This is a genomic window from Luteibacter jiangsuensis (assembly GCF_030812295.1).
In the GTDB taxonomy this organism is placed as follows: domain Bacteria; phylum Pseudomonadota; class Gammaproteobacteria; order Xanthomonadales; family Rhodanobacteraceae; genus Luteibacter; species Luteibacter jiangsuensis_A.
On sequence record NZ_JAUSSK010000001.1, the window covers coordinates 807,402 to 865,072 of the forward strand.

Here is a 57,671-nt window from a genome sequence, read left to right on the forward strand (position 1 = left end):
CGGTGACGGCGACATGCGCCCATGTGGCGGCCTTGAGCGGTTCGCCGGCGGCGCTGGTGGTGTCGTTCACCTGGACGAAGGGCACACCGTTGTCGAGCCCGACCAGCAGCTTCTGCTCGCCCTGGCGGCGCGCGTAGACCAACGTACGCCCCGCAGGCAACGCGTCGGGCTTGATCCATGCGCTGAACGTGAAGCTGCCGCCCTCGGCGACATTCATCGAGACACTGCCCGGCAGGGTGACGATCTTCGAGCCGTCGAAACGCGCGGCCTTGCCGATGATGCCGTCGGCGGCGAGGATGTCGTTGCCCACGGCGTTGTTGGCGTAAGCGGTGGCGTCCTGTGGCGGTGTACCCGAGGCTTCCTCGAAGTGATAGACGGCGGCGTAGTCGGCGTCGAACACCGCGCCGGCCTTCTCGGCGCCCTGCGCCTTGGGATTGCCGTAGTACATCCACACCTGCTGCTGGCTGTCCGCGCCGAGCTGCGGCACGTCCACCCAGACCAGGGCCACGCCCAGCACCGGGTCGAAGCTCTCGATCTGGTAGTTCAGCGGGGTCTTGTCGTCGGCTGCGACGAAGCGGACGTCGGCACCCGTCTCGGACACGCCGTCGAAAGTGAAGTTGCCCGAGTGCAGGCGCACCAGCAACGGCGTGCGGCCCGCGGCGATCGTCACGTTGCCGCCCTTGGCCGTCGTATCGATGGTGATGGCCTTGCGGAAGGCGAAGTCCTGGTTCCACCACGAGGCGTCGGCATAAGCAGCCGGCACCCAGCCGAGGAGAAGCAAGCAGGTCAGGAACAAGAGTCGAGTCACGGTGATACCCCTGGATGTCTGTGGTCCGACCTGCCGGTCAGAGATCCGCTTTGAGTGAGAAATGAATGCGAGTGTCGTGCGCACGCGTCGCCTGCCCGTCCTTGAACGGATAGGCCACCTCGAAGGCGCCGGTGGCGATGTTGAAAATCTGGAAGCGCGTGCCCAGGCCGGCGCTGGACAGGTCGTAGCTGTTCACGCGTGTGCTGCCGGCCGCCGGGTTGGCCGGGTCGACGAGGCTGGGCAGCGCGTTCATCAGCACGAGGTGCGCCGCGTCGACGAAGGCATGGAAGCGCCAGTCGTTGACCCATGCGCCGAGGTGCGCGGCGATCGATGGTGTACGCAGCTCGATGGAGCCGGTGACGCCGTGGTCGGCGGTCTGCTCCGCCTCGAGGTAACCGCGCACGCTGCTCTGTCCGCCTGCCGCGTACTGTTCGCTGGAGATCAACGACGAATTCGACAACTGCAGGCCCAGGCGCCCGGCGAGGCTGAAACCGTTGACGAAATTCCGCGTGTGGCCACCATCGAACTTCAAGTAGAAGAAATTGGTTCGTGCCTTGTAGCGCTGGTTGTCGAACTCCGCCGCGTTGCTGCCGCCGGCACGGAAACCCAGGGTGCCGCCGATCGCGACCGTGCTGATCGAGGTTTCGCCGATCGACTGGCCCTGATACGTGACGTTGAGCGGTATGTAAGTGATCGGCGCCTTGGATGTCTGGCCCGAGAGACTGATGTTCTGGTCGAAATGCTTGCGGGTGAGGCCGATCGACAGCGATTGCGAATACTCACCGTGCGTCGGCAGCGTGCGGATGAAACTGAAGCCCACGGCATTGCCCTTGCCCAGCACGGTCGTGCCACCGACGGCATTGGCATTGCTGTTGGACTTGTAGCCCGACGCCAACACGCTCCAGTCGCCGCCCAGCGGCACGAGATAGGAACCGGCCCAAACCTCGGCCGCGTTGCGATCCTGCGGCGCGACGATATAGGTGAGCGAGGCGGCGTGCCCTTCCTGGAACAGGTTGTCATCGCGCACGCTGGCCACGGTACGCAACTCCGGCGTATTGACACTGTGGTCGTTGTTCACTTCCAGGCTCGCGTGCCACGGCGAACCGTCCGTCACCTTCAGCGTCACATCCATCGTCTGCGGGAGCTTCCCCGGCGTGAGCACGGGAACCACCTGGCTGCCCCCCCGGCGATTGACGTCGGTGAGCTGCTGCTGGGCCTGGGTGAAGTTCGGCACCTCGCCCTCGCGCAACGCGGGAACCGCGTCGCGGATGTCCTTGGGCGAACGGTAGGTCGCGCCTTCGACGCGCACGCGGCCGATCGCATTCTCGGTCACCTGGAAACGGATCACCCCACCCTTCACCTGCTGCGGCGGAAGGTCGACCACCACCGACTGGTAACCATGCGCCTGGTACGCCTTCTGCAAGGCTTCGCGTGCCGCGCCGACGTCATTCATCGACTTGCCGGGGCCCAGGAACGGATAGACCGCCGTCTCGATCTCCAGCGCCTGCAGCGTGGTGTTGCCGTCCACGACGTATTCGTTGACGTCGAACGACGTCGGCGCGTCCTGGGCACCCGCGTCCATCGCCAGTCCCAGCGAGATGGCCAGCGCGAACGCATTGGCGCGCCAAGGGCTCGCGATACGCATCATGCGTTCACCCATACTGCTCGTGTAGCCACGCGGACTTTCCCCTGATGTTCCCGTTTGCCCACAAGACGCGTGGGCTGTCGTGGCACTGAACCGCTGTCACGAAAAATTCATGAGCCGACCGTGCCGGCTCATGAACGTGCTCAGCTCAGCAACACCCAACCGCCGGGAAGATGCGTCGCATGCGCGCCGTAGGCGTCCTGGATGAGGGTGGCGACGTCAGCCATCTGGTCGAGCGTGAAGCGCGCGTGCACGCGGCGCTCGCCGAGTGCGCGATCGGTGATGACGATGCGGCCCGGACGATAGCGGTTGATGTCCGCGACGACGTCGGCCAGTGGCTGGTTGTCGTAGATCAACACGCGTTGGCGCCAGGCCAGCGCGGTATCCGGATTCACGGCGACGGCGGGAGCCATGCCGCGGTCGTCGAACGCCACTTGCTGCGCCGGCTTCACCTCGGTCCTGGCCGCGCCCAGCGCGAGCACCGCGTGCCCATCGAGGCACGTCACCGCGGCGTCGCGGTCGATGCAACGCACGGCGAACGACGTACCCGGCGTGGAGGTCAGGGTCGCATCCGCCAGTTCCACCACGAAGGGTATCGTGCGCGAGGCGTCGATACGGACCACGGCCTCGCCACTGCGCAGGCGCATACCCGTGATGTCCTTGCCGCTGCCACGAAGCCCGATGTCGGTCGCCGTGTTCATTTCCACGGTGACACCCCGCACCACTTCGACACGGCGCTGCTCACCGACCGCCGTGCGGAGCCGCGAGCCATCCGCCGCGCCGGGCACGAGGTCCGCGCCGTAGCGCCCGATCAGCACGGCGGCGACCGATGCGCTGACCGCCGTGGCGAGGAACATCCGGCGGTTCATGCGTACGCCATGGCGAGGCGCGGATGGCTGGTCCCGATCCATGCGCTCGGCCCGTTGGGCGATGGCGGGGCCAAGGTCTTCCCACATGCGCCGCGTGCGGGCAAAGGCGGCCGCATGTTGCTCGCTCGCCAGGCACCATCGGCGGAACGCCTCGCCGTCTTCACGCGTGGCCGTTCCCGAGGTCAGGTGGACGAGCCAGGCCCGCGCCTGGCGCTCGCTTTCATGGATGCTGGTCGTTCCCATATCGCTCAAGACGGATCTCCGGCACCCGGACCGAACCGCTGAACGGATTTGCGTCCCACTTTTGTGGCACAGGTCTCAAGTGCCTTCTTCAATTCCTTGCCCACCATGCGCACCGAGATGCCGTGGCGGGCCGCAATGGCCGCTTGCGGCTGTTCGTCGACCCGCGCCGCGATGAGGATCTCGCGCTGGCGGCGGGTGAGCATCTCCAGGGCCTCGCAGAGGGCGGCGAGATCCTGCCGCGAGGCGAGTACGGCAGGTGGGTCGAGTTGATCGTCCGCGCCGTGCACCAGCTCGTCGATCTCCTCGCCTGTCAGCAGGCGGCTGGAGGAACGATGGTGATCGGCAGCCATGTTCAGCGCCATGCGGAACAGGTAACCCGTGGGATGCGTCGCGCGCTCGACGTTGGGATCGAGCCGCTCCACGCGCAGGTAGGTTTCCTGGAGCACATCGTCGACCAGGTCGTCCGACCGCAAGCGACGCCGCAGTCGACGGCGGAAGTCCTCGTAGTTGTCGAGGAACAACCCGAGCAGTGAGGTCTCCATCCTCAGCCCTCCCCTGCGCGGTGGGCCCGGCACGCCTCGTCGGCGTTGGCCGAGGGTGTCAGCAAGACCGTCACGGGACTGGAACGATGGACGTCCGCCGGCAAGCGCAACGAGCGAAGGGTGGCGAGCACCCGGTCGTCGCGTTCCTGATCGCCGGAGGTGGCCAGGGCCGCCACGTCGGTCACGCCGCCGTCGTTCCCGATCCACAACTGCATGGCCAGCCGGAACCCGCCTGGCCGCGTGTCCTCGTGCGCGCACAAGGCCCGCTCCACCGCCGCCTGCACGACACGTGCGGAGCGCTCGTCGAGCCTGTCGCCCGTAGGAACGGCCTCGTGACGCGGCGCGACGCCGTCGTCCGCCGGGTCCTGGCTGGATGCGGTGACCGTGAAGGCGTTCATCGAGGAAAAGTGCGCCACGAGCCCCGTGCCCACGAGCAGGGTGCGCAACGCGTCGCGCGGCGCGGCCACCCCGTGGAGCCCCTGCGACCGCTCGCCCGCGACAAGGCCGTCGTCGAACAGCACGGCGATACCCGTGGTTTCGCTGAAAGCGCGCAACGCGGTGGCGAGCGCCTGAGCGTCGATGTCGAAGCGCGTGGGTACATGCGTTCCTTCCGACCCCTGTGGCTGTCCCGTGGATGTGCGCACCTGCGCCGCCAACCATGGCGACGCGAGCAGGGCCATGCACGCGACAAGCGCGAGGACGCTGCGTGTCACGGTCATTCCTCACGCATGAGCGGACGGGACGGAAACTCGTCTCGGGGTGAAGGCTAGGCGCGCCAAATGACACAACGACGCTATTTCAGTGACAGGATTAATGACCGTCGCGTGACACCGTCCGATTCGCTTACCGGTGCAACCGGTTACGTGCTATCTGGTGCGGACGGCCAGACGAAGGAAATCATCATGCGTATTCGGCAAGTCCTTGCCATGGCCCTGGCCGTCGCGACGCCCTGCGCGATGGCGCAATCGGTCGTGGACTTGCCAGGCGTGCACGCCGCGGCGAACGCGGGCTGCGTCGAAGCCGCCGATACGGCGTCGACGGGACTTTCCTATGCCTGCCTGAGCCGCCTGATGGCGGCGGACACCGTGCCGGCAAGCACGCCCGCCATCGATGCCGGGGTTAGCCGACGACCCACCAACACGCTGGGCCTCTACAACGCCGCCGGCCTGCAACATCGCATGGGGCCGAACCTGGGGGTGTCGGTGCAGCCGTATCGGCCGAAGCCCACCTACCCCAAGCTGCTGGTCGGCCCGGCACGCTAGCCGGGACGGACACGTCTCAGGGCTTGCCCAGCGGCAGAACCGTGGCGGGTTCGCCACTGCCCAACTTCGCATCGGCGCGAACCGGACGCAGCGATTCGAACTTCCGCTGGTACTCATCCGTCACCTGCTTGGCTTCCTCGCCGTTGCTGATGACGCGCGGCGTGATCAGCACGATCAGTTCGGTGCGATCGCGGCCGCGGGTCGTGGAACCGAACAAGCGGCCGAAAATGGGGATGCGATTCAGGCCCGGAATGCCGGTGTCGGTGACACCTTCCTGCTGCTTGATGAGTCCGCCGAGCAAGACCGTCTGTCCGCTCTGTACCGCCACCTGGGTGGCGACCTCGCGTTGCTGGATCGGGAAGTTGCCCGTGGTCGTGTCCTTCTGGCCCGGCGCGCTCACCACCTGGTTGATGTTCATGTACACCAGGCCGCCCGGATTCACACGCGGACGCACGTTGAGGATCACGCCGGTGTCCTTGTATTCCACCTGGCCGATCGTGTTGTCCGTGTTGGCGCTGGTATTGACGAAGGTCTGCGTGATCGGGATCTGGTCGCCGACCTGGATGTGCGCCTTCTGGTTGTTCAGCACCACCAGCGAGGGAGCCGACAATGTCTTCGTGTTGCCGCTGGTTTCCATCGCGCGCAGCGCGACGGCGAGGTTGTTGTTGACGAAGGAGTAGAAGAAGCTGTCGGTGTTTGGATTGTAGACGTTGCCGCCGTTACCCAGCGCCCACTGCTGTTTGTTGCCGGGCTGTCCCACGGAACCGTTGGTGCCGCCGACCAGGCCTTCCAGGTACCACTGCACGCCGAACTGGAAATCGCCGGTCAAGGCCACCTCGAGGATGCGCGTCTCGATCTGCACCTGCAGCGGCACGGCATCCAGGCGCTTGATCGCCTGCTCGATCTCCGTCCACTGCGAGGGGCGGCAGCGCACCATCAGCTGGTTGTTCGCATCCACCGAAGTGATGCGCACGCCTTCGTCCGTCGTGACCGGCCCATTGCGCTGGCGGCGCGACGAGGTGTCGTCGTCGCCGAACCCGCTGCCGGCAAAGCCGCTGCCCGAGCCGAACGAGGAACCGCCACTCATGCCGGAAGACGAGCCGTTGAGGCCGCTGTTGTTCGTCGTGTTGAGCAGACCTGAATTCGACGACGAGCTGTTGCCGAAACCGCCCGTGGTGCTGCCGAGGCCCGAGCCGCCACGATTGCCGAGGTCGCTGTCGCCGCCGAGGGTGCCGGAACTGAGCCCCGGCCCGACCTTGCCGCCGCGATCGCTGGAACCGCCACCGCCTGAGCCGCCACCATAGATGTCCGACAGGTAATCGGCGAGATCGGCGGCTTGCACATTGCGCACGTCATAGACATACAGCTGTGGCTCGTTGCCGCCGCCCCGGTCGATGCGGTCGATCCAGCTCCTCACCTCGTCGAGGTACACGGGCTGCGGGCTGATCACCACGAGGGAATTGGTACGTTCGATGGGGATGAAGCGAAGCATACCCGCCATGGGCGTGTTGCCCTTCTCGCCGAACAACTTGTCGAGTGTTGGCGTGAGGTCCTTCACTTCCGCGCGTTGCAGGCTGAACACACCCACCGACATGCCACGCAACCAGTCGACGTCGAAGGTCTGCACCGTGCGCTGGTAGTTCTCCAGTTCGGTCGGCGTGCCGGCCATCACCAGCACGTTGCGCGTGGGGTCGGCCAGCAAGGTGGCATCGGGTCGCGCGAAGGGCTTGATCAGTTTCTGCATCTCGGTGGCCGAGATGAAACGCAGGGGAAACAAGCGCGCCTGCAAGCCGCCCGGCGGTGCCGTCGCGCCCATGCTCGGCACGAGGTTGCCCGCCACCGCGTCCTTCGCGGGCATGACCACGTAGCGGTCGCCGCTACGGACCAGGGCATTGCCCGTCCAGGACAACAGGGTCTCCAGGATCGGCAAGGCCTGCTCGCTCGACACCGGCTGCGAGGTGGAGAAGGAGACGTTCCCCTGCACGCCCGGCACGATCGAATAGTTCTCATGCAGCAGGTCTCCGAGGATGGCTTTCACCACCGACTCGACCGGCTGGTTCTCGAAATTGAAGGTCACCGTGCCCGCGCCCGCCGCCACCGGCTTCGGCTTGGGCAGGCCCACCGCTTTCACGAATTCACCCGTGCCCGTGGTGATGTCGGGCTGCGCGGCCGCCGGAACGGGAGGATTGGTGGTGCCCACCGTCAACGGCTTGGGCACCGGCTTCTCCGTGCCGGCCAGCGCTTCCCGCTGGAGCGATCCATCGTCGCGCGGCTGCGGCAGCGTCGAGCATCCGGCAAGCGCTACCGCCAGCGCCGTGGCGCCGATCAGGGAACTTCTCAACATGAAACAACGTACTCCCTCGTTGGACACGGCACGATACACCGACGCCTGGTGCGCTGCCGATCCGGCAACTCTAAAGGGAGGGTTCCTACAGCGCCAGCACCCGGCGGCGGGCCTGCGTCACAGGTCCGCGCCGCCGACGTCTGCCGAAGGCCGCGCCGGCCCAGCGAGTGCCGGGCGGAAAGCCGTTCAGTTCGTCATTCCACCCATTCGGCGTGGAAGCTGCCCTTCTCGTCCAGGCGTTCGAAGGTGTGCGCCCCGAAATAGTCGCGCTGTGCCTGGATCAGGTTGGCTGGCAATGTCTCCGCCCGATAGCTGTCGTAGTAGGCGATGGCCGCCGAGAAGCCGGGCACCGGCACGCCCAGGCGCACCGCCTCGCCCACCACCTCGCGCAAGGCCGCCTGGTATTGCTGGGCGATGTCGCGGAAGTACGGATCGAGCAGGAGATTCTTCAACGCCCCATCGGTCCGGTAGGCGTCGGTGATCTTCTGCAGGAAACGAGCGCGGATGATGCAGCCGGCACGGAAGATCTTCGCGATCGCGCCGTAGTCGAGGTTCCACTGGTTCTCGTCCGAGGCCGCACGCAGCTGGGCGAAACCCTGGGCGTAAGAGATGATCTTGCTCATGTAGAGCGCGCGCCGTACCGACTCGACAAAGGCCTTGCGATCTCCACTGAAGGCCGCCGCCTTCGGTCCGGCCAGGTGTTTGCTGGCCTCGACGCGCTCCTCCTTCATGGATGACAACACCCTGGCGAACACCGACTCGGTGATCAGGGTGAGCGGGACGCCGAGGTCGAGCGCGCTCTGGCTGGTCCACTTGCCGGTTCCCTTCTGCGCGGCGCGGTCGAGGATCACGTCCACCAGCATCTTTCCGCTCTTGTCGTCCTTCTTGCGGAAGATCTTCGAAGTGATCTCGATGAGGAAGCTGTCCAGTTCGCCCTCGTTCCATTCGCGGTAGACGTCGGCCAGTTCCTCGTTCGAGAGGCCCACGACATGCTTCAGCACCGCGTAGCTTTCCGCGATGAGCTGCATGTCGCCGTACTCGATGCCGTTGTGCACCATTTTCACGTAGTGACCCGCGCCACCCGGACCGATGTAGACCACGCAAGGCTCGCCGTCGGGCGCCTTGGCGGCGATCTCGATCAGGATCGGAGCGACCAGGTCGTAGGCATCGCGTGGACCGCCGGGCATGATCGACGGGCCCTTCAACGCACCCTCTTCGCCGCCCGAGACACCGGTGCCGATGAAATGCAATCCATCCCTGGCCAGTTCCTCGCCCCGGCGCACGGTGTCCTTGTAGTACGTGTTGCCGCCGTCGATCAGGATGTCGCCCTTGTCCAGCAGGGGACGCAATTGCTCGATCACGGCGTCGGTGCCCCTGCCCGCCTGTACCATGAGCAGGATGCGGCGCGGTTTTTCAAGTGAGTCGACGAAATCCTCCAGGGTGTAGCTGGGCACCAGCTTCTTTCCCTGGCTCTGGGCCATGACCTCGTCGGTCCTTTCCCTGCTCCGGTTGAAGATGGATACCGCGTGACCGCGACTCTCGATGTTCCAGGCGAGGTTGCGACCCATCACGGCCATGCCGATGACGCCGATCTTCTGCTTGCTCACGTTGAATTCTCCGGGCGTGGGGGCTTTGAGGGACATAAGGATGAAGGACCTTCGATCAAAGCCCCGTTCATGGTGCCAATGCTTGCAGGAATCTGGTGTGGGGTACAAAGGCCGGCCCGGCGGCAAGGGGATTGGACCAAAGGGCAACCACGGGCCGGTGCGGTGCTCGGCTATCATGGGCGGCGAACCGGCGGCGGGACCGTCCGGATGGATCGATGACGCATGAACCAGGTGAAGTCGCACTCACGCGACAAACGTGTCGCCTCCGCCCGTGAGGCACTGGCCGGTCTGGTCGCCGACGGACAGACCGTCGCCGTGGGCGGTTTCGGCCTCTGCGGTATTCCCGAACTCCTGATCGAGGCACTGCGCGACTCCGGTGTCACCGGCCTCACCGCGGTCTCCAACAACGCCGGCATCGACGGCGTGGGCCTGGGCCTGCTGCTGCAGACCCGCCAGATCCGAAAGATGGTTTCGTCCTATGTCGGCGAGAACAAGGAATTCGAGCGGCAGTTCCTGGCCGGCGAACTCGAGGTGGAGTTCACCCCCCAGGGCACGTTGGCAGAGAAGCTGCGCGCCGGCGGCGCGGGCATTCCCGCCTTCTTCACCCGCACCGGCTACGGCACCCAGGTGGCCGAAGGTAAGGAAGTGCGCGAGTTCGACGGCAACATGTACGTGATGGAACGCTCGATCGTCGCCGATGTCGCCCTCGTCAAGGCCTGGAAGGCGGATCCTTCGGGCAACCTGGTCTATCGCAAGACCGCGCGCAACTTCAATCCCATGGTCGCCACGGCGGGCAAGGTCTGCGTCGCCGAAGTGGAGATCATGGTGGAGGTGGGTAAGCTCGACCCGGACCAGATCCACACGCCGGGCATCTACGTCGACCGTATCGTGCACAATCCCGCGCCGTCCAAGCGCATCGAACAGCGCACCGTGCGCGCCTGAAGGAGAAGACCATGGCCTGGACCCGTGAACAGATGGCGCAGCGCGCCGCCCTGGAACTCTCCGACGGTGATTACGTGAACCTCGGTATCGGCCTGCCCACGTTGGTGGCCAACCATCTGCCGGACGGCGTCGACGTCTGGCTGCAATCCGAAAACGGCCTGCTCGGCATCGGCCCCTTCCCCACCGAGGACGAAGTGGACGCCGACCTGATCAACGCCGGCAAGCAGACGGTGACCGCCCGCGCCGGCGCGTCGTTCTTCTCCAGCGCGGATTCGTTCGCGATGATTCGCGGTGGCCACGTGGATATCTCCATCCTGGGCGCGATGCAGGTGACCTGCGAGGGCGACATCGCCAACTGGATGGTGCCCGGCAAGATGGTCAAGGGCATGGGTGGCGCGATGGATCTCGTGGCCGGGGTGAAGCGTGTCGTGGTGGTGATGGAACACACGGCGAAAGACGGTTCCCCGAAGATCCTCACCGAATGCACCTTGCCGCTGACCGGCAAGGGCGTGGTCGACCGCATCATCACCGACCTGGCGGTGTTCGACGTGACGCCCGACGGACTCGAACTGATCGAGATGGCGCCCGGCGTGGACGAGGCGACGGTCAAGGCCGGCACGGGGTGTGGGTTTACCTCGAAACTCTGAGGGCATCGCCGACAAGTCGGCTCCCACAGGAAGCAAGAGCATCGCCGACAGGGTCGGCGATGCGCGCCCACGATTTCCGCCGCCACAAAGAAAGTCGCCCCGCAGGAGACGCCTCAGCATGGGCCTCGGGGGGGGAGGTAGGCCAGATGCCGGTAGTTAGCGTCGCTGCGAGGCGAGGGACCTACCGACCCAGGGGGAGGGGTTGGTGGTAGGCCGAGACGAATCATAGATTTCCTAGGAAATTCCGGCCAATATATCTTTCAGCTTCCACTTATTCGAAAAACGACTATGTTCGACCTGCGCCAACTGCGCTACTTCGTCGAGGTGGCCGAGACCCTCAGCTTCACCCAGGCCGCCCAGCGCCTGCATATTTCCCAGCCACCGCTATCCCAGCAGATCCAGTCACTTGAAGCCGACCTGGGCGTGCGCCTGCTCGACCGCAACCGGCGCCGCGTCGCTCTTACGGAGCCCGGCCGGATCTTCCTGGTCGAAGCCAAGGCGATCCTCGCACGCGCGGAAAGCGCCCGGACGGTCGTGGCGGAGGCCGCGGCCGGCTTCACCGGCCAACTCCGGCTGGCTTATGCGGTCTCCGTGTCCTTCCATCCCGCCCTGCCGGAGACCTTGCTGCGTTTTTCGCACGCGGCGGCCGGAGTGAGCCTGCACCTCGGCGAGATGCTCACCGGCGCTCAATACGACGCCCTCCTTTCCGGCCAGATCGACGTGGGCCTGCTTCGGGCGCACCCCGAGGGCGTCGCGAACGCCCGCCAGCTGAACGTGGAAGTGATCGACCACGAACCGCTGGTGATCGCCCTTCCCGCTCGTCACCGCCTGTCGAAGGAGGCCAGCTTGCGCATGGAGGCCCTGGCGGGAGAGCGATTCGTCGCCCCACCGCGTGGCCAGGCCACGACCCTGACCGACCGGCTGACCCTGCTCGCCAACAAGGCCGGCTTCCGCCCTAACGTCCGCCAGGAAGCGCAACAGATTCCTTCGTTGCTGCCGCTCGTCGCCGCGGGACTGGGCGTGGCCCTGGTTCCGGCCTCGCTCCGGGCGGTCCACCTGGATGGCGTCAGTTTCGTTCCCGTGGACGATCCGGAGGCCTATCTGTTGCTCGCGGTGGCCTCGCGCGTGGACAATACGTCCCCGGTGCTCGAGAGTTTCCTGCGCACCGTCCGCGAGGCCCGGGCGAAGCTGGGGCTCGGCTGAAAGACGAATGCTTCCCGGCGCTTGCGTAACGTCAGCCGGATCGTTACAATCCCGTTTTTCCTTGTCCGTAAAGTTTCAGGAGCTGGCCGTGAAGGTGCTTTCCTCTTTGAAGTCCGCGAAGTCGCGTCACCGTGACTGCAAAGTCGTTCGCCGTCGCGGCAAAGTGTTCGTGATCTGCAAGAGCAACCCCCGTTTCAAGGCTCGTCAGCGCTGATCCAGCTGCGACGGGTTTAGAAAGAAAGGCCGCGAAAGCGGCCTTTTTTTTGGCTCTGGAAGCCGACGCTGACTGTGGGAGCCGACCTTGTCGGCGATGGGTACTTGCCGCGACCTGGCCCGCTGCCGCGGGATCGCCGACAAGGTCGGCTCCCACCAGGTTTCTTCCACCGGGCAGGTTTCTTCCACCGGGCAGGTTTCTTCCACCGGGCAGGTTTCTTCCACCAGGCAGGTTTCTTCCAGCAGGCAGGGTTTCTTCCACCGGGTGGGTTGTCTGGCCGGGTGGGCTGCCTAGCCGCGTGCCTCGCTCAGGTATGGCGAATCGGGAATGTCACCGGTGTCTCCCATGAAGACGCAGTTCCGGCCTGCCCGCTTGGCGCGGTAAAGCGCCGCGTCGGCCACCACCAGCAGACGATGCAACTCGAAGCCGCACTGCATGGTGCCGGCGATACCGAAGCTCGCCGTCACCACCATGTTCGGACGGATCTGGGTGGCCGACGTCGCCGCGATCGACAGCCGCAGTTGCTCCGCGCGTGCACGCGCCTGCGCGGGGCTGCAATCGGGCAGCAGCACCGCGAATTCCTCGCCGCCCAGGCGGCCGAATACATCGCAGGCGTGCAAGGCGCGCCGGCAGACATCCACCGCGCGCTTCAGCACCTCGTCGCCGACGGCATGCCCGTAGGTGTCGTTGACGTTCTTGAAGTGGTCGAGATCGAAAAGGATGAGGCACGCGCCGCGATCCGAACGCGCACCATAAGCCAATACGCGCTCGGCCTGCTCGACGAAATGCTCGCGATTGCAGATACCGGTGAGGCCGTCGCGACGTGCCAGTTTCATGAAACGCAACTGCGATCGGCGCAACCAGAGCACCAGCCAGGCGATGGCGGCCAGCCCGGCAAGCAGGACGAAAATATACAGGCGGCCCGTCTCGACTTCCTTGCGGTCGAGCGCCCCCGTCAAACGGAGGATCTCGTTCTGCTTGTTCAGCGCATCGACCTCGGCTTTGCGCGCGAGCAACTGCTGGTCGACGATCTGGAAGGCCAGGCTGCGCGCGCCCACGTCGTCCAGATATGCCTTGTCGGCGGCCATGAATTTCTCGTGGTACGCCAGGGCCGCCGCCGCGTTGCCCAGTTGCTGCTCCACCTGGTAAAGCACGCCGTAACCCACCCGGCGCGGGTCGGTGAATTCGTCGCGGATCGAACCGGCAACGGCGGACAGGCCGAAGCGGCGCGCATTGGCCAGATCGCCCAGCTTGAGGTACGCCTGCGCGAGGGTCGCATCGTATTCCGCCAGCAACGCCGGATAATTCAGCGCGCGCGCGCCGTCGCGCGTGTCTATGAGTATCTTCACCGCCTCGGCGGGACGCTCGTGGGCGAGATGGAACGCCGCGATGTCCGAGCGCATGCTGTCGGCGAAAACGTCGTCGCCCGCCGCGTCGCAGGTTTCGATCGCGCGCAGGTACATCGGGTCCAGCGTCTCCAGCCGGTTGGCCTCGCGACGCGCGCGCAGCAGGTGCTGCGCTCCCTTGCAGATAGTCTCGCCCGGCGGCGGATTTTCCATCATTTCCCGGGCGTATGCCTCGGCCTGCTCGAACTGGCCGGCGGAACTGAGCAACTGCGACGCCTCGCCCAGCCCCTGGAAACGTGCCTTCCGGTCGCGGATCGACGGCATCAGCTCCTGCAACTGGTTCAGGCGCATGAAAGCGTCCTGATAACGGTGGCCGATGCCGAGCAGGTTGATCAGTGTCGCGGTCGCGCGCAACCGCAAGACGTTGTCGTTGGCGTTGTCCGCCACGTCCTCCAGCGCCTTCCTGCCGGCGTCGTAATCGCCTACCCAGGTGGCGCGCCAGCCTTGAAGGAAACGCAGCTTCCACCGCTCGGCAGGCGCGAGTTTCGCTTCGAACCGCGCGAGATCGTCGATCAGGTGGCCGAACGTGGCGAAATCGGTGGCCTTGATCGTGTCCGCGCGCGCGAGGATCGCTTCGGGAGACGAGGGATTTCCAGCATTCTCCGGTGCCGCATGCACCACCGCAACGAACACCAGCAGGCAAGCCGCCAGTGTCGCGAGCGCATGCCGCAGGCTCCGCCTCACAGCCTCAGCGGTGCGTGCCCGTGGGTGGCATGTAAGCGACCGTGTCGTCCGGTTCGCCGTCTCCATCCTCATCCTCGCCATCGAGCGGATCCTCCTGTTCCTCGTGCTCGGGGGCTATCGGCATCTGCGTGGAAAAATACGCGCGCTGGCCGAGCAGCAACCGAACGGCATCGCCATCCTTCGCACTGAATGCTTCACGAAGATCACCGTCGTCGACACCGGCATCCCGCAGGGCGGCATCGACGGCGTCCGTCGAAGCATGCCGCAACGACGCGTCACTCCCGACGCGCGCGAGAAACTCGATGACCTTCCCCATGCTTCCCGTTCCCCGGCCCAGGGAAGTCACCCCCGACCCTCGCGGCGATCCTCCCCTCGAGGTCACTCGCAGGTCGGATCATAGCTCCATGCGCCACGGCGGAGTAGTAGGCCACCTGGCTGGGCCAAAGGAAATGTGACGCAGGATCAGATACCTGGCGTGACAGGCAATGTTTCTACGCCATCAATCCGCCAGTTGCACGACGCACTCGATGCCCTGCCGCGCCATCTTCGCGTAAGGACACAAGCGCTCGGTGTTGCGGACCAGGGCCTCGGCGATGTGACGGGCCACGCCAGGCAATGCGATGCGTACGTGGGCGGCGAGCGTGAACAAGCCGTCGGCCGGGTCGCGGCCGAAGGTCACGGCGGCGGTCACCGCCGCGTCGGCGGGAACGGCGATGCGTTCGCGCTTCGCCAGCAGGCAGAGCGCTCCATGGAAACAGGCGGCGAAACCTGCCGCGAACAGCTGTTCCGGATTGCTTCCTCCCCCGGGACCGCCCATCTCCAGGGGCAGGCGCAGGGCCACGTCGAGATTGCCGTCGCTGGAGCGGACGGCACCCGAAGCGCGGCCATGCACCGCTTCGCCGCCGGTCACCGTGACGGTACCCGTGTACAACGGATCGAAATCGTCTCCGTCGTACCGGTCGAGGAACGAGACCGGCGGTGGCGTCGGTTTCACGATGGATTCGTCGATTCAGGCCGCGGAAGCGAAACTGGCGTACTGGGACGACTTCAGCCAGGCATGGAAATCGATCTCGCCCAACGTCGCGTCCGGCCCCGGCAACAAGCTGTCATCGGCCAGCACGGCGCCGAAATACGGTGCCTTGGCGTCGCCGACGACATGGTGCGGATCGTTGATGATCGTCAGGAACCGGCCGACCAGTTCGGACATGCGCAGCTTGTCGGGCCCCGCGATCTCGACCACGCCGTTGGCCGGCTGGCCCAGCGAGGTCCTCACCACGGCATCGGCCACGTCGTCCGAGGCGATGGGCTGGATGTAGCCCGTCGACAAGGTGATGGTGTCGCCACCGGCGGCCGACTTCGCGATTCCGGCCAGGAACTCGAAGAACTGCGTGGAATGGATGATGGTGTATGGCACGCCCGATTCGCGGATGATCGTCTCCTGCGCGACCTTCGCGCGCATATAGCCACTGCCGGCGGCCGCGACGCGGTCGGTGCCGACGATCGACAAGGCCACGTGATGGGCGATGCCCGCGCGCCGCTCCGCCGCGACGAGGTTGCGCCCCGAGGTCTGGAAGAAGTCGAGTACCGCCTTGTCTTCGAACGAAGGTGAATTGGCCAGGTCGATGACCGTGTCGACGCCGGCCATGGCCTCGTCCAGTCCTGCGCCGGTGAGCGTGTTCACGCCTGACGAGGACGATGCCGCGATCGCCTCGTGGCCCTTTGCGCGCAGGCGCTGCACGACCTTGCTGCCGATGAGGCCGGAGCCGCCGATGACCAGGAATTTCATGATGGGATACCTATCTTGCTTTGGACGTGACTGGATCGTAGGAGCCGGGCGTGAACGCCGGTAGGACCGCGCACGGGATCACGATGTTGCCGTCGATGCACCAATGGGCAGGGTGCTGCCGCACTCCAGGTCCAGCGCGCGAATGGCGGGAACCATGAAGTCGATGAACACGCGGATGCGCGAAGGCAACTGCTGCCGGCTCTGGTAACAGATGTAGTGGCCGCGGTCGTCGGGCGCGTACTGCGGCAGGCAGGCGACGAGACGCCCGGCCCTGAGGTGGGCGCATACCTGGTACCCCGCGAGCTGGGCGATCCCCCTGCCGTCCAGCACCGCCTGCAACACCAGGTCGGGATCGTTGAAGGCGTCCATGGCGGGCGGCAGGGTCTTGTGCGGCCGGCCGTCGATCTTGAATTCCCATTCATCGATGCGGCCCGAGGCCAACCGTAAATGGATGGCCCGATGCGAGGCCATATCCTCGATCCGTTCGATGGCGCCATGGGCACGCAGGTAGTCCGGCGTGGCGCAGATGAACAACTGCATGGGGACGACCTGCCGGGCGATGACCTGGCTATCCTCCAGCCGCCCGTGGCGGAACGACACGTCCACGCGGTCGGCGGTGAAGTCGACGGGATGGTCGTCCAGGACCAGGTCGACCGCGATCTCCGGGAACGTGTCCCGGAAGCGCTTCAACAGCGGAGCCACCACGTTGCGGCCAAAACCGACGGGCGCACCGATACGCAGGCGTCCGCGCGGCGGCCCGTCGCGAAGTTCGCGCATGTCGTCCAGCGCCTGGGCGATGCGTTCCACGCCGGGGTGACAGTTCTCGAAGAAGATCTCGCCCTCCCGCGTGAGCGCGGTGCTGCGCGTGGTCCGCGAGAACAACCGCGCGCCCACTTGCTGTTCGAGCTTCTGTACGCTGCGGCTCACGGCCGAGCGGCCGATGCCGAGGCGATCGGCGGCCCTGGCGAAGCTGCCCTCGGACACCACGGCGATAAAGGCGATCACGCCGGCATAGCTGGCGGAGAACGAGGTGGCGAGGGTATCGACGGTCTCCACCGGCGACGATAGATAGTGGCTCATGGGCAGGTCCTCATTCCACGGCACGGCGCGGGCCGGCCGCTTGTATATGTGCGCGAGCCAGCTCGACCAGGGCATGGCATGCCGCCGCATCCTTGCGCAGCAGCAAGGCCACCTCGTCGATGCTCGCATCGAAGATGTCACTCATCAGGAAGGCGACCCGGGCCTCTGCCGGCAGCTCGTCGAGTACATCCAGGAATCCCGCCCACACGGCATCGACTGTATGTCGTGTCGACAGCTGCCTGCGCAGCCATTCGTAGGTTCGGGTGATCGGGTCCATGCCTCATAGACGTGGGCATCCGGCGTTTTGTGACTCGCCGATTGGTGCACGCCGCGCAACACGGTGATCCCGCCCACGGACCTACCGACCCCCCATTGCGCGAACCTAGGCTACGGCTGGCAATCACTCCCGAATGAGGAAGCACCATGACCCAGCGTCTCGATTACCAGCAGCAGTCGCCCGAACTGACCAAAAAGCTCATGGAACTCAGCATGGCGGAGGCCAAGTGCGCGATCGAGGAGTCGATCCGACACCTGGTCCACATTCGCGCTTCGCAGCTCAACGGGTGCGCGTTCTGCGTCGACATGCACGTGAAGCAGGCGGTCATCCATGGCGAGCGTCCGCTGCGCCTGCACCACATCGCCATCTGGCGCGAATCGAACCTGTTCTCGCCACGCGAACGCGCCAGCCTGGCATGGACGGAAGCACTCACGCAGATTCCGGCGCAAGGCGTGCCGGACGACGTCTACGAGCGCGTCCGCGGCCAGCTCTCCGAGAAAGAGATCTCCGACCTGACCTTCGTCGTCGCGGCCATCAATGCGTGGAATCGCATCAACGTGGCCTTCCGCAGCGTTCCCGGCACGATGGACAAAGCCTGGGGCCTCGACAAGGCCGGTCTTTCCGAGCCCGTCGCCACCGCCGCCTGAGGAACCTCCCATGCGCATTTTCAAGACCTTCGCCTTCCTGCTGGCCCTTTCGCCCGGCCTTGTGGTCGCGCAGGATGCCGGGGCACCCCAGGCAACCGTCACCGATCTCATGAGCAAGGCGCTGAAGGACTACCCTGGCAAGGAAATCACCCTGATCAACGTCGATTACCCACCCGGCGCCGTCGACCCGGTACATCGCCACGATGCGCACGCGATCGTCTATGTTCTGGAGGGAAGCATCGTGATGGGTGTGCGCGGACAGCCCGAGAAGACGCTCAAGGCCGGCGAGACGTTCTATGAGGGCCCGGACGATGTGCACACGATCGGCCGCAATGCGAGCAAAACCGCACCGGCCAGGTTCGTCGTGTTCCTGCTGAAGGACAAGAAGAACCCGGTGCTGACACTCGTGCACTGAAACGAAACGCTCCGCCATGTGAGACGATTTTGCAAGGACCTGTCACAGGGGAACTGGCAAGATCGTCTCCATGGGTATGAACGACGCCACGGCCACCTTCTCCGCCTTGCGGCCCCGCCTGCACGGGATAGCCTACCGCATGCTCGGCTCGGTGGCCGAGTCCGAGGACGTGGTGCAGGACATCTGGCTCAGCTGGAACGCCGCCGAACACAGCGCTATCGAGAATGCCGAAGCGTGGCTGGTGGCCGCCACGACGCGCCGTGCGATCGACCGGCTCAGGGCGGCGAAGGTCCGGCGCGAGGAATACGTCGGCATCTGGCTGCCCGAGCCCATCCTCACCGACCATGGCGCGTCCCCGGAGGACGTGCAGGAGCTGGCGGGCGATGTCTCCGTGGCGTTCCTCCTGCTGCTCGAACGGCTGTCGCCGGAGGCACGCGCGGCCTTCCTGCTTCGCGAGGTCTTCGATGTCGACTACGCCGAGATCGCCGGCACCATCGGCAAGAGCGAAGCCGCGTGCCGCCAGCTCGTACATCGGGCAAAGGACCAGTTGCGTGACGAGCGTCCGCGTCACGCGGTTCCGCGCGAGGCCCACCTTGCCCTCATGCGCCGCTTCGCGGAGGCCCTGGCGAACGGCGATTTCCCCGCCATCCGTTCCATGCTCGCGGTGGACGCGGACTTCAGCGGCGACGGCGGCGGCAAGGTCACCAGCTTCCCCAAGCCCATGCTCGGCGGGCAGCGTATCGCGCAACTCTTCTACGCCGCGCACCTGCGTTACGGCACCGCCGTGGAAGTACGGCTGACGCGCATCAATGGCGAATGGGCTTTCCTGCGCTATATCGAAGGCCAGCTGGAATCCGCGCAGACCTATGTGACGGACGGCGAGAAGATCCTGAGCATCCATGTGCAGCGGAACCCCGACAAACTGCGGCGAATCGAGCAAGGCCTGCAAGGATTCGCCGCCTAGGCGACCCGAGCTCAGCCACCGCCACCGCCACCGCCGTGGATACCGCCCTTGGTCAACGCGGCGGGGTCGAGCAGTTTCGCCAGTTCGGCCTTCGACAAGCCCGTGGTTTCCAGCGCCACCTCCATGATCGGGCGCTTCTCCTTGTATGCCTGCTTCGCGGTGGCCGCCCCCTTCTCGTAACCGATCACCGGATTGAGCGCGGTGACGAGGATCGGGTTCTTGTCCAGTGCCTCGCGGATATGGTCCTCGTTGACCTTGAATCCGGCGATCGCCTTGTCCGCAAGCAGCGTGACGGCGTTTGCCAGGATTTCGATCGACTGCAACAGGTTGTACGCGATCACGGGCAGCATCACGTTGAGCTGGAAATTGCCCGACTGCCCCGCCACCGCGATCGTCGCGTCGTTGCCGATCACCTGCGCGGCGACCATGGCGGCCGCCTCGGGAATCACCGGGTTGACCTTGCCCGGCATGATCGACGATCCCGGTTGCAACGCAGGCAGCTCGATCTCGCCCAGGCCCGCCAGTGGACCGGAATTCATCCAACGCAGGTCGTTGGCGATCTTCATCACGCCGACCGCCAGCGCTCGCAACTGCCCGGAGAGCTCCACCGGCGCGTCCTGCGCGGCCATCCCCGCGAAATAGTTCGCCGCCGATTCGAACTTCACTCCCGTCAGCTTCGACAGTTCGGCCGCCACCGTGGGGCCGAATTTCGGATCGGCATTGATACCGGTACCCACGGCGCTGCCGCCTTGCGGCAACCGCCGGGTGCGCCTGAGCGTATCCGTGATCCGTTCCGCCGCGTCGCCGATCTGGGCCGACCAACCGGACAGCTCCTGGCCGAAGGTGATCGGCATGGCGTCCATCAAGTGGGTGCGGCCGGTCTTGACGACCTTCTTCAACTCCTTCGCACGCGTATCGATCGTCTTGCGCAGGTGCTTCAGGGCCGGCAGCAATTTCTCGCTCGTGGCCAGGGTGGCACTGACCAGGATCGCCGTCGGGATCACGTCGTTGGAGCTCTGTCCGGCGTTCACATGGTCGTTCGGATGGACCTTGCTGCCAGCAGCCCCAGCGAGGTGGGCGATCACCTCGTTGGCGTTCATGTTCGAACTGGTGCCCGAGCCGGTCTGGAAGACGTCGATGGGGAATTGATCGTCGACTTCGCCGGCGGCGACCTTTTCGGCCGCCGCGCGGATGGCCTTGGCCGATGCCTTGTCGAGGTGGCCGAGCTTGACGTTGGCTTCGGCCGCGGCCGACTTGATGAGGCCGAGCGCCCGGACGAACTCGCGCGGCATGGCCAGCCCCGACACCGGGAAGTTATCCACCGCCCGTTGGGTCTGTGCGCCGTAAAGCGCCCTGGCGGGGACCTTCAACTCGCCCATGCTGTCGCGTTCTGTGCGGAACTTGCTCATGCGGGAACTCCGGTGGGGGACTTGCATACAGTAAGGCCGCATCGGGTCGTTTTGTAGGACAGGGGCGGACCCCATCGCCGACAGGGTCGGCTCCCACCGGGCAGCGCCCGGTCCAGCCCGCCAACTTGCCCTCCCGCTGCCTTGCCCTCCCGCCGGCTTGGTGGGAGCCGACCCTGTCGGCGATGGGGCGCTATAATCGCCGGCTGCACCCGCCACGCCTCCAGGAACGACCATGTCCCACGCCACGCTGACCGCCCTCTCGCCCCTGGACGGCCGCTATGCCGCGAAAGTGGGTTCGCTGCGCCCGATCTTCAGCGAGTTCGGCCTGATGCATCGCCGGGTGCACGTGGAAATCCACTGGCTGCTGGCCCTCGCCGCGCATCCCGGCATCGTCGAACTGCCGGCCTTTCCCGCTGAAGCGGTCACGCGCCTGCTGGCCATCGCCGACGACTTCTCGGCGGAAGACGGCGAACGGATCAAGACCATCGAGGCCACCACGAACCACGACGTCAAGGCGGTCGAATACTTCATCAAGGAAAAGATCGGCAACGATCCCGCCCTTGCCCAGGCCAAGGAGTTCGTCCACTTCGCCTGCACCAGCGAGGACATCAACAACCTCGCCTACTCGTTGATGTTGCGCGACGCGCGCGAATCGGTGCTGCTCCCCGCGCTGGACCAGGTCATCGCGACGCTGCGCGCCCTCGCCCACGAGCACGCGGGCCTGTCGCTGCTCTCGCGCACGCACGGCCAGACCGCCTCGCCCAGCACCATGGGCAAGGAGATCGCCAACGTGGTCGCCCGCCTGGAGCGCCAGCGCCGCCAGCTCGTCGCCATCGAGATCCCGGGCAAGATCAACGGTGCGGTCGGCAACTACAACGCGCACGTCATCTCCTATCCCGGCGTGGACTGGCCCGCGCTCGCGGCCGGTTTCGTCGACGGCCTGGGCCTGGTCTTCAATCCGTACACCACGCAGATCGAACCGCACGACGGCATCGCCGAGTTCGCCGACGTGCTGCGCCGGATCAACATCATCCTCATCGACCTCGCCCGCGACGTCTGGGGCTATATTTCGCTCGGCTATTTCCGCCAGGCGCTGAAGGCCGGCGAAGTCGGTTCCTCGACCATGCCGCACAAGGTCAACCCGATCGATTTCGAGAACGCCGAAGGCAACTTCGGCCTTGCCAACGCCCTGCTCGGCCACTTCGCGGAAAAGCTGCCGATCAGCCGCTGGCAGCGCGACCTCACCGACTCCACCGTGCTGCGCGCCCTGGGCACCGCCTTCGGTCATTCGCTGGTCGCGCTGGAATCGCTGATGAAAGGCCTGGGCAAGCTCAACGTCAACGCCGAACGCATCGCCGCCGACCTGGACGCCAGCTGGGAAGTGCTCGCCGAAGCCGTGCAGACGGTGATGCGCCGCTTCGGGTTGCCGGAACCCTACGAGCAACTCAAGGCGCTGACGCGTGGCCAGGGCATCACGAAGGATTCGATGCGCGCCTTCATCGATGGCCTGGATCTGCCTGTCGACGCTAAAAAAGCACTCGCCGAATTGACGCCCGCGTCGTACATCGGCCTGGCCGACAAGCTTGCTCGCGCAATTTGATCCGCCAGGGGTTCCGACGGTTTGATCCGCCAGGGGTCTTCGGCAGGGACCGACTCTTGTGTGGGAGCCGACTTTGTCGGCGATGGGTGCTTGTAGCAACCCGGCCCGCTGCCGCGGGATCGCCGACAAGGTCGGCTCCCACCAAAGCAATTATCGGCTCCCACGAGGGCATGCCACCGGGGTCGGCTCCCACCCACTACAATGCCGCGCATGGCCATCCAGACCCCCACCCGCAAGCCCCTCCCGATCGAAGTGCGCGGCAGCGCCAGCCAGCCGCTCGGCATGAGCGCCGCGCAGTTCCTGCGCGATTACTGGCAGAAGCGCCCGCTGCTCATCCGCAACGCCTTCCCTGATTTCCAGGCGCCGATCGAGCCCGACGACCTCGCCGGCCTCGCCTGCGAGGAAGGCGTGCTCGCCCGCCTCATCGTCCACGACGAGAAACGCGATCGCTGGACAGTGAAGAATGGCCCGTTCGAGGAAGCCGAATTCGGCAAGACGCCCAAGCGCGACTGGACCCTGCTGGTCCAGGACGTCGACAAGTGGGATGCCGATGTGGCCGCCCTGCTCGACCATTTCACCTTCCTGCCGAGCTGGCGGCTCGACGACATCATGATTTCCTACGCGGAAGATGGCGGCGGCGTGGGCGCCCACGTCGACCAGTACGATGTCTTCCTGCTGCAGGGCATCGGCGAACGCCATTGGGCGATCAGCGACGATCCGGATGCACCGCTGGACTTCCGCAACGACGTGGAACTCAAGCAGTTGCAGGTCTTCGAGCCGACCCACGAATGGCTGCTCGGCCCGGGCGACATGCTTTACCTGCCGCCCGGCGTACCCCACGACGGCGTAGCCATCGGCAACTGCATGACGATCTCGATCGGCATGCGCGCGCCCTCGCAGGCCGAGCTGACCGGCGACCTCGCCGACTTCCTCGCCGAACGGATGCCCGAGGAATTGCGCTATACCGACCCCGACCTCGTCCCGGCGAAGCGCGCTGGCGAGATCGACACCGCTGCATTGAACCGCCTGCGCCAGGCCCTACCCTTCGCCGCGGCGCTCGATCGCGACCTGCTGGCGGATTGGTTCGGCCGCTTCATCACCCGCTACCGCAACGCGCAGGTCGCCGCCGCGCCGCCGAAGGCCACCACCGACGCCGCCTTCGACAAGGCCATCGAGGGGGGTGCGACCCTGGTCCGCCATCCCTACGCCCGGATCGCCTGGGTCAAGGGGAAGAAGGACGCCACCCTCTTCGTCAGCGGTAACGCCTATGAATGCCCGGCGGCGCTGGCCGAACGCCTGGCGGCCGAACGTGAACTCGTCTTCGAACGCCTTCCCACCGGGGCGGAAAAGCGCGTGCTGCTCACCCTGGTCAACGACGGCCAACTTGGCGTGCGCAAGGGCCGGCGCCGGTGAACGGCGGGGCGGACACGATCCTGGCGGCGGAAGACCGTGCCGGTCTCGAAGCCGCCCATCTGCGCCTGCTTGCGGGCGCACGCCACCGGGTCTCGATCTACCTGCCCCTGCTGGAACCCGGGGTGCTCGACAGCGACCCCGTGCACGCCGAACTGCGCCGGATAGCCACCAGCGGCCGGCAGGCGCAGATCCGTATCGTCACCCACGACGCCGAGCGTGGGCATCGCGAAGGCCACCGCCTGCTCGCCCTCGCCCAGCGTCTTCCCACGGCTATCGGTGTCCGCGTCCCCACCGAGGAGGCCCATCTGCGCTACGGATCGGCCTTCACCACCGATCACGCCGGTGGCTTTCTGTTCAGGCCCGTGGCCGGGCGCTTCGAGGCGAGGGGCGCCCTCGACGAACCAGGTGAGACCTCTCGCCTGACGGCTTATTTCGACGAAGTCTGGGAGCGGGCCGAGCCTGCCTGGCAGATAAGACCACTCGGGATCTGACCTTCGCCGCAAGCGCATGAATGGGTTGGCGCAGCGCAGCAGCACGGGGCTATAATTAACGGATTCTTATGCCGCAGGCGCTCCCCACATGCCGCGCGGCAGCCCGTCCTTTTCGTGTGTGCCGGTGGTGACGTGAGCGCAAACCTGATCCGCGAGTTTTCCGAATCCTCCCAACTCGCCGGCGGCAACGCCGATTACGTAGAGCAAGTCTACGAAGCCTGGCTAGCCGATCCCGGCTCCGTCCCGGCCGAATGGGACGGGTATTTCAAATCCTTCAGGGGCCGCGAGGCCGGCGACGTCGCCCATTCCGGCGCCATCGCCCGCATCGAGGCGGCACAGAAGCAGCGCCGCACCGCGGCCGCCGCGCCCGCTGCCGGCTCCGCCGACAACGCCTACGCCCAGAAACAGGCCGGAGTACTCCGCCTGCTCACGGCCTACCGCTCGCGCGGTCACATCGCCGCCCAGCTCGATCCGCTCGGCCTGACCGTCCCGGATATCGACACGCCCGACCTCGGCCTCGCCTTCCACGGCCTCTCCGACGCCGACCTCGACACCGAATTCGACGCGGGCACCTTCGCCGGCGGCGGCCAGCGCATGAAGCTGCGCGACCTCCTCGCGAAGCTGAAGCACATCTACACCGGCACCATCGGTGCCGAGTTCATGTACATCTCCGACTACGACCAGCGCGCCTGGATCTATTCGCGACTGGAAAAGGCCGCCGGGTCCGCCGGACTGCAGAAGACCGAGAAGGTCCGCGTCCTCGAGGCGCTCACCGCCGCCGAAGGCCTGGAACGTTACCTGCACACCAAGTACGTCGGCCAGAAGCGCTTCTCGCTCGAGGGCGGCGACAGCCTCATCCCGATGGTCGACGACGTCGTCCGCGCGGCCGGCGACAACGGCGTGAAGGAACTCGTCATCGGCATGGCCCACCGCGGCCGCCTCAACGTGCTGGTGAACATCCTCGGCAAGGCTCCCTCGCAGCTCTTCAACGAGTTCGAAGGCAAGTTCGAGCACGACGACAGCCCGATCCATTCCGGCGACGTGAAGTACCACATGGGCTTCTCCGCCGACGTCAAGACGCCGAACGGTGGCGTGCACGTCGCGCTCGCCTTCAACCCGTCGCACCTGGAAATCGTCAATCCGGTGGTCGCGGGCTCCGTGCACGCGCGCCAGTCGCGACGCCGCGACACCGCCCGCGACAAGTCGATCGCCGTGCTGATCCATGGCGACGCCGCCTTCGCGGGCCAGGGCGTCAACATGGAACTCATGCAGATGTCGCAGGCCCGTGGCTTCGCCATCGGCGGCACGCTGCACATGGTGGTCAACAACCAGGTCGGCTTCACCACGTCCAAGCGTGAGGACGCCCGTTCCACGCTGTACTGCACCGACCTGGCCAAAATGGTCAACGCGCCGGTGTTCCACGTGAACGGCGACGACCCGGAAGCCGTGATCCAGGTCACCCGCCTGGCCTACGAGTTCCGCCGGCAGTTCAAGAAGGACGTCGTCATCGACCTCGTCTGCTACCGCCGCCACGGCCATAACGAGGCCGACGAGCCGGCCGCGACACAGCCGCTCATGTACCAGATCATCCGCAAGCGTCCCACCACGCGCGATCTGTACGCGCAGCAGTTGGTGAAGGAATCGGCCATCGGCGCCGACGACGGCCAGAAGATGCTCGACGATTACCGCGCGCGCCTCGAGAAGGGCGAGCCGCTGATCGCGATCGAGCCCAACCCCACCCGCGACATCCCGGTCGACTGGACCCGCTTCCAGAAGAACAAGCTGTCGATGGAAGTGGACACGGGCGTGTCGCGCGACCAGTTGGGCAAGGTGCTCGACGTCATCCTCGACATCCCGTCCGATGTCACGCTGCACCCGCGCGTCGCCAAGATCTACGAAGACCGCCGCAAGATGGCCGCCGGCGAGCTCCCGGGCGACTGGGGTTTCGCGGAAAACCTCGCCTACGGCACGCTGATCGCCGAGGGCAACGACCTTCGCGTGGTCGGCCAGGACGCCGGCCGCGGCACGTTCTTCCATCGCCATGCGGTGCTGCACGACCAGAAGAGCGACGACACCTACATGCCGCTGTCCCGGCTTCGCGCGGACGCCCGTGTCGAGGTCATCGACTCGCTGCTTTCCGAAGAAGCCGTGATGGCCTTCGAGTACGGCGAAGCCACCACCTCGCCGGACCAGCTCACCATCTGGGAAGGCCAGTTCGGCGATTTCGCCAATGGCGCCCAGGTCGTGATCGACCAGTTCATCAGCTCGGGCGAAGCCAAGTGGGATCGCCTCTGCGGCCTTGCGCTGTTCCTCCCGCACGGCTACGAGGGCCAGGGTCCGGAGCATTCCTCCGCCCGCCTGGAGCGCTTCCTCCAGCTGTGCGCTCTGGACAACATGCAGGTCTGCGTGCCCACCACGCCAGCCCAGGCCTTCCACATGATCCGCCGCCAGCAGGTGCGCCCGGTACGCAAGCCGCTGATCGTGATGACGCCGAAATCGCTGTTGCGCCACAAGCTGGCGGTGTCCTCGCTCGACGAACTGGCCAACGGCAAGTTCCAGCTGGTGATCGGCGAGCACCGCGACCTGCAGCCGAAGAAGGTCAAGCGCGTGGTGCTCTGCTCGGGCAAGGTCTACTACGACCTGCTCGAGGACGCCGAGAAGCGCCAGCTCACCGACGTCGCCATCGTCCGCGTCGAACAGCTCTATCCGTTCCCGCGCCCGGAAGTGTCGGCCGAACTGGAAAAGTACCCTTCCGTCAAGGAAGTGGTGTGGTGCCAGGAAGAACCGATGAACCAGGGCGCCTGGTTCCAGATCCGTCACCACCTGCAGGCCAGCGTGGGGCCGAAGCACAGCCTGTCCTATGCGGGACGCGCTCGTTCGCCGGCACCGGCCGCGGGTCACCTCAACACCCATGTCGCCGAACAGACGGCGCTCGTCGAACAGGCGCTGGTCGCGCCGGTCGGCACCGATCACGCAGCGGAGTAAGACAAGCATGTCCATCGAAGTCAAAGTCCCGGTCCTGCCCGAGTCGGTCTCCGACGCGCTCATCGCCACCTGGCACAAGAAAGCCGGTGATGCGGTCAAGCGCGACGAGAACCTGCTCGACCTCGAGACCGACAAGGTCGTCCTCGAAGTCCCGGCGCCGGTCGACGGCGTGTTGAAGGAAATCAAGTTCGAGGAAGGTTCCACGGTCACCAGCAGCCAGGTGATCGCCGTGATCGAGGAAGGCGCCGCCGCTGCCGCGCCTGCCCCGGCCGCCGCGCCCGCCGCCGCCGAAGCGCCGAAGGCCACCAAGGCCGACGCACCGGCCGCGCCCAAGGGCGTCGACGAACTCTCCCCGGCCGGCCGCCGCGTCGCCGTCGAGGAAAACATCGACCCGTCCAAGGTCGCCGGCACCGGCCGCGATGGCCGTGTGACGAAGGAAGACCTGGTCAATGCCGGCAAGGGCGGTGCCGCCGCGGCGGCACCTGCCGCTCCGGCCGCCAAGCCGACCCCCGGCAGCCGTCCGGAAGAACGCGTGCCGATGACCCGCATCCGCGCCCGCATCGCCGAGCGCCTGATGCAGTCGAAGAACTCGATCGCGATGCTCACCTCGTTCAACGAAGTGAACCTCGCCGAGGTGGTGAAGCTGCGCAAGTCCCTGGGCGAGCAGTTCGAGAAGGCCAACGGCGTCAAGCTCGGCTTCATGAGCTTCTTCGTCAAGGCGGCCACCGAAGCGCTCAAGCGTTACCCGGTGGTCAACGCCTCGGTCGACGGCAACGACATCATCTATCACGGCTACCAGGACATCTCGATCGCCGTGTCGACCGACAAGGGTCTGGTCACGCCGGTGCTGCGCGACGTCCAGGACATGTCCTTCGCCGACGTCGAGAAGGGCATCATCGGTTACGCCAAGAAGGCGCGTGACGGCAAGCTCGGCCTGGACGACCTGCAGGGCGGCACCTTCACCATCACCAACGGTGGCACCTTCGGTTCGTTGCTCTCCACCCCGATCGTGAACCCGCCGCAGAGCGCCATCCTCGGCATGCACACGATCAAGGAGCGTCCGGTCGTCGAGAACGGCCAGGTCATCGCCGCGCCGATGATGTACATCGCCCTCTCGTACGACCACCGGATCATCGACGGCCGCGACGCCGTGCTGTTCCTGGTCGACATCAAGAACCAGCTTGAAAACCCGCAGCGCATGCTGCTCGGCCTGTAATGGTCGGTTGATTCACACATGTGAAAACGGGAGTCGAGAGACTCCCGTTTTCACGTTTCGACCCCATATTGGGCGGTAGCCAATACCGCAGTGACATCCGGAGCTAAGCAATGAGCGACAAGTTCGACGTCATCGTCATCGGTGCGGGTCCCGCGGGCTATGTGGCCGCGATCCGCGCCGCGCAGCTGGGCCTGAAGGCCGCCGTGGTCGACGCCTTCGTCGGCAAGGACGGCAAGGCCGCCCTCGGCGGTACCTGCCTCAACGTGGGCTGCATCCCGTCGAAGGCGCTGCTGGATTCCTCCAAGCAGTTCCACAACCTGACGCACAACTTCAAGGATCACGGCATCACCGCCGAGAATCCGAAGATCGACATCGGCACGTTCATCGGCCGCAAGGACAAGATCGTCAAGCAGTTCACCGGCGGCGTGGCCATGCTGTTCAAGGCGAACAAGATCACCTCGTTCTTCGGCAAGGGCAAGCTGCTCAAGGGCAACCAGGTCGAAGTCACGGGCAACGACGGCAGCGTCCAGACGATCTCGGCGACCAACGTCATCCTCGCCTCGGGCTCGGTGCCCATCGAACTGCCCTTCGCGAAGTTCGACGGCAAACACATCATCGACAACACCGGCGCGCTCGACCTCACCGAAGTGCCCAAGCGCATGGGCGTGATCGGTGCCGGCGTCATCGGCCTCGAACTCGGCAGCGTGTGGAAGCGCCTCGGCGCCGAAGTCACGGTGCTGGAGGCACTGCCGAAGTTCCTCGCCGTGGCCGACCAGGACATCGCCAAGCTGGCCGCCCGCGAGTTCGCCAAGCAGGGCCTCGACATCAAGGTCAACGCCAAGGTCACCTCCGCCGAGGTCAAGGGCGACGAAGTCCATGTCGGCTACACCGACAAGGACGGCAATGCGCAGTCGCTGGTCGTCGACAAGCTGCTGGTGGCCGTGGGCCGCCGCGCCTACACCACGGGCCTGCTGGCCGACGACACGGGCGTGAAGCTCGACGAACGTGGCCGCATCGTCGTCGACGAACACAACCACACGGGCGTCGATGGCGTCTGGGCGATCGGCGACGCAGTGCGCGGCCCGATGCTCGCGCACAAGGGCTCCGAAGAGGGCGTCATGGTCGCCGAGTTGATCGCCGGCAAGCCGGGTCACGTCAACCTCGATACCGTGCCCTGGGTCATCTACACCGAGCCGGAAATCGCCTGGGTCGGCAAGACCGAAGAGCAGCTGAAGGAAGAAGGCATCCCGTACCGCACGGGCTCCTTCCCGTTCGCCGCCAACGGCCGTGCCGTGGCGATGAACGAAGGCATCGGCCAGGTGAAGATGATCGCCCACGCCGAGACCGATCGCATCCTCGGCGTGCACATGGTCGGCCCGGTCGTTTCCGAGCTGATCCACGAGTGCGTCGTGGCGATGGAGTTCAAGGGCTCGTCGGAAGACCTCGCCCGCATCGTCCACGCCCATCCGGCGCTGTCGGAAGTGGTGCACGAGGCGGCCCTGGCCGTCGACAAGCGCGCTATCCACAAGGGCAACTGATCGTCCCTGTGTCACCGGAGCCCGCCCCTGCCGCAACGCATGGGCGGGCTTCGTCGTTTCAGGGGTCGTGGAGATTTGAACATGCGTGAGATCACATCCCTTTGCGTCTACTGCGGTTCCAGTAGTGGTTCGCATCCGGAATACACCGAAGCGGCCAGGGCCTTTGGCGCGCGGCTGGCGAAAGAAGGCATTGCGCTCGTCTACGGCGGCGGCAAGGTCGGGCTGATGGGCACCGTCGCCGATGCCACGCTCGCCGCCGGGGGCCGCGTCATCGGCGTCATTCCACGCCAACTGGTCGAGAAGGAAGTCGCCCATACCGGGTTGTCGGAATTGCAGGTCGTCGAGACCATGCACCAACGCAAGACGCGCATGTACGAGATCGCCGACGCCTTCGTGGCCCTGCCCGGCGGCTTCGGCACGATGGACGAGATGTTCGAGATGCTCACCTGGGCGCAACTCGGCCTGCATAGCTATCCCTGCGCCTTCCTCGACGTGCGTGGCTTCTACCGTGGCCTGTCCGCGAGCATGGACCACATGGTCGCCGAAGGCTTCGTCAAGCAGAACCAGCGCGAGCAGGTGTGGTTCGGGGACGACATCGACCAGTTGTTCGACTGGATGAAGCACTACGAATCCACCTACACACCGAAGTGGATCACGGGTACGTCTGTCGATAGCATCGACTGATCGCTCACGCCCAGGGACACACGCATGACGAATTTCCGCGCGTTCCGTATCCACCAGGACGACACCGGCTATCGTGCCGGCATCGAAACCATGGACACCGACGCCCTCTCTCCGGGCGAGGTCCTGGTCAAGGTCGAATGGTCGTCCGTGAATTACAAGGATGCATTGGCCGGTACCGGCAAGGGCAAGATCTTGCGAAAGTTCCCCTTGAACGGCGGTATCGATGTGGCAGGCACCGTGGTCGCGTCGACCAGTCCGGCGTTCAAGGAAGGCGACAAGGTGCTAGCCACCGGCAGCGGCCTGTCCGAGACGCGCGACGGCGGCTATGCCGAATACGTGCGCCTGCCCGCCGAATGGACGGTCGCCCTGCCCGCCTCGCTCACCACGCGCGAGGCGATGATCATCGGCACGGCCGGCTTCACCGCCGCGTTGGCCCTCTTGCGCATGACCGACAACCGCCAGACACCCGCGCTCGGCCCGATCGCCATCACAGGTGCCACGGGCGGCGTGGGCATGCTCGGCATCGACATCTTCAGCCGCGCCGGCTACGAGGTGCATGCCATCAGCGGCAAGGCCGACCGCTTCGACGTCCTGCGCATGCTCGGTGCCAGCGAATGCGTCGACCGCCATGGGCTCGCTTTCAGCGGCAAACCGATGGATTCCGCGAAATACGGCGGCCTGCTCGACAACGTCGGCGGCACGACACTCGCCGGTTTCCTGCCGCTGATCTCGCCCTATGGCAACGCCGCCATCTGCGGCCTGGCGGGAAGCCCCGAACTGTCGACCACGGTGATGCCCTTCATCATCCGTGGCGTGAGCGTGCTGGGCGTGGCCTCGGCTGGCACCGCGCGCGACGTTCGCGACGAGGTGTGGAGCCGTCTCTCCGGCGAGTGGAAGCCACGCCACCTCGACGCCATCTGCACCAAGGAAGTGGCGCTGGAGGATGTGGCCGGCGTCTTCGGCACGATGCTCGAAGGCGGCTCGTTCGGCCGTACCGTCGTCCGTATCGGGCCGTAATCGCCTGCCGGGACAGCTATCTGTGCTTCGCACCATTGATACCCGCGCGGCGGCCGGTAGAATGGCCCCTCGCCAGAGGCGCCACGCGTGACGTTTTCTCGTCACCGCGGGTCCGAGACGCCAGCCGGGACGGCCGGCGTCACCAAAGAGAACACATCGGGCATCGACCCGGGGGAAAGTGAATGGCTCGTATCCTGATCGTCGACGATTCGCCGTCTCAGTTGCTTGGCATCAAGCGCATCGTCGAGAAGCTGGGCCATGAGGCCATCACCGCCGAAGATGGCGCCCAGGGCGTCGAGGTGGCCAAGCGCGAGATCCCCGACCTTATCCTGATGGATGTGGTGATGCCGAACCTCAACGGGTTCCAGGCCACGCGCACGATCAGCAAGGAAGAAACCACCAAGCACATCCCGATCATCCTGGTGACCACGAAGGACCAGGATACGGACAAGGTGTGGGGCCTGCGCCAGGGTGCGAAGGCCTATGTGGTGAAGCCGATCAAGGAAGAGGAACTGGTCGCGGCCCTTAAGGAACATTTGCCGGGCTGAGGAAACCCGCCAGGCTGTGGATGCCTGCCGGGCTTATGGTCTTCAGGCAGAGTCCCACTGGGGCGGGCCATCATCGCCAACAGGGTCGGCGATGGGGAAAGCCCTCACCCCCGCCGCGGATCGAACCCCGCGAACGCATCCTTGAACTCCGCGTACGCCGCCTGTTCCTCATGGGTCTCGGGCACCGGCACGCGGATCTCCAGCACCACGATCTGGTCGCCCGGTTCCGAACCCGGCAAGCCACGCCCCTTCAGTCGCAGCTTCCGCCCCGATTGTGAGCCCGCCGGAATACGCAGGTCCACATGCCCACCGAGCGTCGGCACGGGGACCGTTGCCCCGAGCGCGGCCTCCCAGGGCGTGATCGGCAGCACGTGGGTCACCGTGCGTCCGTCCAGCCGGAAGCGTGCGTCATCACGGATGGCGATCTCGAGCAAGAGGTCGCCCGAGGGGCCACCGGCCGAGCCGGGATGTCCCTGCCCGGCAAGCCGGATTGTCTGCCCGGACGTGATGCCGGCGGGAATCTTCACCTCGAGCACGCGTTCGCCGCCCGAGGAATCGTTCAGCACCACGCGCGTCTTGCCGCCGTTGTAGGCCGTCTGCAGGTCGGTCTCGATCCTGGCCTGGATATCGCGTCCGCGGCGTGCCTGTGGCTGGTGGCCACGGGCACGGCCGCCGCCACCGAACAGGCTCTCGAAGAAGTCGCTGAAGTCGCCGCCACCGCGGCCACCCATGTCGCCGAAGTCGAAGCCGTTGCCCTGCTGGCCCCAGCCCGGCGGCGGACGGAACTGCTCGCCCTGGCGGTATCCGCCAGCGCGGAACTGGTCGTAGGCGCGGCGTTTCTCGGGGTCTTTCAGGGCCTCGTTGGCCTCGTTGACCGCCTTGAACTTCTCTTCGGCACCGGCTTCCTTGTTCTTGTCGGGATGGTACTTGCGGGCAAGCTTGCGGTACGCGGCCTTGATCTCCGCCTCGGTCGCGTCGGGCTTGACCCCCAATGTCTCGTAATAATCCTTGAACTCCACAGGCTCTCCCGGGCTTGTGTCGAAAACCAAAAAAAGCGAAACGCCCGCGGCGGACAGGGTCCGCCACGGGCCAGACAGCTAAGCTTAGGCCGTTTTAGCCCGCAGCGTTAATCGCGATGCGGCGCGGCGCGCTCTGCGCCTTCTTCGGAATCGCGATCTCGAGCACGCCATGGGCACCCGACGCGGTGATCCCGTCGGCATCGGCGCTCTCGGGCAGCGTGAAGCTGCGCTTGAACGCACCGGCCGCACGTTCCACGCGGCTGAACTTGCCCTCGGTCTCGCTGGCGAAAGCCTTCCGTTCACCCTTGATGCTGAGCACGTTCTTGTCCATCTGGATCTCGATATCGGCAGGATCCACGCCCGGCACATCGGCCAGGATCAGGAAACGGCCGTCCTCTTCGCGGATGTCGACACGCGGCGCCCAGGCGCTGGAAGCGGTGCTGGCCGGCACGGCGATGTCACCGCCGAAGAAATGCTCGAAGACGTTGCGGACATCGCTGCCGAACACCGGCGCACGGCGAAACGATACCTGACGAAGCTGGTTCATCTGTTTGACTCCAAAGAAGTTTCGGCCCCGTGGCCGCCTGATCGGAAAGATGATGACCGGTCCCGGGCAATTCAAGAGCACCCGGCCTCCGGTTGCCGTTTCTTCAGGTCTCCCGCCTTGACGTACACTCGGCGCATTCCCACCGAAGAGGCATTCCTCCCATGACCATCGCAGTCGGCGAACGACTTCCGGAAGCGACCCTCGCCATCTTCGAAGATGGCATCAAGACCGTGACGAGCACCGAGGTTCTCGGCGTTGGCAAGGTCGTGCTTTTCGCCGTGCCGGGTGCGTTCACGCCCACCTGTTCGAACAAGCACCTGCCGGGCTTCGTGCAGCACATGGAGGACTTCCGCGAGCGTGGGGTCAAGGTCGCCTGCATGTCGGTGAACGACGCCTTCGTGATGCACGCCTGGGGCGAGTCGCAGGGTGTGCCCAACGATCTCCTGATGCTGGCCGATGGGAACGCCACCTTCGCCAAGGCATTGGGACTGGAGCTCGACGGGACGAAGAATGGCATGGGCATCCGTGCCAAGCGCTTCGCGCTGTATGCCGAGGACGGCGTGGTGAAGGCGATCCAGGTCGAAGCCCCGGGCGAGTTCCGCGTGTCGACGGCCGAGGCGATGCTGGAAGCCATCGACGCCTGATATCGCCGACCACCCGGCAAAGAAAAACCCGCGTCGCCGCGGGTTTTCTTTTTTACGCTTCGCCAGGTTCGGCCGGATCGCCGTCACCCGTGGGACCGCTTTCGATCGGTGGCATGTCGGCGGCGGCTTCGCCGTCGGGCGTTTCGCCTTCGCCTTCGATCTCTTCCTCGGCCTCAAGACGGACGACGCCTATCAAGGTCTCGTCCTTCGGCAGCTTGATCAAGGTGACGCCCTGCGTGTTACGGCTGAGCTGGGACACCTCGGAGACACGCGTGCGTACCAGGGTACCCTGGTCGGAGATCAGCATCAGCTGCTGCGTTTCCGTGACCTGCTCGGCGGCGACGAGGTTGCCGTTGCGCTCGGAGCACTGGATGGCGATGACACCCTGCGTGCCACGGCCCTTCTTCGGGAATTCCCCGAGTGCGGTGCGCTTGCCGTAACCACGTGCGGTGGCGGTGAGGATGTCGCCCTCGCCCGCCGCCACGATCAGCGACACCACCTCGGCATCCTCGGCCAGGCGCATGCCGCGCACGCCGGTGGCGGTACGGCCCATGGAACGCACGCTGCCTTCGTCGAAGCGCACCGATTTGCCGTTCGAGGCGAACAACAGCACGTCGCTCTCGCCATCGGTCATCGCCACGTCGACCAGCGCATCACCCTCTTCGAGGTTGATCGCCGCCTTGCCCTTCTGCAGCTGGAAGGCGAACTCGGTCAGCGGCGTCTTCTTCACCGTGCCCTTGCGGGTGGCGAAGAACACGAAGCAGTTCGGATCGTAATCGCGCACCGGCAGCAACGCCTGCACCTTCTCACCCTCGCCAAGCGGCAACAGGTTCACGATCGGCTTGCCACGTGCGCCCGGACCCGCCTCCGGCATCTGGTAGACCTTGAGCCAATAGACGCGGCCGGTGCTGGTGAAGGTGAGCAGCGTATCGTGCGTGTTCACCACCCACAGCTGCTGCACGACATCCTCGTCCTTCAACGCCGAGGCCGAACGGCCCTTGCCACCGCGCTTCTGCGCACGATAGAGGCTGGCCGGCTGGCGCTTGATGTAGCCGGTGTGCGAGAGCGTGACCACCACGTCTTCCGGCGCGATGAGGTCGAGGACGTTGAGGTCTTCCTGCGAATGCTGGATCTCGGTGCGGCGCGCATCGCCGTAGTCGGTGCGGATCTGCTCGAGTTCCTCGCGAATGACCTCGAGCAGGCGGTTCGGGTTCTCGAGGATCTCGATGAGGCCACGGATCGTATCGAGGATCTCGCGGTATTCATCGGAGAGCTTCTCCTGCTCCAGCCCCGTGAGGCGGTGCAGGCGCATCTGCAGGATCTCGGTCGCCTGCGATTCGGACAGCTGGTAACCGTCCTCGCGCAGGCCATCGCGCGGGTCCATGTCTTCCGGACGCGACGCGGCGGCACCGGTGGCGGCGAGCAATGCCTTCACCAGGCCTGGTTCCCAACGGCGGGCGACCATGCGCTCGCGCGCCTCGGCCGACGACGCGGACGTGCGGATCAACTCGATCATCTCGTCGATGTTGGCGAGCGCGACCGTGAGGCCTTCGAGGATATGCGCACGTTGGCGCGCCTTGCGCAGTTCGAAGATGGTACGGCGGGTGACCACCTCGCGGCGGTGACGGATGAACGCTTCGAGGATGTCCTTGAGGTTCAGCAGCTTCGGCTGGCCGTCGAGCAAGGCCACCATGTTGATGCCGAAGGTGACCTGCAACTGGGTCTGCTGGAACAGGTTGTTGAGCACCACGTCGGCCATCGCGTCGCGGCGGATCTCGATCACGACGCGCATGCCATCCTTGTCGGATTCGTCGCGCAGTTCGCTGATGCCCTCGAGCTTCTTCTCCTTGACCAGCTCCGCGATCTTCTCGATCAGGCGGGCCTTGTTCACCTGGTACGGCAGCTCGTGGACCAGGATCGTCTCGCGGCCATTGGCCTCGGTCTCGATCTCGGTCCGTGCGCGGACGAGGATGCGGCCACGGCCGGTGCGATAGGCCTCGACGATGCCCGACGAACCGTTGATGATGCCCGCGGTCGGGAAATCCGGACCCGGGATGTACGTCATCAGGTCGTCGACACCGAGCGAGGAATCCTCGATCAGCGCCAACGTGGCATTGATGACCTCGGTCATGTTGTGCGGCGGGATGTTGGTCGCCATGCCCACGGCGATGCCGGCGGAGCCGTTGACGAGCAGGTTCGGCACACGGGTCGGCAGGACCAGCGGTTCGTGCTCGCTTTCGTCGTAGTTCGGGCCGAAGTCGACGGTTTCCTTGTCGATGTCCGCCATCAGCTCGTGCGTGAGGCGCGCCATGCGCACCTCGGTGTATCGCATGGCTGCCGCGTTGTCGCCGTCGACCGAACCGAAGTTACCCTGGCCGTCGACCAGCATGTAGCGCAACGAGAACGGCTGCGCCATGCGGACGATGGTGTCGTAGACCGACGCATCGCCATGCGGATGGTACTTACCGATCACGTCACCGACCACGCGGGCCGACTTCTTGTACGGTTTGTTCCAGGCATTGCCCAGTTCGTTCATCGCGAACAGCACGCGGCGATGCACCGGCTTCAGGCCGTCGCGAACATCGGGTAGCGCACGCCCCACGATGACGCTCATCGCGTAGTCGAGATAGCTCTGGCGCATCTCGTCTTCAATGTTGACGCGGATGACTTCTTTGGCGAGTTCTGCCATCAATCGGCTTCCTGGATGTCCGTGAAAATACCCCCGCCGGCCCTATGTATCGCGCTTGCGCGATGCCGTCGGCTCAACCCAAGGATCATATCACATCGGGCGTGGAAATGACAGCAAAAAACCACGCAAATTCAACGACTTATATCGATGTCCTGGCGGTGCGGAAAAGCACCGCGCGAGCCAGCAGGAAATTGGCGACGGCACCCGCCGCCGAGCCCACCGCCACGGCCACCGCGGGCCAGGCGTGCAAGGCGGGAAACACCTTGAAGGCAAGCACGTACAGACCGTTGTTGATCACCGCGCCGAGCGCCATCAGGCCCATCCAGTGCAGCCATTCGGCACGATGGCCACGGCCGGAATCGCGGTGGGCGAAGGTGTGCGTGCGATTCCACCACCATGTCACGGTGGCGGCACTGAGGAAGGAAACGACGCGCGCGGTGTAGACGTTCCAACCCGCCAGGCCGACAAGCGATTGCGCGATGCCGGCGTCGACGGCCAGCCCGAGGATGCCGCCGACCGCGAACAGCGCGACCTCGCGGCGCAGCCGTGTCACGGGAACAGGATCCGCATCTGCTCTTCGTCGGGACGGAGGATCACGCCGCGCTCGGTCACGATCGCGTCGATCAGTTCAGCCGGTGTCACGTCGAAGACGGGATTCCAGGCGTCCGCACCGTCGATCACCGTACGCGTGCCGCCGACCGACAACAGTTCCGTGGCATCGCGCAATTCGATCTCGATATCGGCACCCGTCGCGGTCGCCATGTCCACCGTGGTGGATGGCGCGACGACCATGAACTTCACGCCATGATGGCGCGCGGCGATGGCGAGCTGGTAGGTACCGATCTTGTTCGCGGTGTCGCCATTGGCGGCGATGCGGTCGGCACCGACGATCACCCACTTCACCTTGCCGTCCTTCATGAGGTGCGAGGCCGCCGAATCGGCGATGAGTTTCGCCGGAATGCCGTCGCGCACCAGTTCCCACATCGTGAGGCGCGCACCCTGCTGCCAGGGGCGTGTTTCCCCGGCGTACACCTGCTCGATGTGGCCCGACGCCACGCCGGCACGGATCACGCCCAGCGCGGTGCCATAGCCGGCCGTGGCGAGCGAGCCGGTATTGCAATGCGTGAGCACGTGCGAGCCCGGCTCGATGAGGGCGGCGCCCAACTGCCCCATGTGCCGATTGGCGGCGAGGTCTTCATCCTGGATCGCCTGTGCCTCGCGCTCCAGCGCGGCGGCGTCCGCTCCTTCGAGGACACGCAGGTTCATGCGATCCAGCGCCCACATCAGGTTCACCGCGGTGGGACGCGCGGCACGCAGCGTGGACATGGCCAGGGGAAGGTTCGCGCCGGCCTTCGCCGCGAGCACCACGCCCCAGGCCGCCGCGATACCGATGGCTGGCGCACCGCGCACGGCGAGATCGCGAATGGCCTGGGTGACGTCGTCGGAGGAGGTGCAATCGAACCAGGTCTCCTCGGCGGGGAGGCGGCGCTGGTCGAGCAGGCGCAGGCGGTCGCCGTGCCACTGCACGGCACGGATGGAATCGTGGGAGGCGTGGGAGTTCATGCGGCGATTATCGCATGGGGTGTGAGTGGCGATGCTCTTCCAGGTCGCCGTCGCGCTGGTTCACGAAGATCAACACGCCCAGCAAGGCCATGTAGAACCGGAACGCCCCCTCCTGCCCGTTCCAGACCTTCGACTGCCACATGGCGAACCACTCACCACCGACCACCATGAAGCCGAAGAACCAGACAAGGAAACCGAGCGTGCAGCCGGCGACGACCCAGCGTTTGGCCGCGTCGAAGCGGGCGCCACTCGCGCGCCGGGCACGCCAGAGCGCAACCGCACCCAGCGACAACAGCACGCACGTCGCGCCCTCGGCCGCGATGATGAGCCCGTAACCGACATGCCACAGGGCCGGGCTGGTGATGGCGCGGCCCATCAGCGCGTTTCCGGGGAACGTGGTGTCCATCGACAGCACGTGCCGCACGAAGGCGAAGTTCGAACCGTAATCGACCAGGTTGTCGTAGGTCACCACGAAGGCGAAGGCGGCGAGCGCCAGGGTGAGCAGGATCTTCGCCAGCCGAACCATCATCGATCCGCGAGCCACGCATGGATCGCCGGGGGCACCTGCTTCTGCGCGCGCCCGGAGACATAGATGCCGATATGACCACCCTGGAAAGCCAGCGCGGTGTAGTCCTCGCTGCCGACGGCCTTGCCCAGCGGCGCCGACGCCGCCGGCGGAACGAGGTGATCCTGCTCCGCGTAGACGTTCAGCACCGGCTGGGTGATGGTCTTGAGGTCGACCCGGCGTCCACCGATGCGCACCTCACCCTTGATCAGCAGGTTCTTCTGGAAGAAATCGCGGGCGAACTCCCGGAACGCCTCCCCTGCCTGGTCCGGCGAATCGAAGATCCACTTCTCCATGCGAAGGAAGTTTTCCACTTCCTTCGGGTTGTCGAGGATGTCTACGAGGCCGATGTACTTCTGTTGGTTCAGGCGCAGCGGCTTCAACGTGAGGTACGCGAAGTTCATCACGTCGGCAGGCACGTTGCCGGTCGCGTCGACGAACAAGTCGATGTCGACGTTGCGCGCCCAGTGCGAAAGCATGTTGTCGGGAGTGTGGAAATCCACCGGCGTCACCATCGTGACGAGGTTGCGCACCTTCTCCGGATGCAGCGCCGCATAGCAGAGCGAGAACACGCCGCCCTGGCAGATGCCGAGCAGGTTCACCGCCTCGATGCCATGGCGTTCACGCACCACGCCCACGCAACGGTCGAGGTAACCGTCGATGTAATCCTCCAGCGTGAGCCAGCGATCCGCACCGTCCGGATAACCCCAGTCGACCAGGTATACGTCCTCGCCCTGTTCGAGCAGGTTGCGCACCATCGACCGGTCTTCCTGCAGGTCGATCATCCACGGCGTGTTGACCAGCGCGTAGCAGATCAACAAGGGGACCTTCGCCGTGGGCGCTTTCTCACCCTTGAAATGCCAGAGCGTCAGCTTGTCTTCGGTGTAGACCGCCTCGCGCGGCGTGATACCGAGCTCGATCGGCCCCACCCGCTTCAGTGTCTCCAGCCCGGCCTCGAGCTTGCGCCGGAACGCCTCGACCTCGGCACGCGCCCGTTCCGGGTCGAACGGGAACGGAGGCATGCTCATCGTGCCTTGCCCTTGGTCGTCGCGGCGCGCTTGCTGGCCGTCGATGCGGCCTTCGTCTTCGCCACGGCCTTCATGCCACCGGCGCGATTCGCGGCCGCGGCCACCTTCTTCGCCGTCGCCGCGGGTTTCCTTTTCGAGCGGTTCGGCTCGGCCATCTTTACGTCCACCCTGGCGCCGCGAAGCCTGGCCACCTCGGCCTTCAGGGCGGCGACCTCGGCAGCCAGCCCCTGCATATGGCGCAGGTCGCGGCGAGCGGCCTGCAGGCGCTCGCCCAGGCTATCCACTTCCTTGCGCGTGGGCATGCCCGCCTGCACGGCCATCCGTTCGACCTGCCGCTGCTGGAGCACCCGCAGGCGCATTTGCGCATTCACCAGCGCGGCATAGACCTCGCGAAACTCTTCCGACAGCGCCGCCTCGGCATAGCTTTCCTCGGCGAGGTTCACCCAGCGATCGTAGACCGAGCGCATGGAGTCGGCGTCGGTGGGCGGCGCCTGTTCACGCAACGCCGCGTTCGCCCGCTCATGGACGCCTTGCAGCAGCGCCTGGTAACGCTGGTAGTGACCGGCGTAGTCGATCCAGGCGCGCAGCAGCGCCTGCTGTTCTTCCTGCTGCTCACGAGTGAGGCCGAAGGCCGGCATCGACAGCGTGTCGTTGGCGGCACGCGCCCAATCGTCGAATTCGGGCGGCACGCCGGGCCCATGGCCGAATGGCGGCATGCCGCCGGTGAAGGCCGCGGTGGGCGGCTCGCCACCGGCGATGGATCGCATCCAGTCGCCGAATCCACCAAGGCCGGCGAACAGCCGCCCCATGACATCGGTCACCGGCGAACTCTCCGCGGGAGCGGTCTTCGGATCGAGCTGTTTCGCCCAGGCCTCGACGCCCTGGCGGACAAAGGCCTGGTACTGTTCGATGAAATCGGTCGGTTTGTCTGCCATGCGCGTATGGTACGCCGTCAGGGCGCGATCTCGAACGTCGCCTGCTGATCGGCCCGTGAACTGCCGCCCACCCAGACGGTGTATCGCGTCGGTTCGACCACCTCCTCGCTTTTCGCGTTCCAGAACGACAGTTCGGGAAAGCCGAGCTGGAAGGTTACCCGCCTCGATTCACCGGGCTGCAACGCCACGCGCTGGAACCCCTGCAGGCTGCGAACCGGCTGTTCGACGCTGGCACCCAGGTTGCGTACGTAGAGTTGGACCACTTCCGTGCCGGCGCGTTGCCCGGTGTTCTTCACCATGGCGGTCACGGTAATCAGGTTCTTCGCGCTCTTGTTGTTCGCTTCCACCAACGGCACGCGGGCGCGCGACACCTGCACGTCCGAATAGCCGAACGTGGTGTAGGACAAGCCATGGCCGAAGGCGTACAGCGCATCGTTCGGCACGTCGATGTAGCGCGAGATGAAGGCCGTGCCGCGCGACGGCGGCTTCGACAGATCCGCATCGCCCGGCGGACGGCCGGTCGGGAACTGGTTGTAATAGAGCGGCTCCTGGCCGACAGCGCGGGGGAAGCTCATCGTCAGCTTGCCGCTGGGGGCGACGTCGCCGAACAGCACGTCCGCCACCGCGTTGCCAGCCTCCGTGCCGGGGAACCACATGGCCATGATCGCGGGGACGTTCCGGTCGGCCCAGTCGAGCACGAGGGGACGGCCCGAGAACACCAGCAGCACCACGGGCTTACCCGTCGCGACGATCCGCTGGAGCAAGGCCTGCTGGTTGCCCGGGAGATCCAGGTGCGCGCGCGAACCGGCTTCGCCGCTCATGCGCGACGATTCGCCCAACGCCATCACCACCACATCGGCCTTGGCGGCGGCGTTCATCGCCTCGGCGAACCCCGCTTCGGAATCCGTCTCGATATCGGTGCCCTTTACATACAGCAATTCCCCGCCTTGTTTCTTCATGCGCGCCGCCAGCCCGCCGCGCAGCGTGACCACATCGGGGAAGTGCTGGGCGCCGCCCCATGCGCCCTGCATCTCGCTGGCCGCATCGGCGAGCGGGCCGATCAGCGCCAGTGTCTTCACGCGACGGTCGAGTGGGAGCACCGGCGCCGAGCCTTGTCCTCCATTCTTGAGCAGCACGAAGGATTCCTCGGCGGCACGCCGCACGAGAGGACGATGCGCATCGACGGTCTGCACCACCTCGGTGCCGCGAGCATAGGGGTGCTCGAACAAGCCCAGCGCGAACTTCACCCGCAGCACCCGCCGTACCGCTTCGTCCACGGTCGCCATCGACAGCTTGCCTTCCTCCAGCAGCTTCGGAATCTGCGTGTCGTAGAAGTGGCTCATCATGTCCACCTCCACGCCGGCTTGCAGCGCTTTTCGGGTCGCCGTGGCGGCGTCCAACGCGATGCCATGATGGGTCAATTCCATCACGGCGGTGAAGTCGCTCACCACGAAGCCGTCGAAGCCCCATTCCTTGCGCAGGATGTCTGTCATGAGATACGAACTGGCGGTGGCGGGCACGCCGTTGAGCGCGTTGAAGGCGCTCATCATCGTCGCCGCGCCGGCTTCGACTGCCGCGCGGTAAGGCGGCAGATAGACCTGGCGCAAACGGATGTCCGACATGTCCGTGGTGTTGTACTCGCGCCCGGCCTCGGCTGCGCCATACGCCGCGAAATGCTTGACCGACGCCGCCACGCTTTCCGGGTCCGTGAGGTTCGTACCCTGGTAACCGCGAATGTAGGCGCGCGCCATGGCCGCACCCAGGTAGGCATCTTCGCCCGCGCCTTCGGTCGAACGCCCCCATCGCGCATCACGCGAGATGTCGACCATCGGCGAATAGAACCATTTCACGCCGCCGGTCGTCGCCTCCACGGCGGCCATGTGCGAAACCTCCTGCACCAGGGCCGGATCCCATGTCGCGGACAGGCCCAGGGGAACCGGATAGATGGTGCGGTAGCCATGGATGATGTCGGCACCGAACAGCAGGGGAATACCCAGCCGGCTGCCCAGGGCGGCTTCCTGGAACGGCCGGGTCTTCGCGACGCCGACGACATTGAGCATCGAACCCAACTCGCCCTTCCGCGCCAACGCCATCGCGTCGACTTGCGTGAGCGTCTCCGGATTGACGGCAACCGCATTGCCGTCGGCAGGCGTGGCCGCACCGCCCGCACCGTATTGCACGAGCTGGCCGATCTTCTCGGCCAGGGTCATCCGCGCCAGCAGCGCGTCCACCTTCCGCTCGATCTCCGGCGAAACCAGCTGCGCGTTCGACGCGGGAACGACAGCGGCATCACCTGCCGATGTAGCGCACGCGGCACCGGCCAGGGCTAGCGATGCGCCGAGCGAGAGCATGCGCGTGGACAGGCGGGGACGGAATCGGAAGCTCATGCATTCTCCGGGGAAGCGTCGCCAGCTTTCAGCGACGGGGATGACCCCCGGAATGTAAACGTTTGCGGCTGTTCCGGTAAACCTTGCTGGCTCGGCTTCGCCGAGCCGCCCCACAACCAACACAAAAAAACCCGGCATCTCGCGATGCCGGGTCTTTATTCAACGCTGAAAGCCAGGGATCAGCCGGTGACGTTTTCGTCTTCGGTGACGGCCTTCATCGACAGGCGGATGCGGCCCTGCTTGTCGACTTCCAGGACCTTGACCTTGACCAGGTCGCCTTCCTTGAGCTTGTCGGAAACCTTCTCGACGCGCTCGCTGGAAATCTGCGACACGTGAACCAGACCATCCTTGCCCGGCATGATCGTGACGAACGCACCGAAGTCCATCAGCTTGGCGACCTTGCCTTCGTAGATGCGGCCCGGCTCGACGTCGGAGACGATCTGCTCGATGCGCTTGCGCGCGGCTTCGGCGGCTTCGCGGTTGACCGACGCGATCACGACATTGCCATCGTCGGTGATGTCGATGGTGGTGCCGGTCTCTTCCGTGATCGAACGGATGGTGGCGCCACCCTTGCCGATCACTTCGCGGATCTTGTCCGGGTGGATCTTGATCGTCAGCAGGCGCGGCGCGAACTCGCTCATTTCCGAACGGGCCGTGCTCATCACCTTGGCCATCTCGCCGAGGATGTGCACGCGGCCGCGCTTGGCCTGGGCCAGCGCCGTGCGCATGATCTCTTCGGTGATGCCTTCGATCTTGATGTCCATCTGCAGCGCGGACACGCCATCGGCGGTACCGGCCACCTTGAAGTCCATGTCGCCGAGGTGGTCTTCGTCACCCAGGATGTCGGAGAGCACGACGAAGTCGTCGCCTTCCTTCACCAGGCCCATCGCGATACCGGCGACCGGCGACTTCAGCGGAACGCCCGCGTCCATCATGGCCAGCGAGGAACCGCAGACCGAGGCCATCGACGAGGAACCGTTCGACTCGGTGATTTCCGAGACGACGCGAACGACGTACGGGAACTCTTCGATCGTCGGCTTGACGGCCTGCACGCCGCGCTTGGCGAGGCGGCCGTGGCCGATCTCGCGACGCTTCGGGCTGCCGACGCGGCCGGTTTCGCCCACCGAGAACGGAGGGAAGTTGTAGTGGAAGAGGAACGTGTCCTTCCACTCGCCTTCCGGCGCGTCGATGATCTGCGAGTCGCGGGTGGTGCCGAGCGTGGCGACGACCAGGGCCTGCGTCTCGCCGCGGGTGAACAGCGCCGAGCCGTGCGTACGCGGCAGGACGCCGACGCGCACCGAGATCGGGCGGATGTCGTCGAGCTGGCGGCCGTCGATGCGGACCTTGGTCGACAGCACGCCGTCGCGCAGGGTGCGGTACTCGACTTCACCGAAGGCGGCGCCGATGTCGCCATCGGTCCAGCCGTTGGTTTCGGACTGGGCGGCGAGCGCGGTCTTCACCTCGGTCTTCAACGCGCCGATGACATCGCGGCGGGCCAGCTTGTCACGGATCTGGAAGGCCTCGGCGAAACGGTTGCCGACAACGGCCTTGACCGCGTCGTACAGCGCCGTCTTCGCGGCCGGGGTTTCCCACTTGAACGACTTGGCGCCGGCTTCGGCGACGAAGGCGTTGATCGTGTCGATGGCGGCCTGCATCTGCTGGTGGCCGAAGACCACCGCGCCGAGCATGACGTCTTCGCTGAGCAGCTTGGCTTCCGATTCCACCATCAGCACGGCCTTGGCCGTGCCGGCGACCACGAGGTCGAGGTCGGAGGTCTTCAGCTGGGTAGCCGTCGGGTTCAGGATGTACTGGCCGTTGGCGTAACCGACACGCGCCGCGCCGATGGGGCCCTTGAAGGGCACGCCGGCGAGCGTCATGGCGGCCGAGGCACCGATCAGCGCCGGGATGTCACCGTCGACTTCCGGGTTCAACGACACGACCTGTGCGATGACCTGGATCTCGTTGCGGAACTCTTCCGGGAACAGCGGACGAAGCGGACGATCGATGAGGCGCGAGGTCAGCGTCTCCTTCTCGGTCGGACGGCCTTCACGCTTGAAGAAGCCACCCGGGATGCGACCGGCGGAGTAGAACTTCTCCATGTAGTCGACCGTGAGGGGGAAGAAGTCCTGGCCCTCGCGTGCCTTGGGGGCCGCGACGACCGTCACCAGGACGACCGTGCCGCCCATGCTGACCATGACCGCACCGGAGGCCTGCCGGGCGATTTCGCCCGTCTCCAGTGTGACTTCGTGACTACCGTACTGGAATGACTTGGTTACTTTCGCCACTTCGATCTCTCCTCGTCCTGTTCCGGTGGTTTAGCGGCGCAGGCCGAGGCGTTCGATCAGGGTCTGGTAGCGAGCGAGGTCGCTCTTCTTGAGGTAGGCCAGCAGCGTCTTGCGCTTGTTGACCATCTTCAGCAGGCCGCGACGCGAGTGGTGGTCCTGCTTGTGCGCCTGGAAGTGATCCTGCAGCGCGGTGATGTTCGCGGACAGCAGCGCGACCTGGACTTCGGTCGAGCCGGTGTCGTTTTCCTTGCGACCGTAGTCCTTGATGATCTGGCTGGTCTGTTCGACGGTGAGCGACATGTGTATCGATTCCTTAAAAGCGGGTGCGAGACTTGCGCAACCTCAACGGGTACCGGTGAAGTTGCGCAAGCCTCGCTTTTGATGAAAGCCGTTAAACGAGCACGTAATTGTAACGTCCTGCGCGTAGTGGCAACAAGCCCGGTCAGACGGGCGGCAGGTTGAATCCCCTGAGGACGCGAAGGATACCGTCTTCGCCGACCTCTCCCAAGGCCATCAGGCGCCCGTCGGCGCCCCAGACCCCGCGGCGGCCCGGGTCCGCGCCCTGCCCCAGCGGCACGGGCTGGCCGAAGCCCAGCACCCGGGTCTGGTCCGGGTCGAGATCCACCCGGGGGATATGGGCCAGGCCCGCGTCCACGGGCAAGAGACAGGCCTCGAGTTGATCCGGACCCGTCTCTGCAGCCTCGCGCAATTGGTCGAGCGTGACCATGGCGGGCGCCATGAAAGGTTCGACCCAGAGCCGGCGCAGCCCGGTCAGGTGCGCGCCACAACCCAGGTTCGCGCCGAAGTCGACCGCCAGGCTGCGCACATAGGTGCCCGAGCCACACTCGACGAGCAGGCGCACGGTGTCGCCCTCGCGATCGAGCACGTCCAGGCGGTAGACGTCGACTTCGCGGGCCGGGACATCCACGGCTTCGCCGCGGCGGGCGCGGACATACAGCGGCACGCCATCCTGCTTGATCGCCGAATAGGCCGGCGGGACCTGGACGATGTGACCGCGCAGGGGCGCCAGGGCGGCCTCGATGATCGCGTCGTCCAGTGGCGGTACCGGACGTGTCTCGACCACCTCGCCTTCCAGGTCGGCCGTGGTGGTGCTGACGCCCAGGCGCACCTCCGCTTCATAGGCCTTGCGCGACCCCAGCAGCCAGCCGGCGATCTTGGTGGCCTCGCCGAAGCAGAGCGGCAGCAATCCCGTCGCCAGTGGATCGAGGCTGCCCGTATGCCCGCCCTTGGCCGCGCCCACGAGCCGGCGAGCCGTCTGCAAGGCCTGGTTGGAACTCAGGCCCAGCGGTTTGTCGAGCAGGAGGATGCCGTGGATGTCTCGAAAGGTTCGGCGGTTCATGAGGGTCGGAAAAGGAGGCGGTACGTCATGGTTACGGCGGTTCGGCGACAGGCGGGCCATCGCCGACAGGGTCGGCTCCCACCGAAAATGGTCTGCCGCCCGTGGCTATATGTGGGAGCCGTGGCTCTGGTGGGAGCCGGCTATGCCGGCGATCCCGCGGCAGCGGGCAACCTTGTCGCGAGCATCCTGTCGCCGCTGAAGCGGCTCCCACATGTCAAGCGGCTCCCACATGAGCCCATGGACTCAGGTCTTGTATTGTCCGACGACTCAGGTCTCGTCCGACGACTCGGGTTCGGCCGGGGGGACCGGGTTCTCGCGCAACAGGCGTTCGATCCGCTCGCCGGTGTCGACGGACTCGTCGTACTTGAACTTCAACTCGGGCACCCGGCGGAGACGCATGGAGCGCGACAGGGATCGACGGAATTCCGGGGCCAGTTCCTTCAATGCCTTGACCGCGACGACCGACTGCTCGGGCATCAGCGCGGTGACCCACACCGTGGCCCAGTCCAGGTCCCTGGTCACTTCCACGTCGGACACGCTGACCGACGGCAACGCGTGGTCGCGTACCGCGGCATGCACCAGGAGGCCGATCTCGCGCCGGAGTTCGGCGGAGACGCGGTCGGTGCGCTTGAAATCACGGGACGGCATATCCGCCTCCAGTTTTTATGGGGTGCATTAACGAATAAAGCCTCCCCGGCGCATGCCGGGGAGGCGCATTGCCCGCTGTTACAGCGTGCGTGCGACTTCGATGCGCTCGAAGCACTCGATCTGGTCGCCGACCTTCACGTCGTTGTACTGCTTCACGGCGATACCGCATTCCATGCCGTTGCGGACCTCGTCCACCAGCTCCTTGAAGCGGCGGAGCGATTCCAGCTCGCCCTGGAACACGACGACGTTGTCGCGCAGCACGCGGATCGGCTTGGACCGCTTGACGAAGCCCTCGGTGACCATGCAACCCGCCACCGCGCCGAACTTCGACGAACGGAACACGTCGCGGACCTGCGCGATGCCGATGATCTCCTCGCGGATTTCCATGCCGAGAAGACCGGAGGCCGCCTGCTTCACCTGGTCGATGACGTCGTAGATGATCGAGAAGTAACGGACATCGAGGCCGTTGGTGTCGATCACCTTGCGTGCCGACGCGTCGGCACGGACGTTGAAGCCGATGATCAGCGCCTTGGAGGCCGCCGCCAGCGTGGCTTCCGACTCGGTGATGCCGCCCACGCCGGACGAGATCACGTTCACCTTCACCAGGTCGTTGCCGATCTGGGTGAGCGAATCGCGCAGCGCTTCCACCGAACCCTGCACATCGGCCTTGACCAGGATGTTGAGGGTCTGCTGGCCTTCGCCCTGGCCCATCTGGGCCATGATGTCTTCCAGGCGGTTCGACTTCGAGACGAGGCGGTTCTCGCGACGCTTCTGCTGACGCTCGGCGGCCACCTGGCGGGCGAGGCGCTCGTCCTCGACCGCGACGAAGTCGTCACCCGATTCAGGCACGCCGGAAAGGCCCAGCACCTGCACGGGAATCGACGGGCCGGCTTCGTTCACCTGCTTGCCGGTCTCGTCCACGAGCGCACGCATGCGGCCGTATTCGATACCGCAGACGACGAAATCGCCCTTCTTCAGCGTGCCCTGCTGCACCAGCACCGTCGCCACCGGACCACGGCCGCGGTCGAGGCTGGATTCGATCACGACACCCGAGGCGCGGCCGTCGGCCACGGCCTTGAGTTCCATGATCTCGGCCTGGATCGAGATCGCATCGAGCAGCGCATCGACACCGTCGCCGGTCTTCGCCGAAAGCGGCACGAACGGCGTGTCGCCGCCCCACTCTTCCGGGATGACTTCGAGGTTCGCGAGGCCTTGCTTCACGTTGTCCGGGTTGGCGTCGGACTTGTCCATCTTGTTGACCGCGACGATCAGCGGCACCTTGGCGGCGCGCGCGTGACGCACGGCTTCCTGCGTCTGCGGCATGACACCGTCGTCCGCGGCGACCACGAGCACCACGATATCCGTGGACTGCGCACCACGTGCGCGCATCGAGGTGAACGCGGCATGGCCCGGGGTGTCGAGGAAGGTGATCACGCCGCGGCTGGTTTCGACGTGGTACGCGCCGATGTGCTGCGTGATGCCGCCGGCTTCGCCCGAGGCGACCTTGGTCCGGCGGATGTAATCCAGCAACGAGGTCTTGCCATGGTCGACGTGACCCATGATCGTGACCACCGGGGGACGCGTGACCTTCTCGCCCTCGAGCTCGACGCTCTGGGTGTGCGAGGCCAGCGCGGCTTCCGCGTCGTTATCGGTCGCGCGGACCGGGTTGTGGCCCAGTTCCTCGACGACGAGCGCCGCGGTGTCGTGATCGATCGTCTGGTTGATGGTCGCCATGACGCCCATCTTGAACAGCGCCTTGACTACCTCGGCGCCCTTCACGGCCATCTTCTGCGCCAGCTCGGCGACGAGGTTGTTATCGCCGATCACCACGTCGCGAACCACGGCGACGGTCGGCCGCGTGAAGCCGTGCGGACCGCCCGACGAAGCGCCGCCACGAGGTGCCTCGGCACGACCCTTGGCCTTGCCGCCACGGCGATTGCCGCTGGAACGGCGCGCGCGGTCGGCGTCGGACAGGTGCAGTTCGCCAGCGGCGAAACGCTTGCCACCCGCCTCGCGATCGCGGCCACCGCCGCCACCGCCGCCGCCACCCTGTTTCGGACGCGCGTTGCCGCGCGAATCGTTGGCAGCCGCCACCGCGCCCGGTGCCGGGCGTGCGGCGGGCGCGGGCGTCGCGGGACGCGCGGCGGCCGGAGCCGGTGCGGGCGCCGGCGCGGGTGCCGGCGGGGGAACCGGAGCGGGCGCCGGCTTGGCGATCACGCGCTCGCGTTTACGCGGTTCGTGGATGCGCGGCAGGATCATGCCGAGCGAGCGCGTATCGAGCTTGCCCGTCTGATGGGTCACGCCATCGTCGTTGCCGGACGCGGCGGCGGCCGGTGCCGGCGCGGATGCCTCGACCGTCGCGGGAGCGTCTGCCGGGGCCTGTGCTTGCTCGGCGCGTGCGCGTTCCGCCGCGGCCTGTTCAGCCTCGGCCTGGCGACGCGCTTCCGCGGCGGCCTCTTCCTGGCGGCGCGCTTCAGCCTCGGCTTCGCGACGTGCCGCTTCGGCCTGTTCACGGCGCTCGGCTTCCTCGCGGCGCGCCGATTCCTCGTGCTCGCGCTGGGCGTGCGACTCGGCCAGCTTGCGCGCGGCTTCCTCGCGCTCCGGCTCGTGTGCGGCATCTTCCGCGATCGCGCTGCGCTTGACGTACGTGCGCTTGGTGCGGACCTCGACGTTGACCGTCTTGGCCGCGCCAGCGCCCCGGCCCGTGCCGGAGTTCACTTTCAGCTCGCCAACGGTGCGGCGCTTGAGCGTGATCTGGCGCGGCGCCGACTCGTCCGCTTCCGGAGCGGCGTCGTTCTTGCCATGCGTGCGACGCAGGAAGCCAAGCAGCTTGAACTTTTCAGTGCTGCTGATGACTTGCTCCGCATCGGAGAATTTCATTCCGGCTTCGCCAAGCTGCCCAAGCAGCTTGTCGACCGGCAAACCCAGTTGCTGGGCGAGTTGTTTGATAGTGACGTCCGACATCGTTATTTATTCTCCGCCGTTCCCGCGCGTAACCCTACGTGCCGACGATGACCCGTACGGCTGCCTCCATCCATGGCGGGAGACCTCATGGCCTCCCTCGAGGCGCCCGTCCAGGACGCTTCCGGTCTCGCGCTCAGCCACCTTTCTCCAGGCGGGCGATCATCGGGGCGCGCGCAGCCATGATCAGCTGCGATGCGCGCTCCTCGGTCATGCCTTCGATATCGATGAGCTCGTCGACGGCGAGGTCGCCCAGGTCGTCGAGCGTCTTCACACCACGATCCGCCAGCGCGAAGGCGGTCGCTTCATCCATGCCATCCATCCCGAGCAGTTCCTCGGACGGAGCGTTTTCCTCCACGCCTTCCTCGGCGGCGAGCGCCTCGGTCAGCAAGGCGTCGCGGGCACGGGCGCGGAGTTCCTCGACGATGTCCTCGTCGAAGCCTTCCACCGCCAGCAGCTCGGCGCTCGGCACGTATGCGATTTCTTCCACGGACGAGAAACCTTCCTGCACCAGGATGCTGGCGATTTCTTCGTCCACTTCCAGCTTGTCCTGGAACAGCGCCAGCGCGGCGGCCTGCTCGGCCTCGCTCTTGGCGGTGACCTGGTCCTGCGTCATCACGTTGAGTTGCCAGCCGGTGAGCTTGCTGGCGAGGCGCACGTTCTGGCCACCGCGGCCGATCGCCTGGGACAGCTTGTCCTCGGCCACCGCGATGTCCATCGAGTGCTTCTCTTCATCCATGATGATCGACTGCACTTCGGCCGGCGCCATCGCATTGATGACGTACTGGGCCTGGTTTTCGTGCCACAGGATGATGTCGACGCGCTCGCCATTGAGCTCGTTCGACACGGCCTGTACGCGTGAACCACGCATGCCGATGCACGCGCCGATGGGATCGGTGCGGCTGTCGTGCGCCACGACGGCGATCTTGGCGCGATCGCCCGGATCGCGGGCGCAACCCTTGATTTCCACCAGGCCCTGGCCAACTTCGGGCACTTCGAGCTTGAACAGTTCGATCATGAATTCCGGTGCGCTGCGCGAAACGAACAGCTGCGGGCCGCGGATTTCAGACTTCACTTCATAGAGGTAACCGCGCACGCGGTCGCCCACGCGGGCCGACTCGCGGGGGATGGTCTTGTCGCGCGGGATGAACGCCTCGGCGTTGCTGCCCAGGTCGAGGTAAACGTTGCCGCGCTCGACGCGCTTGACGATACCCGTGACCAGCTCGCCCACGCGATCGGCGAAGGCGTCGACCACCTGCTGGCGCTCGGCCTCGCGGACGCGCTGCACGATCACCTGCTTGGCCGCCTGGGCCGCGATGCGACCGAACTCGGCGTTCTCGATCTGGTGCTCGATCCAGCCACCGACCTCGGCCACTTCGTCCTCGCCCGCCTCGTCCTGCGCGTCCATCAGACGGATCTGGAAGGACGGATCCTCCATCTCGCCGTCGTCCGCGATGATCTCCCAGCGACGGAAGGTCTCGTAGTCGCCCGTGTTGCGATCGATCTCGACGCGGATGTCCGGATCCTCATCGGGGTAGCGCTTCTTGGCAGCCGAGGCCAGCGCCGCTTCCATGGCTTCGAAAATGACTTCGCGCGGTACGCCCTTTTCGTTGGCGACCGCGTCAACTACCAGCAAAAGTTCTTTGCTCATTGCCGCTACTCCCGTAAGGATGCCCCGCGGCACCCCGTCGTTTCGTTATTTGGGTTTCTTTCCGCCCGGCGTGGGCTTCGGCTGCGGCGCATAGCCGAGGGCCACCCAGTCGGGAACCACGCGGGCGCTTTCGACGTCCGCATGCTCGAATTCGAATCTGCCGGCCTCGCCCTCGACCACAATGTGCTCGCCGTTTACTTCAACGACGTTGCCCTTGAGTCGCCGCCGCCCCTCGATCGGGGCCTTCAGCAGCACCTTGACCTCCTGGCCGGCCACGCGGGCGAACTGCCCGGCCGTGAACAGGGGGCGGTCGATGCCAGGGGAGGAGACCTCCAGTACATAGTTGCCGGGAATCGGATCTTCAACGTCCAGGAAGGCCGAGAACTCGCGGCTCGCGGCCTCGCAGTCCTCCACCGTGACCTCGCGCTCGCCACCGGGCACGTCGAGATAGACGCGCAGGGTGCTCTGCCCGCCGGACGGGATGAATTCGATGCCGAGGACCTCGAGACCGAGATCGGCCACGATGTCCGAGAATCGCTGTGAAAGTGCGTTGGTATCCACGTTACCTGCGGTTTTTGCGGTTTTCCGGTCGCCAGAAACAAAAAAAGGGCGCGAACGGCCCATTCCTTTCGTCGCCGATGTATCCCGACACTTTCCTCCAGCGCCCTCCGCGATGCCCTGACGGCGCTCACAGTGTGTCGCAGGGAGCCTCCTTGCGCCCAACAAAAAAGCCTCACGAGGAGGCTTTCTTGTAAAAAGAAAGTTCCTTGAAGCGTCGCTTGACGAAAGGCCGAAACCGCTGTCAACGCCACTTAAGATTCACGAATTCTATCGCATTTTTGTCGGTTCATGCAAGTTGGCCAACCCCTCTCCCGGGGGATACTTTCACAATGACGGACGACGCGCCCTACCCCCGATTCGCCTCCCGAGGCCGAGCCTACGTCTACGTGGTGCCGTGCCGGGACGAGGACCTGCTCAAGCTGGGCTTCTCGCGCGACCCGTTCACCCGGTTCAGCACCCTGCACCGGCGCTTCTTCGAGTTCTTCGACCTCGACCGGGGACTGCTGGTGGACGCCGAGCGTGTCGCCGCGGCCCGGCGGATCGAGCGCCGCCTGATCGGCGCCTTCACGGAATATCACGCCATGGCCCCGCTGGTGGTGCCGGCCACGGCGGGCGGGCATACCGAGTGGTACCGGGGCGCCCACCCCGAGGTGGCCGGCCTGCTACGGAGCATCGCGGCGGCCGAAGGACTGGCACTGCAGGATGGCCTGCGGCCCTGGCTCCGGGCCCATCTCATGACCCGCGCGGACCTGCTCCACGATTGGTCGCTGCGTATCGTCGACACGCTCGACTGGGCCCGTCACAACGCCCCGGACGACACGGATGCCGCACGCCTCCGCCAAGGCTTGCTGGACACTTGGGCCATGTTCGAGGCGGCCAGCATCGATGTCCGCCCGCTGGTCCCCGCCGTCGTCACCCATTGGTACGACCATGGCGATCATCGCCGCCTCTTCGGCAAGGACCTCGGCTAGCGCTTTCTGGGCCTAGAATGGCCCCGAGGGTGAATGGGGGGATCGGGGAATGGACGGCGTATCGGGGCTGGACGTCCACACACTAGGCGTCATCGGTCTGGCGGTGGGCGTGACCATCGCGTTGAGTTTCACCCTGCTCAGCCTGGTGCTGCGCGGGATGCTCGCGCTGCACATCTGGGCGGCGGCGTTCTGGATGCTCACCGCGGCGGGGCTTGCCGAGGGCTACGACGAGAAGTCGACCTTCCTGTCCGCCATCGTCGGCAGCGCCCTGATCGCCCTGGCCAATGGCGCGATGGTGCTTGGCATAGCCATCCATATCGGGCAGCCGCTGCGCTGGCGCTGGCCGGCACTCGTCATCACGCTCTTCCTGGCCATCCAGGTCAGCTTCCTCCTCGCGCCCCCGCCGCAGGCGGTGGAAGCGGCGGTATTCGGGGGCAAGAGCATTGTCTGGGATGCGTGGATGGTCTGGCTGCTGCTCTTCCGCGCGCCGCGGGAATTGCGCACCAGCGCCGCCTTCACCGCGATGATCTTCATCATCGATGCCCTCTTCTATCTCGCGCGGGGTGCGGTTTCGCTGCATCCGGAGATGGATTCACACGCCCTGCTGGCGACGGTGCTGACTGCCTCGAACTACCTGTTCGGCATCCTCTGCACGTTCCTGCTCAGCACCGGGTTCACCTTGATGCTGGCCCAGCGGCTGGTCCACGACCTCCGGCGCGCGGCGGAGGTCGATGGACTGACCGGGCTGTTGAACCGCTCGGCCTTGCTCAGGGAATCCAACCGCCAACTGGCATCGGGCCGCGGCTATCCGAACGCCGCGCTGCTTTTCGACCTGGACAACTTCAAGGCCATCAACGATCGCTGGGGCCACGCCGGCGGCGATGCGGTGCTGAAGCATTTCGCCGAGGTGATCCGGTCGGTCGGCCTGCCCGCGCACTCGCTTTTCTCGCGCTATGGTGGCGAGGAATTTCTGCTACTGGTTCCCGGCATGGACCCGCGCGACGCCGCCGGCCTCGCCGAGGCGTTGCGGCTGCGGGTGGCCGAGGCTCCCGCCTCATATTCCGATGCCAGCATCGCCTTCACCACCAGCGTGGGCGTGTGTGCCTCCAGCGACACACGGGTGCACCAGTTGATCCAGGCGGCGGACGAAGCGCTTTATCGCGCCAAGAACGCCGGACGAAACCGCGTCGAGACGGCCTGACCGGAGCGGCGGTCAGGGCTGCCCCAAAGGAATCGACAGCAAGCTGCGCCACGCGCGCGCGGCACGCTCCATGACGTGGACATCGCGGCACGTGCAGTGGATCGGTCCACTGGCATGTAAACGATCCTCCAGCGTCGTCACGATGACGGGACGGTCACCACGGACATTCCTGGCCACGGACAGGTGCGGCACGTAATCGGGAAACGCTCGGTCATCGCGGGGCCGCTCCGGAAACGCGGCCTCCAAGGAGGCGGCAAGCGCCACGATCGCCCCGCCGGGCGCCGGCCTCAACCAGACGGTGGAAGGAAACGTCCGCACCGAGTCCAGGCGGAACGAAGGCGGGTCGCAGGCCCGGGCGACCGCACGCAAGCGTTCGACCGTGCCCGCATCGATGGCATCGCTGTCGACGAAGGGATAGACCAGCGTGATGTGTGCCCCCAGCCCACGCTGCGCGGCGGGATCGAGCCGCGCGCGCAGGTCGCCGACGAGGGGTTCGGCTTCCGGAACCATCAGTGCGAGCAGGGTGCGGCTCATGGTGCAGTCTATACCTCGACCTCGCGCATCCGGCTTGGAGGCAGGTCGTTCACGCGTGCCCATGCGCGACGCAGCTGGCGTGACGAGCCAAAACCGGACCGCTCCGCCACGGTCTCGACATCCAGGCGTGAACCGGTGAGCAACTCACGAGCCAGGGCGACCCGCATGCGGTTCACGAAATCGGTGACGCTCATGCCCGTGTGTTCATTGAAGAGACGAGAGAGATTTCGCGGACTCGATGCCGCCACGCGGGCCAGCGACGCGACCGACCAGTCACGCGCCGGATCGGCCGCCACCGCGTCCTGTGCACGATGGACCGCGGCATGCATATGGTTGCGTCCTTCCAGCCATGGCGAGAGCTGCGGATCGCCGCCCGCCCTGCGCAGATAAACCACCAGGAAGCGGGCAACGGCGAGCGCCACGGAGGGCCCCACGAGGCTGGCCACCAGATGCAGCATCAGGTCGACCCCCGCGGTGATCCCCGCGCTGGTGAGGCGTTCGCCATCCTCGACATACAGGCGGTTCTCCCGCACCCGTGCGGCCGGCGCCGCACGGGTGAGCTGCGCGGTGCAACCGTGGTGCGTCGTGCACTCGTAGCCGTCGAGCAGGCCCGCGCGGGCCACGAGCAAGGCGCCTGAGCAAATCGAAACCACGCGCATGCCCGGCCTCACCACCTTGCGCAGCCAGGCGACAATCGAAGCTTCGCTCGCGTCGTCCTGCGCGGCCGTCGTCCGGCCAACGCCAAGCGGAACATCCGCCGCGCCGGGAACCACGACGATGGCTCCTTCCGTGATACGGGCAGGCAAGGCCCCGATGCCTGTGACGTCCAGGCCGACCGAACTGCCGACCGTGCGCATGGTTCCGACATAGGTGACATCGAAGCGAACGGTTTCCTGTTCCAGGTTCGCCCTGCGCAATACCTCGATCGGTCCCGCGACATCCAGCAGCAGAACACGCGGCGGGACCACCACGTAGACCGGTATCTGGCGCGGCGAGGGTCTTGGCATCAGGTGACCGCGTGCGGCATCCCCGCCAGCGCCTCCTCGACCGTGGCGATCCGCGCGAAACGGCCGGCAAGCACCAATTCCGTACGAGCCCGGATTTCCGCCGCGCTCCACTCGCGCCCCTCCACGTCGACCATCGGAAACGTGAGCGTCGCTTCACCCACGTAGTCGACGTCATAACCGAGGTCGGAGGCGTGGCGCGTGGTGGTCTCGCAACACTGTTCGGTGCGCACGCCGGAAACGATCAGGCGCCGGATACCGTGCGTCGTCAACCAGACATCGAGACCCGAACCCACCAGCGCGCTATGGCGGCGCTTGCGGAACGTGGCGTCGGCGTCGATGCGAAGCGGCGCCAGGGTGGTCACGAAACCCGACGCTTCGGAAAACACCCCGCTTTCTTCCACATGGAAAATCTGCACGACAGGAATCCCGCTCCGCTTCGCCCCATCGACCAGGGCCTGCTGCCTGCCAATATAAGCAGCCACGTCGTCATCGCGCCAGTAGGGACGATGGCGAAAGGACTCCTGCGCGTCGATGACGATCAAGGCGGTATCGGCAAGGGACATGGCGGTTTTCCTCCGGGAAGAGACGCCAGTTTCCGCTTCGCCGAACCAGCCCGACAGGCCACGCAC

At 65.9% G+C, this 57,671-nt stretch carries 54 protein-coding genes (1 of these 54 only partly in view); 20 read left to right on the forward strand and 34 right to left on the reverse strand.

What is annotated here, in order from left to right; all coding sequences use genetic code 11:
• The 5 genes from J2T07_RS03440 to J2T07_RS03460 form a co-directional block, all read right to left on the reverse strand.
• On the reverse strand, positions 1–808 hold the 5' portion of the coding sequence (locus tag J2T07_RS03440; RefSeq protein ID WP_306847277.1) for a DUF2341 domain-containing protein. Its footprint begins 968 nt before the window's first position; 808 of the gene's 1,776 nt are visible here — the first part of the coding sequence; the start codon lies at positions 806–808; its stop codon lies off the left edge, out of view.
• A 37-nt stretch (positions 809–845) separates the two neighbouring features.
• Positions 846–2,456: a ShlB/FhaC/HecB family hemolysin secretion/activation protein gene (locus J2T07_RS03445; protein WP_306847279.1), complete on the reverse strand. Its 1,611-nt coding sequence runs from the start codon at positions 2,454–2,456 to the stop codon at positions 846–848.
• A 140-nt stretch (positions 2,457–2,596) separates the two neighbouring features.
• Positions 2,597–3,565: a FecR family protein gene (locus J2T07_RS03450; RefSeq protein ID WP_306847946.1), complete on the reverse strand. Its 969-nt coding sequence runs from the start codon at positions 3,563–3,565 to the stop codon at positions 2,597–2,599.
• 5 nt (positions 3,566–3,570) lie between these two features.
• Positions 3,571–4,107, reverse strand: a complete 537-nt coding sequence (locus J2T07_RS03455; RefSeq protein WP_306847281.1) for an RNA polymerase sigma factor — start codon at positions 4,105–4,107, stop codon at positions 3,571–3,573.
• Positions 4,108–4,109: 2 nt separating this feature from the next.
• Entirely contained in the window at positions 4,110–4,820 is a 711-nt protein-coding gene (locus J2T07_RS03460) for an STN domain-containing protein (protein ID WP_306847285.1), read from the reverse strand.
• 189 nt (positions 4,821–5,009) lie between these two features.
• Here J2T07_RS03460 and J2T07_RS03465 point away from each other — a divergent pair, with 189 nt between their 5' ends.
• Positions 5,010–5,369 carry a hypothetical protein gene (locus J2T07_RS03465; protein ID WP_306847287.1) on the forward strand — a complete coding sequence of 120 codons (360 nt, stop codon included), beginning with the start codon at positions 5,010–5,012 and terminating at the stop codon, positions 5,367–5,369.
• A 16-nt stretch (positions 5,370–5,385) separates the two neighbouring features.
• Here J2T07_RS03465 and gspD read toward each other — a convergent pair whose 3' ends face one another.
• A complete protein-coding gene (gene gspD / locus J2T07_RS03470; RefSeq protein ID WP_306847289.1) occupies positions 5,386–7,713 on the reverse strand; it encodes a type II secretion system secretin GspD in 2,328 nt (775 codons plus the stop codon).
• Between the two features lie 194 nt (positions 7,714–7,907).
• A complete protein-coding gene (gene gndA, locus J2T07_RS03475; RefSeq protein ID WP_306847292.1) occupies positions 7,908–9,320 on the reverse strand; it encodes an NADP-dependent phosphogluconate dehydrogenase in 1,413 nt (470 codons plus the stop codon).
• Between the two features lie 222 nt (positions 9,321–9,542).
• Between gndA and J2T07_RS03480 the strand changes: the two genes are divergently transcribed.
• From J2T07_RS03480 to ykgO, 4 genes are all read left to right on the forward strand, one after another.
• Positions 9,543–10,262 (forward strand): CoA transferase subunit A, encoded by a 720-nt coding sequence (locus J2T07_RS03480; protein WP_306847294.1) that lies wholly within the window; start codon positions 9,543–9,545, stop codon positions 10,260–10,262.
• Between the two features lie 11 nt (positions 10,263–10,273).
• Complete coding sequence (locus tag J2T07_RS03485) at positions 10,274–10,909, forward strand: 3-oxoacid CoA-transferase subunit B (protein ID WP_306847296.1); 636 nt, start codon at positions 10,274–10,276, stop codon at positions 10,907–10,909.
• A 288-nt stretch (positions 10,910–11,197) separates the two neighbouring features.
• Positions 11,198–12,112, forward strand: coding sequence for a LysR substrate-binding domain-containing protein (locus tag J2T07_RS03490; protein ID WP_306847298.1), 915 nt, complete (start codon positions 11,198–11,200; stop codon positions 12,110–12,112).
• 88 nt (positions 12,113–12,200) lie between these two features.
• The gene (ykgO, locus tag J2T07_RS03495) at positions 12,201–12,326 is read left to right on the forward strand and encodes a type B 50S ribosomal protein L36 (RefSeq protein ID WP_029213509.1); all 126 of its coding nucleotides are present in this window, start codon (positions 12,201–12,203) and stop codon (positions 12,324–12,326) included.
• Here ykgO and J2T07_RS03500 read toward each other — a convergent pair.
• The 7 genes from J2T07_RS03500 to J2T07_RS03530 all read right to left on the reverse strand — a co-directional run bounded on the left by J2T07_RS03500 (position 12,317) and on the right by J2T07_RS03530 (position 17,559).
• Entirely contained in the window at positions 12,317–12,550 is a 234-nt protein-coding gene (locus J2T07_RS03500) for a hypothetical protein (protein ID WP_306847979.1), read from the reverse strand. The two genes, ykgO and J2T07_RS03500, sit on opposite strands and share 10 nt — an antisense overlap.
• A 66-nt stretch (positions 12,551–12,616) precedes the next feature.
• On the reverse strand, positions 12,617–14,416 hold the full coding sequence (locus J2T07_RS03505; RefSeq protein WP_306847312.1) for a GGDEF domain-containing protein: 1,800 nt from the start codon (positions 14,414–14,416) through the stop codon (positions 12,617–12,619).
• Positions 14,417–14,420: 4 nt separating this feature from the next.
• The gene (locus J2T07_RS03510) at positions 14,421–14,732 is read right to left on the reverse strand and encodes a hypothetical protein (protein ID WP_306847313.1); all 312 of its coding nucleotides are present in this window, start codon (positions 14,730–14,732) and stop codon (positions 14,421–14,423) included.
• Positions 14,733–14,915: 183 nt separating this feature from the next.
• Positions 14,916–15,410, reverse strand: a complete 495-nt coding sequence (locus J2T07_RS03515) for an Ohr family peroxiredoxin (protein ID WP_306847315.1) — start codon at positions 15,408–15,410, stop codon at positions 14,916–14,918.
• A gap of 15 nt (positions 15,411–15,425) precedes the next feature.
• On the reverse strand, positions 15,426–16,202 hold the full coding sequence (locus J2T07_RS03520) for an SDR family oxidoreductase (protein WP_306847318.1): 777 nt from the start codon (positions 16,200–16,202) through the stop codon (positions 15,426–15,428).
• A 78-nt stretch (positions 16,203–16,280) separates the two neighbouring features.
• On the reverse strand, positions 16,281–17,282 hold the full coding sequence (locus tag J2T07_RS03525; RefSeq protein ID WP_306847320.1) for a LysR family transcriptional regulator: 1,002 nt from the start codon (positions 17,280–17,282) through the stop codon (positions 16,281–16,283).
• Positions 17,283–17,292: 10 nt separating this feature from the next.
• Complete coding sequence (locus tag J2T07_RS03530; protein WP_306847322.1) at positions 17,293–17,559, reverse strand: sigma factor-like helix-turn-helix DNA-binding protein; 267 nt, start codon at positions 17,557–17,559, stop codon at positions 17,293–17,295.
• A gap of 146 nt (positions 17,560–17,705) precedes the next feature.
• Here J2T07_RS03530 and J2T07_RS03535 point away from each other — a divergent pair, with 146 nt between their 5' ends.
• From J2T07_RS03535 to J2T07_RS03545, 3 genes are all read left to right on the forward strand, one after another.
• Entirely contained in the window at positions 17,706–18,206 is a 501-nt protein-coding gene (locus tag J2T07_RS03535; RefSeq protein ID WP_306847324.1) for a carboxymuconolactone decarboxylase family protein, read from the forward strand.
• A gap of 10 nt (positions 18,207–18,216) precedes the next feature.
• Entirely contained in the window at positions 18,217–18,621 is a 405-nt protein-coding gene (locus tag J2T07_RS03540; protein WP_306847326.1) for a cupin domain-containing protein, read from the forward strand.
• Positions 18,622–18,691: 70 nt separating this feature from the next.
• A complete protein-coding gene (locus tag J2T07_RS03545; protein WP_306847328.1) occupies positions 18,692–19,585 on the forward strand; it encodes an RNA polymerase sigma-70 factor in 894 nt (297 codons plus the stop codon).
• Positions 19,586–19,596: 11 nt separating this feature from the next.
• Here J2T07_RS03545 and J2T07_RS03550 read toward each other — a convergent pair whose 3' ends face one another.
• Positions 19,597–20,994 carry a class II fumarate hydratase gene (locus J2T07_RS03550; RefSeq protein ID WP_306847329.1) on the reverse strand — a complete coding sequence of 466 codons (1,398 nt, stop codon included), beginning with the start codon at positions 20,992–20,994 and terminating at the stop codon, positions 19,597–19,599.
• A 232-nt stretch (positions 20,995–21,226) separates the two neighbouring features.
• Here J2T07_RS03550 and purB point away from each other — a divergent pair, with 232 nt between their 5' ends.
• The 9 genes from purB to pilH all read left to right on the forward strand — a co-directional run bounded on the left by purB (position 21,227) and on the right by pilH (position 32,486).
• Positions 21,227–22,594: an adenylosuccinate lyase gene (purB, locus tag J2T07_RS03555; protein ID WP_306847332.1), complete on the forward strand. Its 1,368-nt coding sequence runs from the start codon at positions 21,227–21,229 to the stop codon at positions 22,592–22,594.
• A gap of 210 nt (positions 22,595–22,804) precedes the next feature.
• Positions 22,805–24,007, forward strand: a complete 1,203-nt coding sequence (locus tag J2T07_RS03560) for a cupin domain-containing protein (RefSeq protein ID WP_306847334.1) — start codon at positions 22,805–22,807, stop codon at positions 24,005–24,007.
• A complete protein-coding gene (locus J2T07_RS03565; protein ID WP_306847336.1) occupies positions 24,004–24,498 on the forward strand; it encodes a hypothetical protein in 495 nt (164 codons plus the stop codon). Before J2T07_RS03560 ends, J2T07_RS03565 begins: the two co-directional genes overlap by 4 nt.
• A gap of 132 nt (positions 24,499–24,630) precedes the next feature.
• A complete protein-coding gene (locus J2T07_RS03570; protein ID WP_306847338.1) occupies positions 24,631–27,483 on the forward strand; it encodes a 2-oxoglutarate dehydrogenase E1 component in 2,853 nt (950 codons plus the stop codon).
• 7 nt (positions 27,484–27,490) lie between these two features.
• Complete coding sequence (gene odhB, locus J2T07_RS03575) at positions 27,491–28,699, forward strand: 2-oxoglutarate dehydrogenase complex dihydrolipoyllysine-residue succinyltransferase (RefSeq protein WP_306847340.1); 1,209 nt, start codon at positions 27,491–27,493, stop codon at positions 28,697–28,699.
• Between the two features lie 110 nt (positions 28,700–28,809).
• Entirely contained in the window at positions 28,810–30,237 is a 1,428-nt protein-coding gene (lpdA, locus tag J2T07_RS03580) for a dihydrolipoyl dehydrogenase (RefSeq protein WP_306847341.1), read from the forward strand.
• Positions 30,238–30,318: 81 nt separating this feature from the next.
• Entirely contained in the window at positions 30,319–30,921 is a 603-nt protein-coding gene (locus tag J2T07_RS03585; protein WP_306847345.1) for a TIGR00730 family Rossman fold protein, read from the forward strand.
• 24 nt (positions 30,922–30,945) lie between these two features.
• Complete coding sequence (locus J2T07_RS03590; protein ID WP_306847346.1) at positions 30,946–31,938, forward strand: acryloyl-CoA reductase; 993 nt, start codon at positions 30,946–30,948, stop codon at positions 31,936–31,938.
• Between the two features lie 182 nt (positions 31,939–32,120).
• Positions 32,121–32,486, forward strand: coding sequence for a twitching motility response regulator PilH (gene pilH / locus J2T07_RS03595; RefSeq protein ID WP_167023678.1), 366 nt, complete (start codon positions 32,121–32,123; stop codon positions 32,484–32,486).
• Positions 32,487–32,590: 104 nt separating this feature from the next.
• On the opposite strand, the gene J2T07_RS03600 is transcribed toward pilH, so the two are convergent.
• Both J2T07_RS03600 and J2T07_RS03605 read right to left on the reverse strand, forming a co-directional pair.
• A complete protein-coding gene (locus J2T07_RS03600; protein ID WP_306847349.1) occupies positions 32,591–33,505 on the reverse strand; it encodes a J domain-containing protein in 915 nt (304 codons plus the stop codon).
• 94 nt (positions 33,506–33,599) lie between these two features.
• Positions 33,600–34,052, reverse strand: a complete 453-nt coding sequence (locus J2T07_RS03605) for an Hsp20/alpha crystallin family protein (protein ID WP_306847351.1) — start codon at positions 34,050–34,052, stop codon at positions 33,600–33,602.
• Between the two features lie 161 nt (positions 34,053–34,213).
• Between J2T07_RS03605 and J2T07_RS03610 the strand changes: the two genes are divergently transcribed.
• Positions 34,214–34,696 carry a peroxiredoxin gene (locus J2T07_RS03610; protein WP_306847353.1) on the forward strand — a complete coding sequence of 161 codons (483 nt, stop codon included), beginning with the start codon at positions 34,214–34,216 and terminating at the stop codon, positions 34,694–34,696.
• 52 nt (positions 34,697–34,748) lie between these two features.
• Here J2T07_RS03610 and gyrA read toward each other — a convergent pair whose 3' ends face one another.
• From gyrA to rimP, 14 genes are all read right to left on the reverse strand, one after another.
• The gene (gyrA, locus tag J2T07_RS03615; protein WP_306847355.1) at positions 34,749–37,385 is read right to left on the reverse strand and encodes a DNA gyrase subunit A; all 2,637 of its coding nucleotides are present in this window, start codon (positions 37,383–37,385) and stop codon (positions 34,749–34,751) included.
• 139 nt (positions 37,386–37,524) lie between these two features.
• A complete protein-coding gene (locus J2T07_RS03620) occupies positions 37,525–37,938 on the reverse strand; it encodes a GtrA family protein (protein ID WP_306847357.1) in 414 nt (137 codons plus the stop codon).
• On the reverse strand, positions 37,935–38,948 hold the full coding sequence (gene mtnA / locus J2T07_RS03625; RefSeq protein WP_306847358.1) for an S-methyl-5-thioribose-1-phosphate isomerase: 1,014 nt from the start codon (positions 38,946–38,948) through the stop codon (positions 37,935–37,937). Before mtnA ends, J2T07_RS03620 begins: the two co-directional genes overlap by 4 nt.
• A 7-nt stretch (positions 38,949–38,955) precedes the next feature.
• Complete coding sequence (locus J2T07_RS03630; RefSeq protein WP_306847359.1) at positions 38,956–39,492, reverse strand: DUF2165 family protein; 537 nt, start codon at positions 39,490–39,492, stop codon at positions 38,956–38,958.
• Positions 39,474–40,535 (reverse strand): class III poly(R)-hydroxyalkanoic acid synthase subunit PhaC, encoded by a 1,062-nt coding sequence (locus J2T07_RS03635; RefSeq protein WP_306847948.1) that lies wholly within the window; start codon positions 40,533–40,535, stop codon positions 39,474–39,476. The genes J2T07_RS03630 and J2T07_RS03635 overlap by 19 nt, the downstream gene beginning before the upstream one ends.
• Positions 40,536–40,537: 2 nt before the next feature.
• Entirely contained in the window at positions 40,538–41,476 is a 939-nt protein-coding gene (locus tag J2T07_RS03640; RefSeq protein WP_306847360.1) for a poly(R)-hydroxyalkanoic acid synthase subunit PhaE, read from the reverse strand.
• A 17-nt stretch (positions 41,477–41,493) separates the two neighbouring features.
• Entirely contained in the window at positions 41,494–43,863 is a 2,370-nt protein-coding gene (locus J2T07_RS03645) for a glycoside hydrolase family 3 N-terminal domain-containing protein (protein WP_306847361.1), read from the reverse strand.
• Between the two features lie 179 nt (positions 43,864–44,042).
• Entirely contained in the window at positions 44,043–46,148 is a 2,106-nt protein-coding gene (gene pnp / locus J2T07_RS03650) for a polyribonucleotide nucleotidyltransferase (protein WP_306847362.1), read from the reverse strand.
• Between the two features lie 30 nt (positions 46,149–46,178).
• Entirely contained in the window at positions 46,179–46,448 is a 270-nt protein-coding gene (rpsO, locus tag J2T07_RS03655) for a 30S ribosomal protein S15 (protein ID WP_306847363.1), read from the reverse strand.
• A gap of 142 nt (positions 46,449–46,590) precedes the next feature.
• Positions 46,591–47,508: a tRNA pseudouridine(55) synthase TruB gene (truB, locus tag J2T07_RS03660; protein ID WP_306847364.1), complete on the reverse strand. Its 918-nt coding sequence runs from the start codon at positions 47,506–47,508 to the stop codon at positions 46,591–46,593.
• 267 nt (positions 47,509–47,775) lie between these two features.
• Complete coding sequence (gene rbfA, locus J2T07_RS03665) at positions 47,776–48,156, reverse strand: 30S ribosome-binding factor RbfA (protein WP_306847365.1); 381 nt, start codon at positions 48,154–48,156, stop codon at positions 47,776–47,778.
• A gap of 78 nt (positions 48,157–48,234) precedes the next feature.
• Positions 48,235–51,120 (reverse strand): translation initiation factor IF-2, encoded by a 2,886-nt coding sequence (gene infB / locus J2T07_RS03670; protein WP_306847366.1) that lies wholly within the window; start codon positions 51,118–51,120, stop codon positions 48,235–48,237.
• Between the two features lie 133 nt (positions 51,121–51,253).
• Entirely contained in the window at positions 51,254–52,768 is a 1,515-nt protein-coding gene (gene nusA / locus J2T07_RS03675; protein ID WP_306847367.1) for a transcription termination factor NusA, read from the reverse strand.
• Between the two features lie 45 nt (positions 52,769–52,813).
• Entirely contained in the window at positions 52,814–53,329 is a 516-nt protein-coding gene (rimP, locus tag J2T07_RS03680; RefSeq protein ID WP_306847949.1) for a ribosome maturation factor RimP, read from the reverse strand.
• A 329-nt stretch (positions 53,330–53,658) separates the two neighbouring features.
• Between rimP and J2T07_RS03685 the strand changes: the two genes are divergently transcribed.
• Positions 53,659–54,300 carry a GIY-YIG nuclease family protein gene (locus tag J2T07_RS03685; RefSeq protein ID WP_306847368.1) on the forward strand — a complete coding sequence of 214 codons (642 nt, stop codon included), beginning with the start codon at positions 53,659–53,661 and terminating at the stop codon, positions 54,298–54,300.
• Positions 54,301–54,349: 49 nt separating this feature from the next.
• Positions 54,350–55,501: a GGDEF domain-containing protein gene (locus tag J2T07_RS03690; protein ID WP_306847369.1), complete on the forward strand. Its 1,152-nt coding sequence runs from the start codon at positions 54,350–54,352 to the stop codon at positions 55,499–55,501.
• Between the two features lie 12 nt (positions 55,502–55,513).
• On the opposite strand, the gene J2T07_RS03695 is transcribed toward J2T07_RS03690, so the two are convergent.
• Genes J2T07_RS03695 through J2T07_RS03705 form a run of 3 tightly spaced genes read right to left on the reverse strand, consistent with a single transcriptional unit; the run spans position 55,514 to position 57,605 of the window.
• Positions 55,514–56,035 (reverse strand): 2'-5' RNA ligase family protein, encoded by a 522-nt coding sequence (locus tag J2T07_RS03695; protein ID WP_306847370.1) that lies wholly within the window; start codon positions 56,033–56,035, stop codon positions 55,514–55,516.
• Positions 56,036–56,043: 8 nt separating this feature from the next.
• Positions 56,044–57,042: a GlxA family transcriptional regulator gene (locus J2T07_RS03700; RefSeq protein WP_306847371.1), complete on the reverse strand. Its 999-nt coding sequence runs from the start codon at positions 57,040–57,042 to the stop codon at positions 56,044–56,046.
• Positions 57,042–57,605 (reverse strand): isochorismatase family protein, encoded by a 564-nt coding sequence (locus J2T07_RS03705; RefSeq protein WP_306847372.1) that lies wholly within the window; start codon positions 57,603–57,605, stop codon positions 57,042–57,044. Before J2T07_RS03705 ends, J2T07_RS03700 begins: the two co-directional genes overlap by 1 nt.
• Positions 57,606–57,671: the final 66 nt, after the last annotated feature.

Bases quoted from the DNA above. Each gene is read 5' to 3' on its own strand.
- J2T07_RS03445 (WP_306847279.1), bottom strand. From the start codon at position 2,456: ATGATGCGTATCGCGAGCCCTTGGCGCGCCAATGCGTTCGCGCTGGCC.
- J2T07_RS03450 (WP_306847946.1), bottom strand. From the start codon at position 3,565: ATGGGAACGACCAGCATCCATGAAAGCGAGCGCCAGGCGCGGGCCTGG.
- J2T07_RS03455 (WP_306847281.1), bottom strand. From the start codon at position 4,107: ATGGAGACCTCACTGCTCGGGTTGTTCCTCGACAACTACGAGGACTTC.
- J2T07_RS03465 (WP_306847287.1), top strand. From the start codon at position 5,010: ATGCGTATTCGGCAAGTCCTTGCCATGGCCCTGGCCGTCGCGACGCCC.
- gspD (WP_306847289.1), bottom strand. From the start codon at position 7,713: ATGTTGAGAAGTTCCCTGATCGGCGCCACGGCGCTGGCGGTAGCGCTT.
- J2T07_RS03480 (WP_306847294.1), top strand. From the start codon at position 9,543: ATGAACCAGGTGAAGTCGCACTCACGCGACAAACGTGTCGCCTCCGCC.
- J2T07_RS03485 (WP_306847296.1), top strand. From the start codon at position 10,274: ATGGCCTGGACCCGTGAACAGATGGCGCAGCGCGCCGCCCTGGAACTC.
- J2T07_RS03490 (WP_306847298.1), top strand. From the start codon at position 11,198: ATGTTCGACCTGCGCCAACTGCGCTACTTCGTCGAGGTGGCCGAGACC.
- J2T07_RS03510 (WP_306847313.1), bottom strand. From the start codon at position 14,732: ATGGGGAAGGTCATCGAGTTTCTCGCGCGCGTCGGGAGTGACGCGTCG.
- J2T07_RS03520 (WP_306847318.1), bottom strand. From the start codon at position 16,202: ATGAAATTCCTGGTCATCGGCGGCTCCGGCCTCATCGGCAGCAAGGTC.
- J2T07_RS03525 (WP_306847320.1), bottom strand. From the start codon at position 17,282: ATGAGCCACTATCTATCGTCGCCGGTGGAGACCGTCGATACCCTCGCC.
- J2T07_RS03530 (WP_306847322.1), bottom strand. From the start codon at position 17,559: ATGGACCCGATCACCCGAACCTACGAATGGCTGCGCAGGCAGCTGTCG.
- J2T07_RS03535 (WP_306847324.1), top strand. From the start codon at position 17,706: ATGACCCAGCGTCTCGATTACCAGCAGCAGTCGCCCGAACTGACCAAA.
- J2T07_RS03540 (WP_306847326.1), top strand. From the start codon at position 18,217: ATGCGCATTTTCAAGACCTTCGCCTTCCTGCTGGCCCTTTCGCCCGGC.
- J2T07_RS03545 (WP_306847328.1), top strand. From the start codon at position 18,692: ATGGGTATGAACGACGCCACGGCCACCTTCTCCGCCTTGCGGCCCCGC.
- J2T07_RS03550 (WP_306847329.1), bottom strand. From the start codon at position 20,994: ATGAGCAAGTTCCGCACAGAACGCGACAGCATGGGCGAGTTGAAGGTC.
- purB (WP_306847332.1), top strand. From the start codon at position 21,227: ATGTCCCACGCCACGCTGACCGCCCTCTCGCCCCTGGACGGCCGCTAT.
- J2T07_RS03560 (WP_306847334.1), top strand. From the start codon at position 22,805: ATGGCCATCCAGACCCCCACCCGCAAGCCCCTCCCGATCGAAGTGCGC.
- odhB (WP_306847340.1), top strand. From the start codon at position 27,491: ATGTCCATCGAAGTCAAAGTCCCGGTCCTGCCCGAGTCGGTCTCCGAC.
- lpdA (WP_306847341.1), top strand. From the start codon at position 28,810: ATGAGCGACAAGTTCGACGTCATCGTCATCGGTGCGGGTCCCGCGGGC.
- J2T07_RS03585 (WP_306847345.1), top strand. From the start codon at position 30,319: ATGCGTGAGATCACATCCCTTTGCGTCTACTGCGGTTCCAGTAGTGGT.
- J2T07_RS03590 (WP_306847346.1), top strand. From the start codon at position 30,946: ATGACGAATTTCCGCGCGTTCCGTATCCACCAGGACGACACCGGCTAT.
- pilH (WP_167023678.1), top strand. From the start codon at position 32,121: ATGGCTCGTATCCTGATCGTCGACGATTCGCCGTCTCAGTTGCTTGGC.
- J2T07_RS03605 (WP_306847351.1), bottom strand. From the start codon at position 34,052: ATGAACCAGCTTCGTCAGGTATCGTTTCGCCGTGCGCCGGTGTTCGGC.
- J2T07_RS03610 (WP_306847353.1), top strand. From the start codon at position 34,214: ATGACCATCGCAGTCGGCGAACGACTTCCGGAAGCGACCCTCGCCATC.
- gyrA (WP_306847355.1), bottom strand. From the start codon at position 37,385: ATGGCAGAACTCGCCAAAGAAGTCATCCGCGTCAACATTGAAGACGAG.
- mtnA (WP_306847358.1), bottom strand. From the start codon at position 38,948: ATGAACTCCCACGCCTCCCACGATTCCATCCGTGCCGTGCAGTGGCAC.
- J2T07_RS03635 (WP_306847948.1), bottom strand. From the start codon at position 40,535: ATGCCTCCGTTCCCGTTCGACCCGGAACGGGCGCGTGCCGAGGTCGAG.
- J2T07_RS03640 (WP_306847360.1), bottom strand. From the start codon at position 41,476: ATGGCAGACAAACCGACCGATTTCATCGAACAGTACCAGGCCTTTGTC.
- J2T07_RS03645 (WP_306847361.1), bottom strand. From the start codon at position 43,863: ATGAGCTTCCGATTCCGTCCCCGCCTGTCCACGCGCATGCTCTCGCTC.
- rpsO (WP_306847363.1), bottom strand. From the start codon at position 46,448: ATGTCGCTCACCGTCGAACAGACCAGCCAGATCATCAAGGACTACGGT.
- truB (WP_306847364.1), bottom strand. From the start codon at position 47,508: ATGAACCGCCGAACCTTTCGAGACATCCACGGCATCCTCCTGCTCGAC.
- rbfA (WP_306847365.1), bottom strand. From the start codon at position 48,156: ATGCCGTCCCGTGATTTCAAGCGCACCGACCGCGTCTCCGCCGAACTC.
- infB (WP_306847366.1), bottom strand. From the start codon at position 51,120: ATGTCGGACGTCACTATCAAACAACTCGCCCAGCAACTGGGTTTGCCG.
- nusA (WP_306847367.1), bottom strand. From the start codon at position 52,768: ATGAGCAAAGAACTTTTGCTGGTAGTTGACGCGGTCGCCAACGAAAAG.
- J2T07_RS03685 (WP_306847368.1), top strand. From the start codon at position 53,659: ATGACGGACGACGCGCCCTACCCCCGATTCGCCTCCCGAGGCCGAGCC.
- J2T07_RS03690 (WP_306847369.1), top strand. From the start codon at position 54,350: ATGGACGGCGTATCGGGGCTGGACGTCCACACACTAGGCGTCATCGGT.
- J2T07_RS03695 (WP_306847370.1), bottom strand. From the start codon at position 56,035: ATGAGCCGCACCCTGCTCGCACTGATGGTTCCGGAAGCCGAACCCCTC.
- J2T07_RS03700 (WP_306847371.1), bottom strand. From the start codon at position 57,042: ATGCCAAGACCCTCGCCGCGCCAGATACCGGTCTACGTGGTGGTCCCG.
- J2T07_RS03705 (WP_306847372.1), bottom strand. From the start codon at position 57,605: ATGTCCCTTGCCGATACCGCCTTGATCGTCATCGACGCGCAGGAGTCC.